50 protein-coding genes (1 of these 50 running past the window's edge) are annotated in these 57,671 nt (G+C 46.7%); 12 read left to right on the forward strand and 38 right to left on the reverse strand.

The annotated features are described in order from the left end of the window. Positions 1-507: 507 nt before the first annotated feature. The 12 genes from J2T16_RS25515 to J2T16_RS25570 form a co-directional block, all read right to left on the reverse strand. Positions 508-1,263: an amino acid ABC transporter ATP-binding protein gene (locus J2T16_RS25515; RefSeq protein WP_499019521.1), complete on the reverse strand. Its 756-nt coding sequence runs from the start codon at positions 1,261-1,263 to the stop codon at positions 508-510. Positions 1,264-1,296: 33 nt separating this feature from the next. Then, on the reverse strand, positions 1,297-1,956 hold the full coding sequence (locus tag J2T16_RS25520; protein WP_090917706.1) for an amino acid ABC transporter permease: 660 nt from the start codon (positions 1,954-1,956) through the stop codon (positions 1,297-1,299). A gap of 186 nt (positions 1,957-2,142) precedes the next feature. Continuing rightward, positions 2,143-2,913: an amino acid ABC transporter substrate-binding protein gene (locus tag J2T16_RS25525; protein ID WP_090917704.1), complete on the reverse strand. Its 771-nt coding sequence runs from the start codon at positions 2,911-2,913 to the stop codon at positions 2,143-2,145. A 128-nt stretch (positions 2,914-3,041) separates the two neighbouring features. Further along, positions 3,042-3,602 carry a DUF4825 domain-containing protein gene (locus J2T16_RS25530; protein ID WP_336120981.1) on the reverse strand — a complete coding sequence of 187 codons (561 nt, stop codon included), beginning with the start codon at positions 3,600-3,602 and terminating at the stop codon, positions 3,042-3,044. Further along, complete coding sequence (locus tag J2T16_RS25535; RefSeq protein ID WP_499019525.1) at positions 3,599-4,300, reverse strand: permease prefix domain 1-containing protein; 702 nt, start codon at positions 4,298-4,300, stop codon at positions 3,599-3,601. The genes J2T16_RS25530 and J2T16_RS25535 overlap by 4 nt, the downstream gene beginning before the upstream one ends. A 2-nt stretch (positions 4,301-4,302) precedes the next feature. Then, positions 4,303-4,656 carry a PadR family transcriptional regulator gene (locus J2T16_RS25540; RefSeq protein ID WP_154890693.1) on the reverse strand — a complete coding sequence of 118 codons (354 nt, stop codon included), beginning with the start codon at positions 4,654-4,656 and terminating at the stop codon, positions 4,303-4,305. A gap of 262 nt (positions 4,657-4,918) precedes the next feature. Further along, entirely contained in the window at positions 4,919-6,424 is a 1,506-nt protein-coding gene (locus J2T16_RS25545; RefSeq protein ID WP_336120983.1) for an alpha-glucosidase/alpha-galactosidase, read from the reverse strand. A 192-nt stretch (positions 6,425-6,616) separates the two neighbouring features. Then, on the reverse strand, positions 6,617-7,408 hold the full coding sequence (locus tag J2T16_RS25550; RefSeq protein ID WP_499019529.1) for a carbohydrate deacetylase: 792 nt from the start codon (positions 7,406-7,408) through the stop codon (positions 6,617-6,619). Continuing rightward, positions 7,409-9,325, reverse strand: coding sequence for a beta-glucoside-specific PTS transporter subunit IIABC (locus J2T16_RS25555; protein ID WP_499019531.1), 1,917 nt, complete (start codon positions 9,323-9,325; stop codon positions 7,409-7,411). It abuts the gene before it with no gap. A gap of 197 nt (positions 9,326-9,522) precedes the next feature. Next, positions 9,523-10,374 (reverse strand): BglG family transcription antiterminator LicT, encoded by an 852-nt coding sequence (licT, locus tag J2T16_RS25560; protein ID WP_499019534.1) that lies wholly within the window; start codon positions 10,372-10,374, stop codon positions 9,523-9,525. A 289-nt stretch (positions 10,375-10,663) separates the two neighbouring features. Continuing rightward, positions 10,664-11,785 (reverse strand): AraC family transcriptional regulator, encoded by a 1,122-nt coding sequence (locus J2T16_RS25565; RefSeq protein WP_499019537.1) that lies wholly within the window; start codon positions 11,783-11,785, stop codon positions 10,664-10,666. Between the two features lie 80 nt (positions 11,786-11,865). Next, on the reverse strand, positions 11,866-12,480 hold the full coding sequence (locus J2T16_RS25570) for a Type 1 glutamine amidotransferase-like domain-containing protein (protein ID WP_499019538.1): 615 nt from the start codon (positions 12,478-12,480) through the stop codon (positions 11,866-11,868). Between the two features lie 116 nt (positions 12,481-12,596). Between J2T16_RS25570 and J2T16_RS25575 the strand changes: the two genes are divergently transcribed. Next, on the forward strand, positions 12,597-13,220 hold the full coding sequence (locus J2T16_RS25575) for a histidine phosphatase family protein (protein WP_090917686.1): 624 nt from the start codon (positions 12,597-12,599) through the stop codon (positions 13,218-13,220). A gap of 115 nt (positions 13,221-13,335) precedes the next feature. On the opposite strand, the gene J2T16_RS25580 is transcribed toward J2T16_RS25575, so the two are convergent. From J2T16_RS25580 to J2T16_RS25615, 8 genes are all read right to left on the reverse strand, one after another. Beyond that, a complete protein-coding gene (locus J2T16_RS25580; RefSeq protein ID WP_499019659.1) occupies positions 13,336-15,645 on the reverse strand; it encodes a rhamnogalacturonan lyase in 2,310 nt (769 codons plus the stop codon). Between the two features lie 716 nt (positions 15,646-16,361). Continuing rightward, complete coding sequence (locus J2T16_RS25585) at positions 16,362-18,803, reverse strand: glycoside hydrolase family 6 protein (RefSeq protein ID WP_499019542.1); 2,442 nt, start codon at positions 18,801-18,803, stop codon at positions 16,362-16,364. A 517-nt stretch (positions 18,804-19,320) separates the two neighbouring features. Next, positions 19,321-20,397, reverse strand: coding sequence for an efflux RND transporter periplasmic adaptor subunit (locus tag J2T16_RS25590; RefSeq protein ID WP_499019545.1), 1,077 nt, complete (start codon positions 20,395-20,397; stop codon positions 19,321-19,323). A gap of 91 nt (positions 20,398-20,488) precedes the next feature. Continuing rightward, complete coding sequence (locus J2T16_RS25595) at positions 20,489-21,859, reverse strand: ABC transporter permease (protein ID WP_167375668.1); 1,371 nt, start codon at positions 21,857-21,859, stop codon at positions 20,489-20,491. 25 nt (positions 21,860-21,884) lie between these two features. Beyond that, entirely contained in the window at positions 21,885-22,580 is a 696-nt protein-coding gene (locus J2T16_RS25600; protein WP_090917679.1) for an ABC transporter ATP-binding protein, read from the reverse strand. 257 nt (positions 22,581-22,837) lie between these two features. Further along, the gene (locus J2T16_RS25605) at positions 22,838-23,995 is read right to left on the reverse strand and encodes a hypothetical protein (RefSeq protein ID WP_090917677.1); all 1,158 of its coding nucleotides are present in this window, start codon (positions 23,993-23,995) and stop codon (positions 22,838-22,840) included. After that, a complete protein-coding gene (locus tag J2T16_RS25610; protein WP_499019549.1) occupies positions 23,992-25,458 on the reverse strand; it encodes a sensor histidine kinase in 1,467 nt (488 codons plus the stop codon). The genes J2T16_RS25605 and J2T16_RS25610 overlap by 4 nt, the downstream gene beginning before the upstream one ends. Beyond that, positions 25,455-26,168, reverse strand: coding sequence for a response regulator transcription factor (locus J2T16_RS25615; RefSeq protein ID WP_145333083.1), 714 nt, complete (start codon positions 26,166-26,168; stop codon positions 25,455-25,457). The genes J2T16_RS25610 and J2T16_RS25615 overlap by 4 nt, the downstream gene beginning before the upstream one ends. Before the next feature lie 211 nt (positions 26,169-26,379). On the opposite strand from J2T16_RS25615, the gene J2T16_RS25620 reads away from it, so the two are divergent. Both J2T16_RS25620 and J2T16_RS25625 read left to right on the forward strand, forming a co-directional pair. Further along, positions 26,380-26,856, forward strand: coding sequence for an RNA polymerase sigma factor (locus tag J2T16_RS25620; RefSeq protein ID WP_090917672.1), 477 nt, complete (start codon positions 26,380-26,382; stop codon positions 26,854-26,856). A 220-nt stretch (positions 26,857-27,076) separates the two neighbouring features. After that, positions 27,077-29,884, forward strand: coding sequence for a chitinase N-terminal domain-containing protein (locus J2T16_RS25625; RefSeq protein ID WP_499019553.1), 2,808 nt, complete (start codon positions 27,077-27,079; stop codon positions 29,882-29,884). A gap of 799 nt (positions 29,885-30,683) precedes the next feature. On the opposite strand, the gene J2T16_RS25630 is transcribed toward J2T16_RS25625, so the two are convergent. From J2T16_RS25630 to J2T16_RS25655, 6 genes are all read right to left on the reverse strand, one after another. Beyond that, the gene (locus J2T16_RS25630) at positions 30,684-30,944 is read right to left on the reverse strand and encodes a hypothetical protein (protein ID WP_251507805.1); all 261 of its coding nucleotides are present in this window, start codon (positions 30,942-30,944) and stop codon (positions 30,684-30,686) included. Between the two features lie 460 nt (positions 30,945-31,404). Beyond that, positions 31,405-32,025 (reverse strand): hypothetical protein, encoded by a 621-nt coding sequence (locus J2T16_RS25635; protein WP_336120996.1) that lies wholly within the window; start codon positions 32,023-32,025, stop codon positions 31,405-31,407. Between the two features lie 233 nt (positions 32,026-32,258). Continuing rightward, positions 32,259-33,071: a phosphonate ABC transporter, permease protein PhnE gene (phnE, locus tag J2T16_RS25640; protein ID WP_154890680.1), complete on the reverse strand. Its 813-nt coding sequence runs from the start codon at positions 33,069-33,071 to the stop codon at positions 32,259-32,261. Then, a complete protein-coding gene (gene phnE / locus J2T16_RS25645) occupies positions 33,068-33,925 on the reverse strand; it encodes a phosphonate ABC transporter, permease protein PhnE (RefSeq protein WP_499019557.1) in 858 nt (285 codons plus the stop codon). Before phnE (J2T16_RS25645) ends, phnE (J2T16_RS25640) begins: the two co-directional genes overlap by 4 nt. After that, on the reverse strand, positions 33,922-34,719 hold the full coding sequence (gene phnC, locus J2T16_RS25650) for a phosphonate ABC transporter ATP-binding protein (protein WP_090917664.1): 798 nt from the start codon (positions 34,717-34,719) through the stop codon (positions 33,922-33,924). Before phnC ends, phnE (J2T16_RS25645) begins: the two co-directional genes overlap by 4 nt. 352 nt (positions 34,720-35,071) lie before the next feature. After that, positions 35,072-36,058, reverse strand: coding sequence for a phosphate/phosphite/phosphonate ABC transporter substrate-binding protein (locus tag J2T16_RS25655; protein ID WP_154890679.1), 987 nt, complete (start codon positions 36,056-36,058; stop codon positions 35,072-35,074). A 276-nt stretch (positions 36,059-36,334) separates the two neighbouring features. Here J2T16_RS25655 and J2T16_RS25660 point away from each other — a divergent pair, with 276 nt between their 5' ends. Continuing rightward, the gene (locus J2T16_RS25660; protein ID WP_499019560.1) at positions 36,335-37,957 is read left to right on the forward strand and encodes a bifunctional metallophosphatase/5'-nucleotidase; all 1,623 of its coding nucleotides are present in this window, start codon (positions 36,335-36,337) and stop codon (positions 37,955-37,957) included. A 149-nt stretch (positions 37,958-38,106) separates the two neighbouring features. Here J2T16_RS25660 and J2T16_RS25665 read toward each other — a convergent pair whose 3' ends face one another. From J2T16_RS25665 to J2T16_RS25690, 6 genes are all read right to left on the reverse strand, one after another. After that, complete coding sequence (locus J2T16_RS25665; protein ID WP_499019562.1) at positions 38,107-38,421, reverse strand: hypothetical protein; 315 nt, start codon at positions 38,419-38,421, stop codon at positions 38,107-38,109. Positions 38,422-38,539: 118 nt separating this feature from the next. Next, the gene (locus tag J2T16_RS25670) at positions 38,540-39,901 is read right to left on the reverse strand and encodes an MATE family efflux transporter (RefSeq protein ID WP_499019564.1); all 1,362 of its coding nucleotides are present in this window, start codon (positions 39,899-39,901) and stop codon (positions 38,540-38,542) included. A 269-nt stretch (positions 39,902-40,170) separates the two neighbouring features. Then, entirely contained in the window at positions 40,171-40,593 is a 423-nt protein-coding gene (locus J2T16_RS25675; RefSeq protein WP_154890675.1) for a MarR family winged helix-turn-helix transcriptional regulator, read from the reverse strand. Positions 40,594-40,947: 354 nt separating this feature from the next. After that, a complete protein-coding gene (locus J2T16_RS25680) occupies positions 40,948-42,789 on the reverse strand; it encodes an ABC transporter ATP-binding protein (RefSeq protein WP_339835958.1) in 1,842 nt (613 codons plus the stop codon). Beyond that, entirely contained in the window at positions 42,770-44,590 is a 1,821-nt protein-coding gene (locus J2T16_RS25685; protein WP_339839216.1) for an ABC transporter ATP-binding protein, read from the reverse strand. The genes J2T16_RS25680 and J2T16_RS25685 overlap by 20 nt, the downstream gene beginning before the upstream one ends. Before the next feature lie 260 nt (positions 44,591-44,850). Continuing rightward, complete coding sequence (locus J2T16_RS25690) at positions 44,851-45,876, reverse strand: CotH kinase family protein (RefSeq protein ID WP_499019566.1); 1,026 nt, start codon at positions 45,874-45,876, stop codon at positions 44,851-44,853. Positions 45,877-46,246: 370 nt separating this feature from the next. Between J2T16_RS25690 and J2T16_RS25695 the strand changes: the two genes are divergently transcribed. Genes J2T16_RS25695 through J2T16_RS25710 form a run of 4 tightly spaced genes read left to right on the forward strand, consistent with a single transcriptional unit; the run spans position 46,247 to position 49,173 of the window. Further along, positions 46,247-46,939, forward strand: coding sequence for an LSm family protein (locus tag J2T16_RS25695; protein WP_339835952.1), 693 nt, complete (start codon positions 46,247-46,249; stop codon positions 46,937-46,939). 52 nt (positions 46,940-46,991) lie between these two features. After that, a complete protein-coding gene (locus J2T16_RS25700; protein WP_167375667.1) occupies positions 46,992-47,129 on the forward strand; it encodes a hypothetical protein in 138 nt (45 codons plus the stop codon). Beyond that, a complete protein-coding gene (locus tag J2T16_RS25705) occupies positions 47,130-48,491 on the forward strand; it encodes an arsenic transporter (RefSeq protein WP_336121005.1) in 1,362 nt (453 codons plus the stop codon). A gap of 13 nt (positions 48,492-48,504) precedes the next feature. Further along, entirely contained in the window at positions 48,505-49,173 is a 669-nt protein-coding gene (locus J2T16_RS25710) for a YwrJ family protein (protein WP_336121006.1), read from the forward strand. Between the two features lie 140 nt (positions 49,174-49,313). Here the strand turns inward: J2T16_RS25710 and J2T16_RS25715 are convergent, their stop codons facing one another. The 3 genes from J2T16_RS25715 to J2T16_RS25725 form a co-directional block, all read right to left on the reverse strand. Next, a complete protein-coding gene (locus tag J2T16_RS25715; RefSeq protein ID WP_499019571.1) occupies positions 49,314-50,054 on the reverse strand; it encodes a nuclease-related domain-containing protein in 741 nt (246 codons plus the stop codon). 353 nt (positions 50,055-50,407) lie between these two features. After that, positions 50,408-51,334: an NAD(P)-dependent oxidoreductase gene (locus tag J2T16_RS25720; protein WP_308722342.1), complete on the reverse strand. Its 927-nt coding sequence runs from the start codon at positions 51,332-51,334 to the stop codon at positions 50,408-50,410. A 38-nt stretch (positions 51,335-51,372) separates the two neighbouring features. Continuing rightward, on the reverse strand, positions 51,373-51,495 hold the full coding sequence (locus J2T16_RS25725) for a hypothetical protein (protein WP_499019574.1): 123 nt from the start codon (positions 51,493-51,495) through the stop codon (positions 51,373-51,375). Positions 51,496-52,081: 586 nt separating this feature from the next. Between J2T16_RS25725 and J2T16_RS25730 the strand changes: the two genes are divergently transcribed. The 3 genes from J2T16_RS25730 to J2T16_RS25740 are packed head-to-tail and all read left to right on the forward strand — an operon-like array spanning position 52,082 to position 55,852. Then, positions 52,082-53,218, forward strand: coding sequence for a GerAB/ArcD/ProY family transporter (locus J2T16_RS25730; RefSeq protein WP_499019576.1), 1,137 nt, complete (start codon positions 52,082-52,084; stop codon positions 53,216-53,218). After that, positions 53,175-54,680 (forward strand): spore germination protein, encoded by a 1,506-nt coding sequence (locus tag J2T16_RS25735; protein ID WP_499019579.1) that lies wholly within the window; start codon positions 53,175-53,177, stop codon positions 54,678-54,680. The genes J2T16_RS25730 and J2T16_RS25735 overlap by 44 nt, the downstream gene beginning before the upstream one ends. Continuing rightward, the gene (locus J2T16_RS25740; RefSeq protein ID WP_308722340.1) at positions 54,677-55,852 is read left to right on the forward strand and encodes a Ger(x)C family spore germination protein; all 1,176 of its coding nucleotides are present in this window, start codon (positions 54,677-54,679) and stop codon (positions 55,850-55,852) included. Before J2T16_RS25735 ends, J2T16_RS25740 begins: the two co-directional genes overlap by 4 nt. Positions 55,853-55,938: 86 nt before the next feature. Here the strand turns inward: J2T16_RS25740 and J2T16_RS25745 are convergent, their stop codons facing one another. Continuing rightward, a complete protein-coding gene (locus J2T16_RS25745; RefSeq protein WP_154959765.1) occupies positions 55,939-56,442 on the reverse strand; it encodes a hypothetical protein in 504 nt (167 codons plus the stop codon). A gap of 26 nt (positions 56,443-56,468) precedes the next feature. Then, positions 56,469-56,831: a hypothetical protein gene (locus J2T16_RS25750; protein WP_154959764.1), complete on the reverse strand. Its 363-nt coding sequence runs from the start codon at positions 56,829-56,831 to the stop codon at positions 56,469-56,471. Between the two features lie 158 nt (positions 56,832-56,989). On the opposite strand from J2T16_RS25750, the gene J2T16_RS25755 reads away from it, so the two are divergent. Beyond that, positions 56,990-57,517: a hypothetical protein gene (locus J2T16_RS25755; RefSeq protein ID WP_308722339.1), complete on the forward strand. Its 528-nt coding sequence runs from the start codon at positions 56,990-56,992 to the stop codon at positions 57,515-57,517. 108 nt (positions 57,518-57,625) lie between these two features. Here J2T16_RS25755 and J2T16_RS25760 read toward each other — a convergent pair whose 3' ends face one another. Continuing rightward, on the reverse strand, positions 57,626-57,671 hold the 3' portion of the coding sequence (locus J2T16_RS25760; protein WP_336121011.1) for a WXG100 family type VII secretion target. Its footprint extends 251 nt past the window's final position; the window shows 46 of its 297 coding nt (coding positions 252-297); its start codon lies off the right edge, out of view — the gene reads right to left on this strand; the stop codon is at positions 57,626-57,628.

Genomic DNA, 57,671 nt, shown 5'->3' on the forward strand with positions numbered 1-57,671 from the left:
CATGGTGCGCTAGGTTATCTTTCCCCTACTCGTTTTGCGAAGAAGTTTACGGACAAATCCGTCGCGTAAGTGTCTACTTTCTTGACATTGGTCCATGGTGATCGTTAGAATTCCAAAGGTCGCCGAAACGACAAAATAAACTTCTCTGTGATCGTTAGCGTGTTGGTTGTAAGCGAAGCCGAGAAAATCAGAGTTCAATTCAGGTACTCCGTATGGAGTTCGACGTGACATCGAACAAAATATACCAAGGAAATAACGGATTTCAATCCACACACTCCATACAAAGTGAGACAGCGAAAAAACACGTAATAAAAGCATAGATTGTATACTTTATTACGTGTTCTCGTTTAATTCTTCTACTAATTAGTTTCATCTTAATATAAAACACTTAAAATATTCAAGGTAATATGCCAAAAGGGTTCAAATCAGCCTATTCTCAGGTGCGAATCCCCCAAGGGATTTCATGGGAGCTTGGCATTCGCACCTGTTTTAAATCAAGCTTCACCGTTACTCTCCCATATCTACTCTCTTTAAAAACGTCTGGGTACGTGCGAGCTTGGGTGCACCGAACAGTTGATCCGGCGGACCTTGCTCGGCAATTTCGCCATTGTCCATGAAGAAGACACGATCCGCAACATCACGAGCAAAGCTCATCTCGTGCGTGACAATCATCATCGTCATGTTTTCCTGTGCCAATTGCTTGATGACGCGAAGTACTTCTCCCGTCAGTTCCGGGTCGAGTGCTGAGGTTGGCTCATCAAAGAGCAGGATGTCCGGTTGCATCATCAGGGCACGGGCAATCGCTACGCGCTGCTTCTGTCCACCGGACAGATTCGCCGGATAAGCATCGGCCTTGTCCGACAATCCGACTTTGGCAAGTAATTCCGCACTGCGGCTACGAATGACTTTGGTACTTTCCTTTTTCAACGTCTTCGGTGCGAGTTCCAGGTTAGCCTGTACAGTCAGATGCGGGAACAAGTTAAAATGCTGAAACACCATGCCCATACGATCGGTAATCTTCCGAATCTCTGCAGCACCTACGTACCTTCCGTCATCCGCCAGTGTCTGATTCTGAATTCGAATCGTTCCGCCTGTAATATCCTCCAAGTGGATCAGGCTGCGCAGCATCGTGCTCTTCCCCGAACCCGAAGGCCCGATGACCGCAATGACTTCTCCTGGCGCCACGTTAAAAGATACCTGTTTCAGCACATCCAGTGTGCCAAATGATTTTTTCAACTGATTTACTTCTATACTATAGGTCATATGCAGACAGTCCTTTGATTGAACAGATTTGATTTATTCATACGAAAAGCGCTTCTCCAGAACCTTGAATAGCAAGGTAAGCACCAGAGTCATAAGCAAATACATAATCGCCGCTACGAAAAATGGAATGAGTTGCAAATCCCGATTCACTGCGGCTTGCGCATAATAGAGCAACTCTGGTACAGCGACAGCGTAGAGCAATGCCGTATCTTTAACCAGCGTAATGGCCTCGTTCGCTGTGGCTGGGAGCACCACCCGAACCATCTGTGGAATGATAACTTTCGTCATGGTCTGCCACTTCGTGAGTCCAAGCACTTTGGCCGCCTCGTGCTGACCTTTATCAATGGACAACAATCCGCCCCGAAAGATTTCTGCAAAGTAAGCTGCATAGTTCAGAATAAATGCGATAGCCGCTGCAATGAAACGATCAAAGACCAGATACTCTCCGATGACCGGAAGTAATGGAAGGCCGAAACAGAAAAATAATACTTGCAAAAGTAACGGTGTCCCACGCATCACATATACGTATGTGTGTGCAATCCAAGCCAGCGGTTTGAACTGGCTCCGCATCGCCAACGTTACCGCGAATCCTAGGGGGACCGATAGCACAATCGCAAGTAAAAATAAGAAAATCGTCGTTTGTGCACCTTCCAGCATCGGTTTTATAATCGTTGAAATATAGTCCCAATTCATGAATTAGTTCTCCTCTAATCTGTTAACCCCGCACTCCTTGGAAGCATATTGCTCCATCATGGAATACGGGGTCATCGTTTTCGTGAGTACAGTTTCCCCAACTGGGAAAAGCTCACATCATTATTTGTCAGGTGTGTTTCACCTGGCTACTTTCAAATTCGCAAATTCAATTCTAAATGATTCTTCTTACTTCAGAACCTTATCCTCACCAAGCCATTTCTTAGAGATTTCAGCGGCTTGGCCGTCCGTGTTCAGCTCATCCAGCGCATTTTGCAGCTGATTGAGAAGTTCTTCATTGCCTTTTTTGATCCCAATGCCATATTGCTCTGGCGCCAGTGATTCATCTAGCAATTTGAAGGTACCTTCTTCCTTCGACATATAATATCTTGCGACCACTTCATCAATGATGACTGCGTCCAGACGTTTCGTTTTCAGATCAGTCAGCGCCAGTACATTATCTTTGAATTCGGAGGCTTTAACTTTATCCTTCAAAGGACTTGCCGCCAGCGCATCTGCTGCTGAGGACAGTGCCTGCAATCCTACATTTTTGCCGTCCAGTTCGTCCAGCTTCGTAATCGGGGAGTCTGCCAGAGTAATCGCAACCTGACTGTTCTCCAGATAAGGCTTGGTGAAAAGCACTTTCTCTTTACGCTCATCTGTAATTGTATATCCGTTCCAGATCATATCGATCCGGCCGCTGTTCAGCTCCGACTCTTTGGAAGACCAGTCAATCGGCTGGAAAGTTACCTTTTTACCCATTTTCTCCGCAGCTGCACGGGCATAATCAATGTCAAATCCAACAATTTCATTCTTCTCATCCCGGAATCCCATTGGAGCAAACTTATCGTCGATCCCTACAATGATCGTATTCTCGTCTTTACTTGCCGAGCTGGAACAGCCCGCCATAATGATCATACATATGCTAATAAATAATAGTAGAATTGCTTTCTTTCTCATCTCTCGTACCCCTCCATGTCTATGACCAAGCTCAAACGCTTTAGTTCGTTACCACGTTATCAGAGACTTATAATAACATAGCATGAGAGAAGAGTCGAGCACCTTGCCCATTTCCAGCGAATTCAACCCTAAGAATTGTCAACAATTTGTGAAAATAAAGCCCGCACGTCAGCCGGTTCCACCAGCTTCTCGCGAACGATAGAATCCCAGCGCTCCGGCTTTTGTAGCGCTTTAAGCTCTGTTCCAGCCCATTGCTGCGCGAGCTTGCGGTCGAACACAACCCGTGTGTCTTTGAACTGGTAGACAACCTGCTCCAGATTATCGATCAGTACAAAATTCGCAAGCGCGTTATATACGAGGATTCGATCAAGCTGCACCGCATCCATCTCATCTGTATTCAGACTGTAATTAATCTGAGCGGTCAATGTTTCAGGAAACAGCTGATAGCCATCCAACTGCTCATGTAACGGCAGATTCTGATTCAGATGACTTAGATTCGAGAAATTCCCCATGTACGCATTTTGATATTTGGCCAAGGCCGTAAAATCATGCGTCAGCGGACTATTCTGCTCGGCTTCATATCGACTCTGATCTGCCGCAATTTTAGGATTAATGAAGCCTTCCACCACGACAAGACCCAATAACCCGATAATAAATAAGGAAACAATCCACCGATTCTTTCCGTTCATATGTTATCACTCACTTCGTATTTGCTAACGATCCGGTATGCCCGGTGAACGACCAGAGGAATGAGGATACTAAGTAGCGGTAACGCAAAAGTAAACAAAATGACAGCGAGCTGGTAGGGTCCATTCACCTGAATGGGTCGGTCAAACCAAATATTGCTTCCAAATCGCAATGCTACCTGCGTACCCCAAAGCGCAAGTACGACTGCCGCCCACAGCCACCATGCTCTGCGTTGCCACTGCTTCAACACTACCACACGAATCCGTGTGGTATTTTCTGTATCGGAAGATCCACTGCCATTCTCTCTGTTGCTCATCAAATAAACTACATAAACGGCGCCCACAATCAGGCTAATGATCAAAAGCAGATTGTTCAGAGCAGCACCGCCTAACATCACTCGTGTAGGAATCGTGATAATCCAGGCAACCAGGCTGTAGATCAAGGTCGATTGCCACAGCGCTGTCCAATAAGGAACACGTTTCACATGCCGGTAATCACTCATGAATTGTTCCATACCATCCATATGCTGTATCGCTGTCTGGAAAGCTTGCTCCTCGCTCATGCCTTCGGCCAGATAATCATGTATTCGTGCGGCAAGATTGCTACGAATTTCTTCTTTCAACTCCCGATGCTCCAGTGTATCCTGTGCACCTGCAAATAAACTCTCCAAATGCCGATTCATCCGTCTCTCGAGCGTCATCCTTACTCATCTCCTTCTTCACCGGTGGCAATCATGCAATCGATTAACGTTTTGGCTGCATGCCAAGCTTGAACCTGCAATTGATAAACTTCACGTCCCTGGCTGGAAATCCGGTAGTATTTCCGCCTTCCACCCTGCGTCTCCTCACCCCAATAAGACTCCACGTACCCACTCTTCTCCAGCCGTTTCAGACTGGAATACAGCGTTGGCTCCTTGAGTTCAAACTGCTCCCCGCTTTTACGATATATTTCCTTAATAATGCCATATCCGTAGTTGTCTGCTGGAATAAGCACACTCAAAATAATGGGGTCAATATTTCCCCGAATCAGGTCACTGTTAATCACTTGAACATCCATCTGTGCGTCTCACCGCTCTCCCTCTTACTCTGAGTATACTATAAGACATATTACTATGTCTGTAAAGGTAATATGTTGTGCATTGTAATTGGTTTTATGTGCCCACAACAAAAAGACGAAGCAGCTCTAATGCTGCTCCGTCCTCGTTTCTCTTCTTTTCCGCTTCATTCACGCTGTTATCTATGCCTCATTATCATGCTGTTTTTATGCTTTTGCGCTGGTTATTGTTATCCTGCTATAATGACTTTTGTTTCTGCACTCTCTACTTCTGTACCTTCTCGCGGTCCTTGCCTTTATCGGACTCACCTGCGTTTTTATTCGCGGCCTCCCGATCTTGTTGCATCTCTTCTACCGTTTTGACCTTCAGACGTGCTGCGCCTTCGTATGCCTTGGTTGGAATAAGATCACCCGTAGCAAGTCTCTCTTCTGCAGCTGTAATCGCATCACTGTACTGTGGCAACCACTTCGCCTGTGCAACCAGCATCTCATCGACCATCTGCCAGATTTCCTTCGGATTACAAACCGCGCCTACCAGCGGGTCCATCATAAATGCCTGTCGTAGCAGCTTATCGTCCCCATGCACTGCTGCCTCCACCGCAAGGCGCTGCACGGAAATACTCACATTGCACACCGCCGCTGGGCCCAGAGGCAGTTCGCCGATATGCGGCATCGAGATGCCGTTACGATCTACATAACCCGGTGCTTCAATGATGGCATCATCCGGCAAGTTGGAGATCACCCCGTTGTTCACAGTGTTAAAATGACCCCGATACACACGTCCCGTCTCCAGGCTCTCTATGATATAGGAGCCGTGCTCTTCGCCGCGTTTCTCCGGTAAATACTGCATCGGATCATCCTTCATCCAGTTTGGAAAATCCGTTTCGAACCAGTTACGCCCCTCGGTACACACGCGCAGATATCCACCCGTTTCACCGTTAATCCAGCTTCCCATGTCAATCCAGTCATTAATCTCTTCAGGACGTTTGCGATACCATGGTACATATTCACTTAAATGACCATTGGATTCTGTACTGTAATAACCAAAGCGGCGCAACATATCGATCCGAACTTTCTCCGTACGGCTGTACTCGGGATGCTTCTCGAAAGCTTCCAGCAATCCACCCGTAAGATCCTTGCCTTTGTGGGACGCCTGAATATACCATGTCTGATGATTGATACCTGCACAGATAATATCCACTTCACTCTTTTCTAGCCCGTACACTTCCGCAATCTGATGATGTCCATGCTGAACGCCGTGACATAGTCCGATCGTCCGCACACCACCGTACTTGTTGCACGCCCAGGTCAGCATCGCCATCGGATTGGAGTAATTCAGGAGCAGCACATCCGGCGCACTCTGTTCGCGAATATCTTTGCAGATCTCAAGCATCTCGGCAATCCCGCGTTGTCCATACATAATGCCGCCTGCACACAGCGTATCCCCGACACATTGATCCACCCCGTATTTGAGCGGAATATCGACATCGGTTGCAAAAGCTTCCAGTCCCCCTACACGAATCGTACACAGAACATACTTGGCGTCTTTCAACGCTTCTCTCCGATTGGTTGTCGGCTGAATCTGAATATTCAATCCATTCTCTCGGATATCCCGCTGGCACAGCTCGGTGACCATGTCGAGATTGTGCTGATTAATATCGCAGAATGCGATCTCGATGTTATTAAATTCCGGTACGGTGAGCAGATCACGCAATAATCCTCTTGTAAAACCAATGCTGCCCGCCCCGATAAACGCTACTTTGAACGACATATACATGTCCTCCCGTAATCCGAACCTTCCGGCTTCGGTTAATGACTTGCTTCATGGGTTCATTGTAGCAACAGTAAGATGGAGAGCGTTATCAAAATCATGACCTGTTCGGAGGCAGAGTGTCAAAAATCCTAACTTAATCTCTTGATTGTTCTCATCTCATATTATTCTCGATTCTTCTCATCTCCTCCACTACAGCTGGCTGTAGCTAATGAGTTGAATCCCTTGTTCCTCCACATATTCCCGTAGCGCTGGATTGACCAACACCGCAAGATCATGCTCACGCTCCTCTACCAGAGATGAGATACTTCGCAGTTCATCATCCGCATAACCTGGATGTCCAGCAATCTCAACGATATTTTCCGTATCCTTATACTGATTCAGTACCTCGCGCAACCATGATTCCTGCAGAGTAGGCATAGCCGGATCACCACACAATATATCCGTAGACCGAATCCCCGCATCCACAAGCTTGCCGTTCAACTCCGGAGATAAGATATCATCTCTTCTCATAGGAACGTTATATTCCTGAGCCAGTTCCATGACCAAGTCAAGCATTTGTGCATCTTTCACACTCACCCCATGATGGGTATCCAGATGATTTAACGTTAACCCGGAAGCGAGAAACTTCTCGATCTGTGCCTTCAACTCCGCGCGTACTTCCCCAGGATCATAGGTCGAAGGAATAAGTCCAGGTTTTCGATAGAAACGGCCCGACTCGTCCACGATACTCTGAACAGCCGAAGCTTCCAGCACAGGGGTCATGAACGTCAGGTTCAGATGAACCCCCATAGCCGTAATGCCCGCTTCAAGGGCCATAGCGCTACTCTTTTCAAAATGTACCGAATTCACCAACGCCGAGGTATCTGTAATCAGACCCTGTTTCATTCCATGAATGATGCCTTCGCTCACTCTCATCGTGATGCCATAATCATCTGCATTAACAATCAGCTTCATCTTGCTCCGTCCTTTCTCTGTTTCCATTTAGGATCGAACAGATAACAGTTCCTCTGTGACAGCAACCGTTCCTTCTGACAGCAACGGCGTAATAACACGGAATTGATCGGAGTTCGTCACCACAATTGGCGTGGTCAGCTTAAAACCTTCGTTCCGGATCTGCTCCATATCAAATTCAATCAGTACCTCTCCCTTACGGATTCGGTTTCCCTGCTGGACCTTCTGAGTAAAATACTTCCCTTTTAATCTCACCGTATCTATGCCGATATGCATGAGAATTTCGACACCTTCATCCGAGGTGACTGCGATGGCATGTGCACTTTTCATCGTGACCGACACGACGCCGTCTACCGGGGATACCAGCTGACCTTTGGACGGAATGATGGCTACGCCCTTCCCCATCGACTCCGAGGAAAATACGACATCCTCCACGTCATGAAGCGGAATGACCGTTCCTTCGAGTGGACTCGTAATCAAGCTTTCCATCGCAACGTTCGCGTCGATCCCAGCCGCATTTTGTTCCATTTTCGCCGTGGACGATCCAGATGCTGATTGCTGGTTATTCTCGTCTTTCTGTACCTTCAGACCTTCAGCAACCTGATTATTTTTCTTGCTCTCGTAACCAAACAGCACCACACACAGGGCTCCGCCCGCAATCGCAGTCAATACTCCAATAATGTAATACAACATCGGACTCTGGGCAGGTAGTGTGAACACATTGAGGAAGAAATTGAACACAATCAGCTTCACACCGAGATATCCCATCAATCCACCGGCAATGGCTCCAGCGGCTACCAGATAGATGAGAGTTTTGCGATAACGCAGAATGATACCATACAGAATAGGTTCAGTAACCCCGGACAGGATCGCAGACAGGAAAGATGAACCGCTTAAAGCCTTAAGATCTTTATCCTTTGTTTTCAGGAATACCCCGAGACCAATCCCCATCGAAGCCGCAACGGATGTTGCCGCAAGAGGTGCAATGAGATCGCCCCCAGCGCTCAGATTCCCCATAATAATAGGCACCGTTGCCCAGTGTAGTCCAAGCAATACAAGGAAGGACCACGTTCCTCCCAGAATAATACCTGCGATGACAGAGTTGCTGTTAATCAGGAAATTAACAATATCCCCAATCCACTGACCTACATATTGCCCGAATGGACCAATCAACATGGCCGTGAGCGGTACCATAATGACAAGAGAGAAGAACGGAACCGCGAACAACTGCACATTTTTGTGCATGATTTTCTTCAAAAACTTCTCCAGAACCGCGTAGATGCTAACAGCGATAAACATCGGAAAGACCGACGAAGCGTAGTTCATTAACGATACTGGAATGCCTAGAAAATGAGTTGTAGTTCCCGCTGCTGTCAAAGCCGTAAAATTCGGCTCCATTAATGCGGCACCGATCGCCGCTGCAACATAAGAGTTCACATTCAGAACCTTAGCAATCGTAATCCCAAGCAGAATCGGCAAGAAATAAAAGATCGAGTTCCCCGCAGCAGCCAATATCGCGTATGTTCCACTATCCACAGCAATCCAGCCTGCTCTTTCTAGAACGATTAACAGTGCTTTGACCAGACCAGCTCCGGCAAATACCGGGATTAATGGCGTTAGACTGCCCGATATCAGGCCAAAGATGGCTGAACGAATGCTCTTCTTTTCTTTTTCAGAGCTTGCACCAGAACCTGCTCCATCGAACTTCCCTTCTGCAACGATATGTTTGTACACCTCCGATACGTCATTGCCTACAACAACCTGAAATTGTCCGCCGCTTTCAACCACCTTCAAGATACCTGCTGTGTTTTCGAGTGTGTCTGCATCGGCTTTCCGATTATCGTTCAAGACAAATCGTAAACGGGTAGCGCAGTGAGTCAGCGATTGAATGTTCTCCCTTCCTCCAACGCGGTCCACAATGTTTTGAGCTAATTTGAGATGATCCATGTTGTTCCCCCCATACTTTGAATAATCACTACAATTCAGATCTTCACTTCATGCATTCGCATGACATACTACGATGACAAAATAAAAACCTGAACTGAAGCTCGTCTACTGACCTTAGTCAATACACAAGCCTTAGTTCAGGTTTCGCCTGCCGAACAGTCACAATCCCTAATGTATAAGTTTGTATCCATATTTCTTCATTCTTCCGCCAGATCATGCTCACGGTTCGTGACCCGGTGAATGTGGATCATGAAATAAACCATTTCCTCATTCGTTGTTATCTTCTCGTAGTTAATCTCCAGGTAGTTTCTAATCTTTTTCGCGCACGCGTACGATTCGGGGTACTTATCCTTTACATGATCGTATAAAGAATCTCTATCCTCCGGAATCAGCTCATCATGAAGAATTCGGTACGCAAAATAACGCAAATGTGTGAGGAAACGGCTGTAATTAATCGAGTTTTCGTCCAGTTTGATTCCAAAATGGTATTTCACAATATTGGCTAGATCGTTAACAATCTTCGTCATCTGATAGGTTTGTTTCATATCCTGCCCACGCTGCTGTGCATTCACAAAATGAAGGGCGATGGAACCCGCCTCATCCTCTGGCAACTTCACACCTGTTTTCTGTTCAATAATGTGGAGCGCCTTAAAGGCCACTTCATATTCGGCCGCATAGAATTTTTTGATCTCCCACAGCAAAGCATTCTTTACAATGATGCCTTCAGGGAACCTTCTCAGTGCGAAGCTGATATGATCTGTCAGGGTGATGTAGATGTTGTCACTGAATTTGAGAGCAAGCTGTTGTTCGGCATATTCAATAATTTCGTTCGACAACTCCAGATGTTCAGTTGGAATCTCACCAATCAGCCCCATCAGTTTGTCAGACGTTGCTTTTTCAACGACGAACTTTTTCTCTACTTGTGAAAAGTCGATAACATCACTGTTATGTTTGTTATACCCGATCCCTTTTCCCATCACGATCATTTCGTGCCCGTTATCATCCGTCAGTAAAATTACATTGTTATTAAAAATTTTCCTAATCTTCATCTGCATCACCCCCAACTCATCACATGCTCGTCCCGTTAATATTCCATAAAATTCTTCGAAAAATCAAAATCTTCTATAAAAAAAACCTAAATTGAAGCAGTAACATGCACAACTCATGTTTACTACGAACAATTTAGGTATCGCCTGCCGAACAGTCACAATCCTGAATATATTAAATTACTACTACATTATCAACCAATGGGTTACTTCTGAACAAAGGATATCATGAATACCCTTTCAGTTCAACATTTAGTTTCTACCCGCCTGTTCCAGCACGGCGGCCCTGCTTCTACTCCAATTCCTCCGGGTAACTCCACTGAATTCGCTCCATGGAATCCCGGTATTGAACAGGCGTCATGCCTGTATATTTTTTGAAAAGCATATGAAAATACTGCCGACTGCCCACACCCACATAGTCTGAAATTTCGGAGATCGGAATATTGGTCTGCTGGAGCAACATCTTGGCCTTCTCCATCCGTAGCATCGTCAAATAATCGGTCGGAGTCCATTGCATATAATTACGGAAAATGCGGTGCAAATACCCTGGATGTAAATTGACTGCTGCCGCGATATCCTTCATCTGAATACTGCGATCCATATTGTGATGCATGAATTCAATCGTACGTTTGACATAGAGCTCTGTCTGATCCAGTGCACTTCGTTCCATCTCGCCTCGCAACCTAGCAATCCGAACGAGCATTTGGATAAAAAGGGTCCGTACCAGCGTTCCCTGCTCCGGGGAGCTCAGGTTTCGGGCTTCACGATGAAGCATTCGCTCTTCGGCAGGAATCACCCGCATGTGTACAGGAGGAGGTCCAGAATTCGTCTGCTCTTGTGATTGTTCCAGTTCCTGTTTCTGTCCCTGCCCCTGTGCCTGTACCTGTGTCTGTACTTGCCTTTGCTCCAGCAAACCACGCTGATCCAGTTCAAGCACCAGGCTTTTCATCGTGTGATACACTTCTTCCGGGTCAGGCAAAACAAGATAAGGAGTAGATCGAGTTAGAAAAGCATGAACCGTATCCTCTTCCTGCGCAAGTTGCTTTATGGTAAGTTGTCCAGATGCAGTACGCGCAAAACCGAATTCTACATTGAGCATTCGGCACGGCACGCCGTCCTGCACCAACAGCCGATGGGGAACCCCTGCATCCAGCAGGATGAACTGTCCTTTTTTCAACACCGCCTGTTCCGAGCTTCCGTCTGCCATCCTCACATCCACTCGGCACATACCCGTAATGATGTACATAATTTCCGTGGAGTCATGAGTGTGGTAGGACATCTGATAATCATCCCATTGTTTGTAATAATAAGCGAAAAAACGCGGACCCCAATCTTCGGTGCGAAGGCGTTCCTGAAAAAGACTGCCTGAAAAGGATGGTGTATGATTCGTTACTGATCCTGATCCTGTCCCCATCTCTACAACCTCCCTCCAAGCGCGATATGGCGTACAGATGTATTCGCTCTATTTTTGAATAAACATCGTTAAAATTGACGTTAGATGCTACTAATCCGGTACTGCTCCCCATCCATGATAATAACCTGGGAGTTCGTTATCGGCACGAGAGGCAGTGCGGACTGATACTCTTCCATAACCTGAGCTGCCGACTCTACAAATGGGGGACAACCCACATGCGGCACGGGATAAAAATCAACCGCATTCAGCCCTTCGTAACTGGACAAGTCCGGTGCTACCGCGCAATCATCCATAGCTTTCACATAGGCAATATCCGGGGCGAGAATGATGGAACCCGCCGACTCTCCGATGTATATTTTCCCTTCTTGGATGTGAGCCTGTATGTACTTCTCTGCTCCACTTCTGCGAAGCTCCTGTAATAGAAAAAAGGTGTTGCCACCCGACACGTAGATCAGGTCACTTTGTTGCAACTTGGTTGCTACTTCTTCAGAAGATGCCGTGGATACTTCCAACTCTTGTACGATAAGTCCCCACTTCTCAAGCTCCTTCCTGCCCGCATGTACATATGCATCATATGGTTCAGGAACGGCAGCTGTCGGAATAAAGGTAACGGTCCTTCCGTTTAACGTTTCTTCCAGTGTGTTCAACAAGCTTGCTGTGTCAACAAAAGAAGATGACAGAAACAATTTTTTCATATTAATATCCTCCAAATTGTAATGGATCGAAACGTTCAGTTCCTATAAGCTTAGTATAAAATCATTATATCATGATCTGCCATTTCTAAATCCAATGTTGAAGGAGATTTCATGCGATGAGTACAACCTTTTATCTGGTCAGACATGGTGTCAAAAAAAGTGATATTGGAGACGTGCCACTTACTGCCGAAGGTAGCCGTCAGGCTCAATTGACCGCCCGGCATTTCTCGAAAGCTCCGTATCCCATCCACCGGATCGTAGCGAGTCCACTCCGGAGAGCACAAGAAACCGCCGAAGCCATTGCTTCCCTTACCGGGTCTGACGTCTCGGAAGATGCACGCTTGCGTGAGCGAGCGAATTGGGGTGATGATCCCGAGCAGACTTTCGAACAATTTGTAGCTTTGTGGGACCAGTGTACCGCAGACCCGGAGTTCATTCCACATGTTGGTGACTCTGCCAAACAGGCAGGCACACGGCTGGCCTCTTTGCTCGGCGAACTGGCAACACAGGCGCCAACCGGCAGTCATATTGTATTGGCTACCCATGGCGGTCTGATTACCGATTTCCTGGTGCAAACGTTTTCCGAACAAGAACTGAACAGATGGCATCCGAATTTCCTGGTTGAGCAGAAACGTCTCGTTCCCGAGTGTTCCATCACCAAGTTACTGATTCAGGACGGTCAATATACGCTGGAATCCTTTGCTTCCGCAACACACTTGACTGAAGACATCGAGAAGTAGTTGGATGTACAAAAAAGCTCTGGAATCTCTCTGCGTGATCATTACACAGAAGCGAATTCCAGAGCTATTTGCGGTTAGCTTACATCATTTCTCTTTCTAATCTGAGCGGACAGTCTTATTTATCCCCTTTGCCTTTCCCCGGAGTATAGAAGTTCGGCAACGTCACCTTCGACCAATCGATATCCGATGCCATGTAGAAGGAAGGATACGAAGGCTGGTTATATCCGCTGTTCTGTCCAGCAATACCTACACGATACATCGCATCATGCATGAGCGTATAGAGCTTGCGATCTGTTTTCTCGGTGCTCAAATAGATGCGGATCGCTGAACTGTCGGCTGTACGCACCAGCATCTCCTCACGCCAGTCTCCGAATACATCGGCAACCAGCGACGGTGTACCTTTCGTGTGGTTATTGGTTAAGGTTCCTGTCGCGGTCAGCACTGTGCCGCGTGTCCAGTCTTTGATTGTAGGCGTAACATCGATGGCACCGTCTACGATTTGGGTGGTCATGTCGGCGGCCCAGCGAATGCTCATATTGGTTCCGGGCGCCTGATCACTTTTTTTTTCACCCTGTGCCGTCCATAATCCGACAGCCCATGTCTCCAGCCCGCGCCGGGTTGGATCGACATCTCCGACCATACCGCGTCCAGTATCTTTGCCTGTATATCCGCCGTAAATGACTTCTCCGGTCTTCGCATCACGCAGGGAATATCCGTACGGCGCCCAAGGTCCGCCCTCATGCACCATAAAGATCTCCAGTCCCGGGCGATCCGGGTCGATATCTGCCACATGCAGTGCATCTCCGTGTCCTAGACGAGCAATCGTTCCCGGTGCAGCACTCTCGGGCGGCATCACATCGGTGGAACTATATAACACACTGCCATCGTGGTCAATCGTAGCCGAACCATAGATAATCTCCTGTTTGCCGTCACCGTCTACATCCGCCACACTGAAATAGTGCGCTCCCTGTGTTGTAATCGAACCGTACTGCGGGTCTGTGCCATCTACACCATGTGGCCCGTCATTGAACGGATTTTTCATCGGTGTCCAGCCACTGTCTACCATCCACTCTTTTTTCAGTTTCTTGCCATCCCAGTTGTAGGCAGCCATGGTGGAGCGAGTATAATATCCGCGTGCAAAAATCGCAGACGGTTTCTTGCCATCCAGGTACGCAACCCCGGCCAGGAAACGGTCTACCCGGTTTGCAGGTTCAATGCGTGCCATCGCATAATCGCCCCACATCAGGCCGTCATCATGACGTTCGGGTTCATACGGGACGGTCTGTAATTCTTTTCCCGACTTGCCTTCAAACACGGTAATATACTCCGGCCCGTCCACAATAAACCCTTCGAACTTGCGCAATTCATTGCGGGCGCTCCGCTGCGGTGCGTATACATCTATAAAATAGTCGGCCAGACTTTCCGCGTCCTGCTGGGATAACGGATAGCTGTACTTCTTCTCGATCCCAAACGCCTCTTCCAATGTCGCAGGCCAGTTTCCTTTTACAACCTCTTCGTGTTTATGCCAGTTCCGGAACATATCGACCACATGGTCATAGTACCCTTCCGCACTGAGGCGATAATCGTCCTCGTGTGTCACCCCGGCTTTGCGATCTTCCTTCGGCAGTGTGATGTACTTTTGTGAGGTTGGTTTGCCCTTTTTGTTGTACTTCATAATTTGTGTGCCCGGAGCGGTCTTGAACATCAGTTCAGCCTTGCCATCTCCATCAAAATCATAGACAAGCATCTGCGTGTAATGCGCTCCCGCACGAATGTTAACCCCGAGATCGATCCGGTACAACAGCTGACCGTCCAGCGTATAACAATCAACGTAGGTATTACCGGTATATCCTTTTTGCGATACGTCCTTGGCATTGGATGGGTCCCATTTCACAAAAAACTCGTACTGACCATCCTCATCCACATCACCAACACTCATGTCATTGGCACTGTAGGTGTATGCTTCACCCGCAGGTGTCACACCGTCAGCCGGCTTTTGCAAAGGAATATCCATATACCCGTTCGCCCAAGGTTTGACGGATGCGCTTCGTTTGCTTTCTTTACCTTTGTTATTAACGGCGGCAACTTCATAACGTGAAGATGTCGTACCTGTGCTGTCTACATAGTTCGTGCTGTCTGTGACCTTTGCAATTCTTTTGCCATCCCGATAAACGTTGAAATCCGTCCCGGTCAGCCCCTTGTCACTGTACCCTGTTGCCTCGTCCCCAAGTAATCTCCAGCTTAGAAAAACACCTTCGGACGTCGAAGCCGCTACCAGCCCGCGATCCAGCTTCTCTAGTTGAATGCTTTTCCCCTGCGATTGGGGTTGGGATTGTGAAGCATCCGCTCCACTGATCCCGGCGGTTCCACTAAGAATTAAAGCCAAGCTGAGTGCAGAAGAGAGCACTTTGGCCCCAAGAGGCATGCGCGATCGTTTTGCCCTATGAGTGCTAGCGCTCTTCTTTTGGCTGACATTCGTACTGACATGGGTTCTATCGTCAGTGCTGTTACTATGTTTAATTCGATTATCTTCTACTGATCTTAAGTTCATCAACCTTCACTCTCCCTGGTTAGAATGGGTAATGATACTTCTACCTGAACATGTTAATGGTCTGGTCAATTTCGTGTTCATACGAAGATCAGATTCGTGCTCATGTTAGGTCAGGTTCATTTTCATACATCAAAGGAAAAATGGTTGCGCTTACATTATGAAGCGAAATGAAATTCAAGAAAGAATTTAGTTGGCCTGACATACTTCCTTCTCCAGTTCCTCCAATCCCCCTTCCACTCTCTTTACTTCCTTCGTAGCAAGAGTTACCATCCATCGGGTACTATTATAGACATCCTTACCGCCTAACCATAGGCAAATATCCGTGCAAAACGATCAATATTCAGTGTATCTCGGTCAGAGTGTACAACAGTGAATGATGAAAAATGAACAATCTTCAAAGCCTTATCATTATAGCTCATTCTTCCAAACCGTCGGATAGCGCTCCAAGCTCATTCATCCCAAGCTCCTGAGATCGTTAGACAAAAACAGAGCTGCCCCCGGTCAATGAATGACCAGAAAACAGCTCTGTTTTGATAAGTTGTGCGTACGCTCACACGTACATTAGCACTAAATCACCAAATGTATGACCTTTAAGGCTCAATTCCCCATACAAGACTGCCGTCTTGATAGAGTGTGACTTTATCCCAATCCTGATAGGATGTTTTGGTTGGGTCATAGGAATAGTCATCGCTCTCGTCAAAGTTGGACCAGTCCGTTTTGAACATGCGAAGCTGAATGTCTCCGGATTGTCCACCCGCAGCAATGCTTCCTGCGCCGGACTTAAAGCTCAGCTCAACATATCCATCTCCAAAGGTACGGTCGATGTTGGCTGCACCAACCACTGCCCAGTCAATGGCAGAATCCATCGCCGCCGAACCTTCTTTGGTGAAATAATAACGAAGTTTCAAATCACTCAGATCCACTGCAGTGCTGCCCAGGTTTTTGATGTTGAACAACGGTCTGATCTGGTTATCCGTTGCATTGGTATCCCCTGCACGATATTGCACCACCAGATCACTAGTTGGTACAACCACACCCGCTGGTGTCGCAGAGGCTACAGTAGAATTAGCACTTTGCCCAGCTGCATTCACCGCACTCACCACATAATAGTAGGTTGTGCCATTGGTCAGCGAAGTGTTAATATACGACGTTGTAGTTACATTCGATGCAACCGTCGTGAATGGACCCGCTGCCGTCAGAGCACGTTTCACATTATAGCTGGTCGCACCTGCCGAAGCTGTCCAAGCCAGACTCACCTGTGCATTGCCAGCTGTTGCTGTCAACGCTGTTGGTGCCGCCGGAGCCGTTGCAACTGCTGCCGGTGTTGCCATAGCAGATGCAGAGTTAACACTCTCACCTGCTGCATTACTTGCTGTCACGACATAATAGTACGTTGTCCCATTCGTCAAGCCCGTGTTGGTGTAAGTTGTTCCGCTGACATTGGCAGCAACCGTTACAAATGGACCGGATGCTGTCAGGGCACGTTTCACCGTATAACTCGTCGCACCTGTCGATGCCGCCCATGTTAACGTCACTTGAGCATTACCGGCCGCAGCTGTTAGTGTAGCAGGAGCTGCCGGTGCTGTGTTTCCACCTGGAGGATTGCCTCCACCATTCTCAGAGAGTACAGGGAAGGAGTTCTTCACCAGTTGTACGAACTGATCATGGAACCAGTGACCTGATACAGGCGCATTAGCCAGTGCACCAGTCAGCACGCCATCTTTCGTTGTATACGTTGGATCACACATCCGGTCGAAGCCTTTACCCTCATTGTTCGGAATTTCGGAACTGGAGCCATCGGATTCACCTGGCGGTTTCACCCATACATAGGCATCCAGATGCGCTGGTCCCGGAGCTGCCTTCGGTGCTTCTCCGATACCTGCTCCGCTTGCATTACACCAGTTACCCCGGTGCTCACGGCGATCCACACGACCTGAATTTACATAGTCATTGATATTGCTGCCTGTAGCTGTAGCTGGACGATTCACTCCGCCCCATCCGTTACGGCTGGTATCAATGAGGAAACCTGTGCTCGCTGGCCATCCTGCCTGTACGAAATCGGCATACAACTTCGCTGTGAAATCGGTTTCGTCAAAATAAGGATTCCATTCATAGAACTTAGCTGAACGGATCGGTTGTCCACCAATGTTCAGATCCGGATTAGACAGGTTTGGTTCAGCCAGCGGTGTAGTATTGGCAGTATTCGTAATGAATCCATCCGCACTGCTCAGTCCACCCAGCGTATCCCCGACTACATCGGTATAGAGCGCGACCGCTCCAGAACGGTTGTTATCCCACCCGAGCCAGCCGGAGTGACCGATATCGAGATAGTTGTATACGTTTGGAATCGCATGGAGCTTGTCGAGCGTATATTTAATCCCAGCTTCATAAATCCCCGTTGAAGCCGCTTGACCACAAGCAGGTGTGCTGAGATTGGTTACCAGGTTAGGCAGACTATCTGGCTCAATAACAGCGATAATGCGAATGTCCTGATATTTAGGATCAGCAAAAATATCTGCGATTACGTCAATGTAATCCGTTTTATACGTTTGCAATGCTGCCTGGGTTAAAGGAAGCTCCCCGTTAGAAGCGAGGGCATGGCAGTCCCGACCCGGCAAGTTATAGATGACAAAGGAAGCCGTAATAGGTACGCCTGGCTTCTTCTGAGCGAGAACCGCATCCAGATGCTCTTCCACGCTCTTGCGACCAGCATTCTCGGCCCCGCCATAGATGGCTGCAATACGGTCAATCCATACCGCAGTAGGGTAAGATTTCACCGTTTCCATCTTCGCTTTCAGCGAAGCATCACTGGTAATTGCAATAGAGGTGTCCACAAGTGCAGAGTAGTCCTCATTGAGATAAGCCGTGGCGCCCACAAACGGATTGTTCACATGCGCCTCCGCTGCCTGTGTCACACCTGGAGACATGCCAGGAAAGATCCCTGCTGCAAGCAGCGCAGCTGCCATCATTTGTTTTACACCTTTACGCAGCAGCTTCCGGCCTCTTGATTTGGTTTTCAATGTTTTCTTCATAGTTCCACCTTTCCCTTAGATAAGATTGGTCTCGACTCATGTCTGCTGTTCCTCTGTGTAGAAGCAGGATGCATGGCACAAAGTGCATGAAAGAATCTGTGGTGTTTCGGTCACCTCCATAATTAAAAGGGCTGAAGTCAAAGAGCAAATAAAAACGAACGTCGGGTGTTTTCAGTAGAATTGCTGTGTGAGCTTGTGTGGGGGTTGAATCTTGAGAGTAACCGTGGTGGAGTAGTTAAATCATCATCTTGGAATTGAAGTGTGAAGAGAACGTTGGATACAAACTAACTTTGCGTAAGCGCTTTCCATTAAAACTTGAAAAAAAATGTGATCCCGCGTATGACTCCTTGTTCACCTCCTTATAGTGTGATTATACGACATGTAAATATTACTGTAAATTGAATTATATAAATTAAATTATATTTTTTTCCACAAAAAAAGAAGGATTTTGCTCCTCTCTGTCGCAACAAAAAAAGGCTCATTACGGCACGAGACCGCAATGAACCTTCACATCCCCCTATGGAATAACAACAACATCCCCTGGCTTCAAACCACTAACAACCTCGGTTTTATCTCCGGATTCCATGCCTGTCTTAACCGCTTGCTGCTCCGTCTGTCCGTTCCCTTTATCCAGTAGCACGTAAGGTTCAGGCTGATCACGCATAATGGCGAGACTCGATACGGCAGTCACCTTGTCCTTGCGCATCGTTTCAATGTCTCCTTCCAGACTGACACCTCCATACATGCGAGCATCCGGCTTCAGATCGATGACAACATCAAACTGAGAGGCCTGCTTCAGATCGGTATCCGTGCTTTTCCGGGCAAATTTGGATACCTTGCTTACTTTTCCGGTAAATTTCAGATCCTTCTGCGCACTCATGCGCACCTGTACCGGCATGCCCTCCTTCAGTTTGAACATCTCTTCCTCACCAACAATAGTATTGAATTTCATTTTGCCCGTGTTCGTGATTGAGCCGATTAACTGCCCTTCCGTAACTGCTCGTGTTTTGTTATCCTGCTCATTCAACTGAAAGATCCCCGTGGTCGCGGCATGCACCACTGCCTTGCTCATGACATCCTGCTTCTTGCGGATCTCCTGCTCTTTGAGAACCAAAGCCTTTTGGCTAAGCTCGTTCGCCAGACGTTTGCTCTCCCGGTCCGCGAATGCTTTTTTACGTTCCTCTTCCGTCACACCTAATGTTTCGGTCATGCCGGCCTGGTCGATGCTGATCTGATTCATCTCCACATCTAACCGTGCTTTGTCCAGATCACTCTGCATCTGACTGACTTCTGTCTGTAATGCCGACGTATCGAGCGTGAACAAAACATCCCCTTTTTTCACTTGTTCCCCGTTCTTGACATGCCACTGTTTAATGTTGGAAGCATACGGTGCAAACACGTCCGTCTGCTCGGTATAGACCGATTTCCCTTTCACTTGGATGGTCTGTGTCATCGTCTCCTGTGTCACATCAAAAGTGATAGGCGGTGGAGTCTCAACGGGCGCTTCCGGCTGGGGTTTGTATTTCTCATATACCCAATATCCTGCACCTACCATAAGTACAATCGTAGTGATGATGCTGATCCATTTCTTCATGCTTAGTTCCCTTCCACTGAAAAGTTTGAGTCTGTTCATATCTTCAAATGTTCCACGTTCAGCCATGCACGTTAGCCTTTCCGTAGATCCATCACATCGATTTAATCACACTTAGCGCATTGGTTCGCGATGCACTGATGGCTGGATAGATACCCGATACCACACCGACAAGTACGGCAAAAACAATCCCCAGCGGCAATGCCGATTGCTGAATGATTACTGTCATCGGTCCGCCCGCCTGATCCGCCATCTGACTTGCGAGTAGCTGGTTCACCCCGCCGAGCGCGGCAAAGGCAATCCCCACCCCAGCCACACCGCCAATGAATCCCAGCATGGCTGCCTCCGCAATAAACATCTGACGGATCTGCCACAGGTTGGCGCCAAGCACCTTCATAACCCCGATCTGCTTACGCCGCTGATGCGTGGACATGATCATTGCCACAATAATGGACAGTGAAGCCAGCACCATAATAAAACCGCCAATACCGATGGCTGCTTTCTGGTACATCGCAAGCTGTCCTGCCATGGCCTCTTCCTGAAAAAGATTACTTTGCGTGTTTAATGTCAGCTTTTTGATCTGCTCTTCCACCTGAGCCACATGCCGTTTGTTATCCACTTTCACTAATGCGGAATTAAGACGTTTGAGCGCAGGGCTGTCAGCCTGTTGTAGTCCAAGCTCATCCTGCAAAGCACGCGCCGTATCCAGCGGAACATATACTTTTTTGTCATTCTGAGCGCTCATATCATCCATATTGGACGGTTTGGCTAGTTCACCCGATACACGTATCGTTCCACTCATCTTGGTCTTTCTGCCATTCGTAAAATCCTCATACCGAAATTGTATACGTTGCTGCATCAGTTGATCCTGCTTCATCATCATCTCATTGTACTGTTGCAAAAGATCATTGTTATAGGGATCGGAATTCAACTGCTCAAACAGCTTTTGAGTCACTTTGGAATCAATAAAGCCGTAGGTCGCTCCATAATTCACAATTGCAACTCGGCCATTGCCAGTTCCGCTGCCCTGTGCATATTTGTATCCGAACCCGCTCAACGTCTGCATCTCGGTTCCAATCACTTCCACGTAGGAGCTGCGCCCATCCGGAAGCACCATATCGAGCGCATCCAGTTTCAGCATAGGAGCCACAGCGACAACGTGAGGAAGGCGCTGAATAATCCGAATTTTCTCCATCGTCAGCGCGCCGCGTTCAAACTTACTCTTCGTGCCTCCGCCGCTTCCATTTCCCGTTTTGATTCCCTCGTTCGGGCTGATCGTAATCTCGTCCATCTTGTAGTTATCATTCAACGTTTTCTCGCTGTATGTCTGTACCGACTGCCCCACACTCAGTGCAATAATCATCGCTGCCGAACCGATTGACAGACCGATCATGCAGAGTAATGTGACCACTTTGCGCCGAATGATTTGTCCCCAGGCCATGCGCACTACGTCCCGTATTCTCACTGTTCCTCTCCTTTTACATGAACTCTCATACATGCTGCAACTGGGCAACCTGTTGCTGTTCGACCAATCTCCCCTGCTGTAACGTCAGTACAACCTGCATCTGTTCGGCCACTTCGGCTTCGTGTGTCACAATGACAAAGGTTGTTTTCATCTCTCTGTTCAGTTGCTGCAAAATGGAAAGAATCTCTTCCTCGGTCTCTGTATCCAGATTACCCGTCGGTTCATCTGCGAAGATAACCGAAGGCTCCGTGATGAGCGAGCGGGCGATACTGACCCTTTGCTGCTGACCACCTGATAACTGCGACGGAAAGAGATTCGTCTTATCGCCGAGCCCCACTTGTTCTAGTAGGCGAAGCGCCTTTTCTTTACGTTTGGATGGTCTTATTCCCATAAATACCAGAGGCAACTCTACATTTTCCCGGATCGTCAGATTGGACAACAGTTCGTAGGATTGAAATATAAATCCAATGTGACTACGCCGAAACTCCGCCAGACGATTCTCACTGAAACGCACAATATCCTGTCCTGCGATCCAAATCTTGCCTTGTGTTGGCTTCATCAAACCAGCCATCAGATTCAGCAGTGTGGACTTCCCTGAACCTGAACTACCCAGCAGCGCAACCATCTGCCCCTCTTGAATCGTCAGATTAATATCTTGCAGCACGGGAACATCGCCCTGTGCATTGCGGAAGGCATGGGATACCTGTTCAACTTGAAGCATTCGTGGCTTGTCTTCCTTTCCATTTCCTGATTATGTATTTCTGTGTATCTCACTTTATTATAGTGCGCAGATGTATCGGGGCAGGACGCAGTTGTATCCAACTTGTAACATGTCAACACAAAAAGCCCTGCGGCAGAGCGTACAATACTTGCCCGCAGGGATATATGTTATTTCTAATGTCTGAATAAAACTAAGGCTGTGGCAGCAAATTCTCTACATGAATCGACCTCTCGCTGGGTAGTGCTCCTGTCATAAACCTACCATGCCTTAAAGCTAAAACGATACAACTCACTCTTGCTGGCGGTGCTGCTTGCCATGAACAGTTCTTCCTCAAACCATTTCAGCTTGATAAAATTGTTGATATTCCGGTAGATCACCGTATCAGAGGACAAGTTCTGATCATTGAGGAAGGCAATATGAAGCTCATTTTTCTGATTTTCTAATGTATTCAGATAAGCAATTCGGGATTCGTCCGCGCTCAGATCAAAATTCCAGAATGTGCCCTTGGCCAGCAAGTTCAGCTTATTTTTTTCCACCTGATATCGATATAGTCCCTGCACCTGATTCACTTCACCCTGAAAGATCATATCCCCATTTTTCAACAGATGGTATTGCTGGATATCCTTCGATCTCAGGTATAAGGACACGTCCGGATTTTTCTCCAGCGACACACGATAGACGGCAAAATCATCCTTGTGCATGACCAGAACATAAGCCTGCTTCATATCCTGACTAATCTCAAAACTGTCAATAACGATGTAATTCTTGCCCGACTTATCCTCATGTGTCTCTACTCCGACTTTCTTCATCATGACCTCATCGGAAAACAGGATCTCTTCTTTGCCCGTTCTCAGATCGGTCTGAATGAAACCACGATCATCATGACTGATGGATGTGTCGTTACTGAGAAACTCCCTGAAATAGGAATGTTCCTTGCCTAGTTTGGTTCGTTCACCACTTTTCATATCGTATATAAAAGCCGTGCGCTGGGCTTGTCCCGAACGATACTGAGCATACATCAGCTTGGTTCGATCGGGGCTCAGTACAACGCCAAAATCCGTGTTGCCACTGATCTCTTTCACCTGGTTATCATCCAGATGCAACTTGAGCAACCGCAGTCCTGTATACGAACGTTCGGTACTGTTAACAACAATCGTATTCCGATCCCCCATATCAAAATCATAAATAACAAAATCATTCGGAATTTTAGTCGCTGACTCGATTTGGATTGTACTGCTCGATGGGGGCGCGAGACGACTGTTGAATTGCTCACCAGGCAATATCACAGTACGTGGTTTAAGGTGACTCATGCTGAACAGGCTGCCAATCCCGAATATCCCCCCGACAAAGGCAATGAGTAGTCCGGACAGCATCAGCTTATCGCGATGTTTACGCCAAAAGCCGGTATATTTCATGTGTTTCGATCCCCCGGCAGGCGGATATGGACTTGCGTCCCTTCCCGCATGATGCTTTTCATCTCCACTGTTCCTCCATGACGCTCCACAATGTTTTTCACAATCGACAGCCCCAGGCCCGCGCTGCCTTTTTCGACACGGTTCATGCCCTTATCCTGGTAAAAGGGTTCAAACACATGATTCAGGGCTTCTTCACCGATGCCTTCACCCTGATCTCGAATCATAATGGCAATAGACTGTTCTTCCCGCGAGGACTGCACTTCAATGATCGAATTCACATCACTATACTTGACGGAGTTATCCAGTACGTTCAGGAATACCTCTTTCAGCTTGTCCCGATCCCCCCGTACATATAGCTCTTCTTCAAGTTCGTAATGAATGCCGATATTGTATTTGCCTGCCTTGATCGACATGTCCTCACACGCTTCCCGAATAACTTCCGAGACGTCAACCCGTGCAAAACGGTAGTTCTCAATCACTGCCGAAGACACGGACACTTCCAAAATATCCGCAACCATCGTATTCAGACGACGGCTTTCCTTGATGATATAATTCATGCCCTTGTCGAAGAAATCCGGGTCGGTGAATCCATTATCCCGCAAAATCTGTGCATAGCCCAGAATAGTCGTCAGCGGTGTTTTTAATTCATGTGTCACATTGTCAAAAAAAACCTTGCTTCGTGCCTGTACTTGTTTCACTTCGTCCCGTTCTCGCTCAATCACATCAATCTGCTCTCTTACCCGGTCAATCATGACCGTGAAGCTCGCCGCCAGTTCCCCAATCTCATCCTTCGTGGCAATCTGAATATCCGCATTCAGGCTACCTTGGGCCACTTCGGCAGAACGTTTCGTCAACACACGAATGGGCTGTGTAATTTTCCGGGAAATAAAAATCGAAGCAATGAAAACAAACACAAATATCGTCGCTGCAAACAGTTTAATTGTATCCTGAAAGCGCATATTGCGCCGATACAGGTCGGTGTAATCCTTTTCGAGCTGTACAATGCCAACGAGTTGCTGGTCACTCTGAATTGGGAAAGAGAGGCTTGCTACAACCCGTCCTTGATCGACTTTTGTCGTATAGGCAATTCGGGATTGCATCGCTTCTCTCAAATCTTCTATGTCGGTGTGTTTAACCAGTTTTCCTGCAGTAGTACTGGAGCCATACGTGGAGGCATCGGGGCGATAGAGCGTAATTTCCCCGCCCACAGCAGAGCCAATCTGCTCTTCCAACTCCCGGCTGCCCGCCTCCAGCGAATCTTTACTGATTCGTTTGTTATGGATGAGAAAATACTGATTCAAGGCGATATCCAGATTTTTTTTGGATTGCACCATATCCTCTCGCACTTCACGATACATATTCTCTTGAGCGACCTTGTTGGACAGGATCAGCAGTGCCGAGAAACCGATAAAAACGATCACCGAGAACAGTACAACCATTTTGAACTGAATGGTCCATTTCATGTCTGCACCTGAATATTCAGCTTGTACCCTACGCCAAATACCGTTTCAATCATCGATATGCCTTGGTCACCGCTGTCCAGCTTTTTGCGAATGCGCTGCACATGGATGTCCACGGTACGCGTATCTCCTGCAAAATCAAATCCCCACACCTTGTCCAGCAGCTCTGAACGTGTATGTACTTTGCGGTGGTGGTTCACGAGGAAGAGTAGCAGATCATACTCCTTGTTGGTGAGCCCTGCTCGTTCCCCGTCCTTCCACACCTCGCGCTCATCCTTACGAATCTCGATATGCTTGCCTAGTCTAACGACTTCGTAAGACTGGTTTTCCAGCGTTTCGCTGATGAGATCGATCCTGCGGAAAATCGCCCGGATGCGGGCAACCACTTCGCGGATATCAAAAGGCTTTGTAATGTAATCGTCAGCCCCTAGCTCCATGCCAAGCACCTTGTCCAGCATATCGGACTTTGCCGTAATCATGATTACCGGGATTTTGGAATTCACAGACAACTGTCTGCACACATCGAAGCCGCTCATATCGGGCAACATCAGATCCAGTAGAATCAGATCGGGCTTCGACTCCCGCAGCAAATTCAATCCTTCCCTGCCCGAAGCCGCCTCCTTGATCTCGAACCCTTCCTTGCGAAGCGAATAGGACAATATATCGCGAATGGACTCTTCATCTTCGATGATTAATATCTCTTTTGGTCTCATAATACATTCGTAATCTCCCTGCTCTATGAATTTCATCTGTCTATATTCTGTATCCCAAGCCGACTGCTTGAACAGAGGAAATCAAGAAATGTTACAACTCCGATACAACTCTGAACCTTTTGGAAACAACCTCCCGCTATACTGGCATTAATAGAACGCCAAACGGACCGGAACCAAGGTTTGATCCATATCCAAGGGGGATTCACATCTTATGAACCACACACAGATTAACGATGCTTACATTAACTATAAATCAGAAATCACCAGGTATCTATCCCAAATCGTCAAACAGCCGCAGGATGCGGAAGACTTGGCGCAGGATTGTTTTATCCGTCTCATGAACGTCACTGTCCATATTCCTGAAGACCGAATTCTCTACTATCTTAAACGCATCGCCCGTAACCTGGCTATGGACAGCTTTCGCAGACGTACCCGGACCTTACGCCGTGACAGCCGGCTGGAAACCCCTGCACATCATGTTGATACTCCTCAGATGGAGATTAATGAGGGGGTTAACGAAATTGTCTCCCATATCCACAATACCGAACATCGCAAAATTTTGGAGCTGCGCCTGATCCATGGGTATTCCATTAAAGAAACAGCCCAGATGGTGAACCGCAGTGAAGGCATGATCAAATCTTCCGTTTTCCACGCTGTCAATCGTATTCGTGCCAAAGTCATCTCGTAGAGATGGCTTTTTTACTTTGTGTTCCCCTACTCCGTTATCCACCACATTATTATTTCCATTCCTGTAATAACCAATAATCCAAATGACCTATTCATATGCCGAAATACCTAATTTTACAAATTTCGATCTAATTTTTACAATTTGTTATGACTATGTGAGATTTTCATGTGGTAGAATATGGACGAACTCATGAATCAACTAATATTTGGGAGGGATTTGGTTGGGTAAATTGACACGTTTACGGGGAGTTTGGTTAAAATCACTCCTGGCATTATCCATGGCTTTGCCACTTCAGATCGGATTATGGAACGGAGATGCTTCGGTTCATGCGGAAGGACCGACAGACCCGGCACCATTCATTCAAGCCAAGGTCGTTAACGAGAACGCTGGCAAGAAAGTATTGTTCGACAATTCGCACGGTCAGACTGCCGGAGCAGCTGATTGGGTCATTGATGGTGGCTTCTCGGATTTCGGTAATGCTCTGGCGAACGACGGTTATGATGTGAAAGAACTGCGCAAAACGACACCTTTTACCTATGATGATCTGAAAGAATACAACGTATTTGTCATTGCTGAACCTCAAATTCCTTTCAAAACATCTGAACAAGCGGCATTAAAACAATATGTTGAAACGGGCGGCAGCATCTTCTTCATTGGAGATCACTACAATGCCGACCGTAACAAAAACCGCTGGGATGGCTCTGAAGTCATTAACGGCTATCGCCGCGGTGCATATGAAGATCCAACCAAAGGCATGAGCACAGATGAGCGCAATTCAGCAGCCATGCAAGATGTAACCAGCACGGACTGGTTGTCCGATAACTTCGGTGTACGTTTCCGTTATAACGCACTCGGGGATATTAACGCCAATATCATCGTACCTGCGAATCAAGCATTCGGTATTACGGAAGGCGTATCTGCTGTAGCGATGCACGCAGGCTCCACGCTGGCGATCACAGATCCGGAGAAAGCCAAAGGTATTGTGTACTTGCCAAAAACCAATGCCAAATGGAATAACGCCGTTGACCAAGGTGTATATAACGGTGGCGGGATCGAAGAAGGTCCTTATGTGGCTGTATCCAAACTGGGTGCAGGTAAAGCGGCCTTCATCGGTGACTCTTCCCCGGTGGAAGATGCATCCCCGAAATATTTGCGCGAAGAAACAGGCACACGCAAAACAACATATGACGGCTTCAAAGAAGTCGATGATGCTGTATTACTCGTGAATACGGTAAACTGGCTGGCGACACAAGAAAACTATACTAAGCTGTCCGAAGTAAACGGCCTTACATTGGATACAGCTACAGCGCTGTTACCATTCGAGGAGCCAGCGGCTTCCACTGAACCGCAAGCTGAACCTTGGGCTGCACCTGCGGCAGGATATAAATGGTATGATCGTTCAACGTTCAAGCCAGGCTCTTATGGTGGCCCTGCATCCAGTGCTAACGCAGCGTACAGCTTCGTGAAGCAAGATACATTGCCTAATGCCGAAGACTTCCAGATTCGTGTGGTTGTAGAAAATATGGCTCCAAACACTACCGTTTCCGGTTACAGTGCCGGTATTTATCTGACAGGCGGAACACAGGTAGCTATGATCCAGAATGACAGTGGAACATGGCCAACTTCATACGGATACAGCTCGGCGTTTAGCGTAACGTCGGATAGCAAAGGACGCGGGATCAAAGATCTGAATGTACGCATCAAACCAGGCACGAATGGCAACGCCAGCCTGCGTCTGCGCCTGAATGGTAGCAACCTGATTACTAGTGCGGTAAGCATTGCTAACGTACCTGCAGAGCCACTGCCTGAAGAACAAGGTCCAATTCCAGCAACCATTAGCGTAGCCGAAGCACGCACCAAAGCGGTTGGCACTACAGTTACCGTTGAAGGTGTTATCACAACGAAACCGGGTTCTTTTGGCGGACAAGCCTTCTATCTTCAGGATGATACAGCGGGAATCTACGTGTTCCAGCACACGAGCGGATTCGATGTAGGTGACAAAGTGAAAGTGACTGCACCCACAACGATCTACAACAGCGAGTTCGAATTAACCGATGTGGTTGCGATTGAGAAAACTGGAACCGCTTCTGTTCCAGCTCCAGCGCTGGTTACAGCCATCAATGATGCGAACCAAGGTCAACTCGTTCAATTGAAAAATGTAACTATTCAAAATATCATCAGCGCTACGCCTGCCGGTTCATTTGAGTTTGATGCGGTAGCTGCGGACGGAACAAGCACACATGTGCGTGTGGATACGCGTACCGGTGTGAGTGAAACGACTTTCCCTTATGTTGCTGGTGACAAGATTGATATCACAGGTGTGTCTGCTATTTTCAAAGATGTCTATCAGTTGAAACCAAGAAGCTTGGATGACATTGTAGCTTCGGAAGAACAAGGTGGAGGCGAAAATCCTTCTACTCCAGCCGAAGGAGCGCCGGGCAAACCGGTGCTTTCTTCCGATAACGGACATACCACCGGGCTGTCCGATGGTTCGTTCAACGTTAGCATGAATCTGTGGTGGGGTGAAAATGCCACCGAGTACAAGCTGTATGAGAACGGTACCCTTGTGGATACGCAAAAGTTAACAGCAACTTCCCCTTCTTCACAGTTTGCTAAAACGGCGATTAAAGACAAAGCGAACGGAACCTATACGTATGTTGCCGAGCTGATCAACGACAAAGGTGCTACTCGCAGTGACGAGTTAACGGTTCAAATTGCGAACGCGGCTCCAGGTAAAGCCGTTTTGTCTCAAAACAACTGGGACGGCGATGGCGACTACACCGTAACGATGAACCTCTGGTGGGGTACCAACGCAACCGAGTATCGCCTCTATGAAAATGACGTACTGATCGATACGCAAGCCTTGAACGCTGCTACACCATCTGCCCAAACAGCGAAGACTGATTTAAGTGACCGTGCGAACGGAACGTACACGTATCGTGCCGAGCTTGTTAATTCCGCAGGTGTGACCAGTACGGAAATCGTAACGGTACAAGTCAGCAAAGCAGCTTTGCCTTTGGCGAGCTAGTCTAAATTAAGATTAGGATTAGATGTAGATGCAGGAATAGAGTAGGCGCAAGTGCCGAAACGAAGTAGCAATATAAGTAGAAGTAAACACACCGAAAATGAACAGAAACTTAGGCATAACGTAGATCAAACCGAATATAGTAACTACCAAATAGAAACGAATGCAGGACCGGAAGTAAGTAATACCGTAGTAAGTAGAAATGAAAAACGGAAATTAATGAAGAGCAGAGCCTAAGTAGTAACGAAAGCAGTAATGAGAGCAGTGATGAAACAGCCACAAAAGTAGCAACGTAAACCATAACGAAAAACCGAAACCAACCCAACGGCCAAGAAAGAAGCTGCGGTGATTTCGGTTTTTTTGTAGTCTTTTGTAGTCTTTTTTAGGTCATTTTTAGATCTTTGTAGTTTTTGGAATGTTCTATTGTGGTTTTATTATGGTTGCATTGTGTTTTCATTTCTGGCGTACCATTAAACCGTTGAACCTCTACTCCCTCAGCGCTAACGATCCTGAGAGAGCTTATTTGCCCCCTTTTTCCACATTTAAAATTCTAACGATCACCAGCGACGCTATTTGGCTATTTTTCAATATTTTGAGGGATAAATCGGGCAATTTGCAACAAATAGCGTCTGTGCGGATCGTTAGAATTTTAATGCAGACTTTTTAGGCTAAATAAGGCTTCTGGTGATCGTTAGCGATTCAAGCTAGGTTCAACAGGACCTTGCCCCCTCAATCCATAAGAGTTAACTCACCTACATGTACACATATCTCTACACTTTCCCTACACATAACGTAAATCAGCTCATCTCAGTCGAGGTTTCTCATAACCGTCCCTTACATAAAGAATACTGTTCCACACCGCACAATAAGCCGCAAAGGCCAGGAACCCAATGACAAAAATAAGGTTCATCTGCGTAAATGAAGCGCCGCTACCCATAAAAATAATAAGAATTGCACTGAGTCCGATATTTTCCCTGTTATGCTTTTTAAACTTCTGAAAGATCATTCGGTACAGCAATATAAGCACCATAAACACGATCCATATCAAATAAAATTTTTCCATAGCATAGTTACCCCCTTGCAAAAAGGCCAACTTTAACGTTAAAAGTTAACGTTTCGAGCCACATATTCAACATCATTATGTACGTTCCAACTTTTCCAGCAGCTATATTCATCAGGCAACAATCTAATTTTACCAATATATCTAATTTCTAAGAATTAATAAACCACATAAACCCAAGTATCCAGGATGTGATAAACAGATACACAATAATTTTGATGAACACATATTCTTCTTTCGCTTAAGGAAACACACCACAACAACAAATGGGAACAGGGTTAGCGCCATGTTCAGTATAAGACGAGTTCTTCAGCAATACTCAGAATGCCCGTTAGAATCAACAAATAATCCGTATAATAACCCACGCCCCCTTTAATTAGAGCATCGGTATCTTGTACGGATAAACTATAAATTCCAGCGATCGAGAAAAAATATGTATAGTTAATTCTGTTTTTAAATTCAGCTACCTACAATAGGAATCATTTGTACAATCGACTTCTTTGCCCTTGTCAATGAAAACTGTGACATAATTATCTTCCGATCGGCCCCTAAAAGTTAGCTTAACATCCGTCTCAAATGTTGTATTAACAAATGGCTTTACCTCGTTTTTTTCTATATCTCCTTCTTGTATCTTTCTCATATAAACAACGGTTCGTATGACTTCGTGATCGGTCCGGCTCTCACTCTCCTTCTGGTCTATGACATAAGGCAACTGTTGTTCATCAATAATGTGCTGCACTTGACTCTGAATCTCCGATTGGACATGTTTCGAAGGCGTTCTAAAGAAGTCGAGAATTGCGCTTTGGTTTGGAACTACTATAAAATACATTACAACAGATGCTATAAAAGAAACGATAATGGTTCCAATTATTCCTGACTTCTCCTTCTTGTTAAGTACATACACCGCGACAACAAACGGGAGAAGTGTTAACACAAGATACAAGAGAGTATGACTTGCTGGAGGAACGTCAAAGATAATGAGGCCTCCGTCTCCGGATAACATCAATAGCACTATTAAATAGGCAAAAATCCATCCTCCTCCAATACTCAATATCGATGCAATAATAGGTAAAATAATTCTCAAAATGAAATTCACCTCCTTCTCATATTAAAATCGGAATAACTTACAAATTATTGAATAGATAATTAAGCAAATTGTACAACTATTTTCACAAATTATTTCAAGTGAAAAATTAGGCAACTACCAACATATCACTAGATTTAGAGCCTGTTTATTTTAAACCAACAAAAAAGACTACCTAATGCCGCATCATCCAGCAAAAGATAGTCCTTCTCTCCACCACTTCATTCCGTTAGCTACACCAGTTTCTTCCGAATATAACCCGAGATCAGGTCAATGATCGTGATCATCACGATAATGCCGAGCAGGATAATGCCGACACGCGGCCAGTTGCGTGTGCTGAGTGCAAAGATCAGCGGTGTTCCGATCCCGCCTGCGCCGATCACACCGAGGATCGTGGCAGAACGGACATTAATTTCGAACCGATACAATGTATAGTTCAGGAACCCCGGGATAACCTGCGGCAAGATGGCAAACCAGAGCTGTTGCATCCGGGTCGCTCCGGAAGCCAGTAACGCTTCGGACGGGCCGTAGTCAATATTTTCAACCTCATCCGCGTACAGTTTACCCAGCATCCCGATCGAGTGAAGTCCGAGGGCTAACACTCCTGCGAATGATCCGGGACCTACAGCCTTGATAAAAAGCAAAGCCATAATAATCTCGGGAAATGTACGGATGAAACTAAGCATCATTTTACCCGCCCCAGAGATCGCCCGATGGCCACTCATGTTCCGTGCAGACCAGAAGGCAAACGGGATACAAAGCACAGCGGAAATCACCGTACCTAGCACAGAAATCGCCAGCGTATCCAGCAGTCCGCGCAGCAAATCCTCGCCTTCCGGCAAATATACGAAATTCCAGTCGGGCGAGAAAATACCCGCGATAATAGCCTTCATGATCTGTCCGGCGGTTTCTTTGAACCCGGTAAAAGGTACGCCCGCAAGCGCCCACGCATAGACCAGAATTAACAGCAGAATGATAAGCCAGCGCAGCGGATTTTTCCGTGGTTTGGGTCTTGGCCGAATACGGCTCGCTTCATTTTTCATCATAACAATTTCTCCCGCAGCTTAGTGCTCACATAGTCGATAATCAGAACGATGGCCAGTGTAAAAATAATAATGGTATTCGTCTTGTCATACTCCAGGAATCCAAGTGTCGCTTCGTAATAAAGTCCGATACCACCCGCTCCAACCAGTCCAAGGATCGCGGCGGCACGTACGTTAATTTCGAAGGCATACAGCACATAAGACGTGAACTGGGCTGCCAGTTGCGGCACGACACCATAGACAATAAGCTGAATTCGGTTCATGCCAACAGCGGTCATCGCTTCAAGCGGCCCTTTGTCAATCGTCTCCAGCGTTTCATAGGTGAGCTTGGCGATCAGACCTACCGAAAATACAGCTAGTGCGAGAATCCCGGGAACCGGCCCCAGTCCAAATACAGCAACGAACAACGCTGCCAGTAGCAAGTCCGGAACGGTTCGAATCAGATTTAATAGAAAACGTGCCGGATAATAGATCCAGCGGCTCGGCGCCAAATTACCTGCACAGATGATGGAAATAGGAATAGCAATGATTGCACCGATGGTTGTCCCGAGCAAAGCCATACGGATCGTCTCCAGCATGCCCTGTACGATATTGTCAAAATAACTCCAGCGCGGCGGAAACATCTCTTTCAGCAGCTTCCACATCTCCGGGCCACCCGTGAACAGTTCTGTAAAGCTCGCATCCGTCTGCTTGGCGCTCGCCCACAAGAGCAGCACAATGATGACTAGCGTCAGTAGATGTTTGGTCTTCCCCGGTGGTTTGGGGCGATTCACGATCTGCTTCGGGCTGGAGCCAGGTTCCTTGCCTGCGCCTGCACGCCTTTCCTGTTCAAGTGAAACGTTGGTTTGTCCTTTCATACCAGCACTTCTCCCTGCTCATGCACAGCCTGCTTGTCCAGCAACTCATCTGCCAGAATCGGTCTGCCGTAAATTTCAGCAAAACGCTCATCCGTCGCTTCTTCCACCGGACCATCAAATACAACCTCTCCTGCCCGCAAACCAACAATACGTGTCGCATATTCTCTCGCCAGATCAATAAAGTGCAAATTAACAATCGTAGTAATCCCAAGATCCTGATTAATCCGTTTCAGGTCATCCATGACCTGTTTCGTTGTCAGCGGATCGAGTGAAGCCACCGGTTCATCGGCCAAAATAATTTTTGCTTCCTGAGCGAGTACACGGGCAATCGCCACACGCTGCTGTTGTCCACCAGACAACTGATCTGCACGAGAGTAAGCCTTCTCCGAAATATTCACCCGATCCAATGCATCAAAGGCCAGTTCCACATCCTCTTTCGGAAAACGACCCAAAATGGTACGAAGTGTGGAATGGTACCCCACCCGACCAGCCAGTACATTGCGCAATACGCTGGATCGTTTCACCAGATTGAAGCTCTGGAAGATCATGCCGATATCCCGGCGGATCAGACGCAGGCGTTTGCCTTGTGCCTTGGTGATGGAGCTACCGTTAATCAAAATCTCACCTTCACTAATATCATGCAGCCGGTTGATCGACCGCAGCAATGTGGATTTACCTGCACCAGACAAACCGACCACCGCGATGAATTCTCCCTGCTTAAATTTCAAATTTATGTTATTGAGGCCTTTCGTGCCGTTCGCATACGTTTTGGTCACGTTGTGAAGCTCAATCATCGCGTTAATCCTTCTTTCATCCATAATATTTATATCGTTTTTATATCGTTTCCGTTGTTTCTATATAAATTGAACTAATCATTTACACTTGAACGGAGAGGACAGAAAAAACCTGGAAAAGCGGAGCGTTCGCCTTTATCACCGGATTTTCCCTTTTCAAAAAGGGAATCAAAAAATCTGGGGATAACAGCGATTGGAGGGTTATTCTGTCATCGGAGTGGATTGTGTAAAAACTTTAGTTCAGCTTATATAGCAGAAACTTATAATAACGGCACAAGCCAGAACAGCGTCAATTACGCTGAACTGGCCTGTTCACTGTGCAAAGTCACGAATGGCTTGTTGGAACGAAAAACTACTCGGTTTTCACTTTCTCGTTATACTGGCGAACGATATCGAACTTGCTGTCATCGGACTCCACATAACCTTCGTGCGTGTAGATTTCTTTGATGATCTTGTGGCCTTCTGTATCTTTACCGATATCGATGAAGGCTTGTTTGATCTTCGCTGTCCAATCTGCGTTCATGTCGGTACGAACGGCAATCGTATCGTTAGGAATAGGCTCAGTGAAAGCAAGTACACGTGTATCTTTGAACACATTCGGGTAGTCTTTGGAAACCGTGTTACGGGCATCCTGGAAAATAGCTGCTGCATCTACGTCACCGTTCAATACGGCAAGAACAGCTTGGTCATGGCCTTTAACGGTTACAGGCTGTACATCTTTGAGCGGATCAATGCCGCGATCCAGCAACAAGGCTGCAGGCCATACATAACCAGCGGAAGACGTTACGTTCTGATAAGCCATTTTCTTACCTTTCAGATCCTCAACCGATTGGATCGGAGAGTCTTTTTTGACAATAATCATCGATTTATAAGAATCTGCCAGTTGCTCTGTCGGAGCGCCAGTCTCATCATTCACACCAAAACGCTGTGCTTGCAAAATGACTTGTGCTGCTCCTTTTTCTTTCGCAAGTACATAAGCTGTCGGAGGCAGGAAACCTACATCTACTTTTTTGGAAGCCATCGCTTCGATAATTGTGTTGTAGTCCGTGGATACGCTGACTTTTACCGGGATACCCAGCTTGTCGCCAAGCAGTTTTTCCAGCGGTTTTGCTTTTGCTTCAAGGGTGTCTGCATTCTGTGAAGGAACGAATTGCACTGTCAGTTCCGTAGGTACATAACCTTCAGCGGTTTTGTCTTTCTCTGCTGTTTCGGTTGATGTGCCGGACGCGCTTGAATTGGCTTCAGCGCCATTTGACGAATTGGACGTAGCATTAGACCCACATGCACTCAGGAACAGTACCAAAATCAACAATGGTAAAAATAAAGCAGACTTCTTCAATCGAACACCCTCCAAAAGTTTTTCTAATTTTCAATACTTGTCTACTATAATTGGCAAATATTTGCGTGATGTGAAACGAAATTTGGAGTTTTGTAAAGTTTCTTGGCAGGCTGTCAACGTGACATTCTTCTGTTAAAATAGGCTCATTATGGTCGATGAATTCGGAGAAATTACGCTTGGAGTAAGGCTTAACACCCGTTATTCAGGCTAATTCTTCTGCTTCTTTCTACGGTTTATGCCATATATCTAAACTTATATATTAGAGGAGATTGTAAAATGACACGCATTCCCCCTACGACAAACTTCGATATCTTGTTCACAAGTGACCTTCACGGGGCGATTCGCCCGATCCATTACAATACCAACGCATATCGTCATGCCGGTCTTGCTTTGCTGGCTTCCCTGATTCGGCAGGAACGTGAACGTTCGCCTGAATTACTGCTAATTGATAACGGAGACTTGTTGCAAGGCTCCCCTCTAGCTTCTTATGCAGCTTCTCATGCACCCAAAGCGCAGACACATCCTTTTATTCACGTGTTAAATGAGCTGGGATACGATGCCGCAGTGATGGGAAACCATGAGTTTAACTATGGTCAGGAATTGCTGCGCGGTGCGGTGGAAGGTTCCTCCTTCCCTTGGCTGTCTGCCAATATTGCAGAACTGCCGCTTGCTCCTGAAGGAGCAGGTATTCCGGCTTTTGGCGAACCGTATCTGATTAAGACGCTCTCGACTGGTGTAAAAATCGCCTTGCTCGGTGCAACCACCCATTACATCCCCAACTGGGAGCATCCGAAAAATATTGAAGGACTGCATTTCATGGATGCACTAGATACGATTCGTACGTGGGTGAAGTATATACGAGAATATGAGCAACCAGACATACTGGTGGTCAGTTATCATGGGGGATTTGAGTGTGATCTGGAAACGGGTGAAGCTGCAGAGCGCTTGACGGGGGAAAATCAGGCATATGCCATCTGCCGAGAGATTGATGGCATTGACGTACTACTGACGGGTCATCAGCATCGCCAATTGACTGGCGAAATCCATGGGGTAACTGTAATTCAACCAGGGTTTAATGGCAGTGGACTCGGTCAAGTTTCTGTGCAACTTAAGCAATCGCCGGACACGGGCAAATGGGTGGTAACGGAGAAAAAAGCGAAGTTGCTGTTACTTGAGGCTTACCCTGATCTAAAGCCTGATCCAGCAGTAATGAAGCTGACGGATGAACTGGAATCTTCGGCACAAACTTGGCTCGATCAGCCGATTGGCGAAGTAGACGGGGACGGAGATCTATCAATATCCAGTGCCACACAGCTACGGCTGCAGGCGCATCCTTTTATTGACTTTGTACATCAGGTGCAGATGGAAGCAACCGGAGCCCAGCTTTCCAATACGGCTATGCTTAGCGAAGAAGCTCGTGGTTTCGGCAAGCAAATTACGGTGCGGGATGTGTTATCAAACTTCATTTATCCCAACACTCTAACTGTGCTTGAACTCAGCGGAAAGGATATTCGGGAAGCATTGGAGCAGACTGCACGTTATTTCGAACTGAACTTATCGGGGGAAGTCATCGTAAATCCGGCGTATATGCAGCCCAAACCTCAACACTACAATTACGACATGTGGGCTGGCATCGAATACGAACTGAACATCTCACAGCCTGTAGGTAGCCGTGTGGTGAAGTTGGAACGTGATGGAAAACCGCTGGAGATGGATGGTACATACTCCGTCGTGATGAACAGTTATCGCGCGGCAGGCGGTGGGGATTATGCGATGTACCCAGGCAAAAAGGTACTCCATGAAGGAGCCACGGACATGGCTGCACTAGTAGAAGATTTCATTCGCAGGAATCAGCCATTACAAGTTCGGGAAGTGCATAACTGGAAGGTCACCAACTGAAGTTTGGATTGTGGAAAACGAAAAATGAACAAGTACATGTATTAAACGAGTACGTGAAAAAGGACGGAGCCGGCTTTATCCGGTTTCGCCCTTTTTACTTTTTATGGAACGAAGACTATGGAATCACTGGTAGGATCAACATTGCTCTATTAAAACAAGGAATCCGATAGAAGCAGTACAATGAGAAAAGCCCCTAACCAGAGCAGAAACAAATTTGCAGTCGCGGTTGCCCATTTGCTTTTGCCCGAATGATAGAACGCCCAGCATAATAAGGAAGCTAACACACCAATGGGATACGTAGCCATAAGGACTGCCGCAATTGTATCTAACAATGGGTGTGCACCTGATTCCCGATAGGCATATAAATACACACTCATGATCAGCACAACCGGATAGGCCAAAAGGGTTATTCCATAAATCGAATTGAAGAATATAAGCCGATATGCAAGTTTGGGATTTTTCAAACCAGACGAACAACCTCCTTGTGAACAATAAACTCATTTCAGTATATCCACCTGTTCCTATCACGTCATGGTATATTTTCCCATTAAAGCATCAGTATATATCCATGTACCTCTCATTTCAAATAGCAACCTGTTGGTGCATCCTATTCATGCGTCTGTAGTGGTAAGCGAACAGGATGAGTCCCAGCGCACTTGTAATGATCTCCGTTACTGTCATAGACCAGATGATACCTGTAAGGCCATAAAATTTATGGAAAACGATAATTACCGGGATAAACAGCGTGCCTTGGCATATCGCCATGACATTGGTTGGTATGCCTTCTCCAGCAGCTTTGAAAATGCCTGTAAACAATCCTGTTAATCCAGTGAACAGCGCAGAGATCAACATTGCTACCAGAATTGAACTTCCCGCCTCCAGTACGGCTGCATCCGAAGAGAACAACCGAATTACAGGTTCCTTGAACATATAAACGATGCCTATGAAAAGAACACCAATACCGATGATATACAGCGAAGCCTGCTTATACGTAGCCTTTAAACGACCAAACTTCTTACTCGCGAAACTGTGTGCCACCAGTGGGATAATCCCCATAAAGATACCCATTGCCAGAAACTCGGGTAGCTGTACAACCCGTAAAGCAATACCAAATCCAGCGACTGCGCTTTCTCCATAGATCATGGCGTAATGGTTCAGTAGTAGTGTAGATACAATTAGAAAAGAGGTCTGTAGCAATTCGGAAACTCCGATTTTGAATACTTCCATCTGGTCTTTGACCTGAAGTTTCCAATGTCCCAGAAACCCTCGCAAATTCTCGCTGCGGCGGGACAAAAACCAAACATAATAGGCCGCAGAACAAGCATTGGCTAATACAATGGATAAAGCAGCTCCAATCACATGCCAATTCATCACTAGAATCAATAGCACATCCAGAACGATGCTGGCTGCGATGCTAATGAACATGCCGATCATGGATTCTTTCGAAGCCCCCTCCGACCGAACGAGCTGTTCCAGCGCAAAATTAAGAATAACGATAGCTCCTCCGCCCAGAAGTGTAATCGCATATTGACTTGTGTACTCATATACAGCTTGATCCGCTCCCAGTCCCTGAACAATAGGTGAGATGAACAACCAGGCGATCAGGGCAATCATTAAACCAATGCCCAAGCTCGAGTAAAAGGAATATCCTGCGACTCGTTTTGCCTTTTCCTGCTCTCCCGTTGCCGCTAAGCGTGTAATGAATGTGCCACCGCCAACCCCGAACATATTGCCAAAAGCCATTAATACCGTAAAGATCGGCAGTCCCAGTGTAATGGCGCTAAACATGCCCGTATCATGAACCAGACCGATAAAGAACGCGTTGATGAGGTTGTACAATGTTCCCGCAGACATACCAAGCATCATTGGTATGGACAGATGCATAATCGACTTGTGGACAGGCGCTTTGTCCAGATAATAGGAGTTTGAATGTTTTTCTTTCATGGTAACTTCCACCTTTCTTAATCTTTTAACAATTAGAGTTCTAAGTATTCGTTTAAAAAAATACGAATTTAAGTTCATAATATTCTGCAAAGAAATATACAGCTTGATGCATTTACGTTCATAATTACTTTCATATTACAGGTACAACTACAGCCATAATTACACATATATTTACAACTTGATTAATAGAACACTAATAGTTCGAAATCTAAGTTTCCACCCAAGAGCAGTTCATCTGCTCTATATATCCCCAGTCACCGTAATCAAGCTTATAAATTCTGATTAACCTTGGTCAGCAAACGCATCAATGTTGCCTGCTCTTCATCCGTCAAACTTTTCACAATCTCGTTCTCCACGGTCGCAAACATCTGCTCTATATCTTGAATCACCTGCTCGCCCTTCGGCAGCACGTACAGATTCTTTTGCCGTTCATTGTCAGCAGGAATTTTTCGAACGATATAACCGTTCTTCTCCAGTCCTTTTAACATACTTGTAATCGTTGCATCTCTGCGGTTGAATGCGTCAGCCAGATTTTTCTGAATTAATCCTTCGTCCTGATGCTCGTAGATATATCCAATGATTCTTCCTTGCTGTGCGTTCAATCCCAGTTCGTTAACCTGCTCATCGGCTTTGCGTTTGATCTTGATGCCAATCGTTTGAAACAGATCCGAATACGGCGTATTTTCGCGCATGAATTCTCTCCTTCCTGTTTCTCTTCCTCTTTAATTTGTTTCATCACTGGTCGCTTACTTACTTACTTACTTACTTACTTACTTACTCGAACAGATCAAATCTCTAAATGTTAGATATCTAACTATTCACGAACTAAATATACACCTGTGACTTCCTCTCTGTCAAGGATCAATATCTTTTTCTTTACTGCACATATCAACATATCAAAAGAAGGATTGAAGCCCCCTTCCGGGCCCCAATCCTTCTGCTGTTACATCGCTAGCCTAAGTTAGCATTACCTTGTGTATACCGGAAGGAAGAGTCTCTCTCTCCCTTTCCAAGACTCTCCTGCTTGTTTCATGCCAGCCTACACTCTACTGTGCTTTCTTCCGCAGTTGGCTGTTATACAGCTCACTATAAAATCCACCCTGTTTCAGCAGCTCATCATGTGAACCCTGCTCCAGCAATTTCCCGTCCTTAAGTACCAGAATGCGGTCAGCCTGACGAATCGTATTCAGCCTGTGGGCAATAACAAAGCTGGTGCGGCCATGCATGAGACGTTCCAATCCCTCCTGAATTTTGATCTCGGTCACCGTATCAATGCTGCTGGTCGCCTCGTCCAATACCAGAATGGACGGATCAGCCAGGATGGCCCGGGCAATAGCAAGCAATTGCTTTTGTCCTTGGCTAATGCCACTCCCGTCCGCCTGGAGCACACGGTCATACCCGTTCTTCATTCGCATTATAAAGGAATGTGCATTTGCCAGCTTGGAGGCAATCTCCACTTCTTCATCGGTTGCATCCAGACGTCCGAACCGGATATTCTCACGAATCGTTCCCTGGAACAAAAATGAATCCTGCAACACAAACGCCATGTGCGACCGCAGGTTTTCCCTCCGAATGGTTGTCACCTTCTGCCCATCCACCGTAATCGTTCCACTTGTCGGATCATAAAAACGGGATAAGAGCTGAATCAGCGTTGTTTTGCCTGCTCCTGTTGGACCGACCAGCGCAATCATCTCGCCTGGCTTCGCTTCAAAACTGATGTCACGAAGAATATCACGACCCTCATCATATCCAAAGGAGACTTTATCGAACCGAACGTTGCCCTGAATATTATCCAAGGCAATTGCAGCCCCTTCATCCTTGGATTCCTCATCCTCATCCAGCACCTCGAACACCCGCTCTGCCCCTGCGATCGCAGACAACAGCGTGTTCCACTGATTTGCCAGATCGTTCAACGGACGTGTGAATTGACGCGCATACTCCACAAAAATAATGATAACCCCTACCGTAACGGAACCCTGTATCGCCAAAATACCGCCAATCCCCGCGACGATTGCAAAGCTCAGGTTGTTGAGTCCGTTCATCAGTTTTGGAATAAAACCTGAAATCGTCTGTGCCCAGAATGCGGAAATACGAATGCGCATATTACGCTCCTCAAAGCCGCGAATGACCCGTTCTTCCTGCGAAAAAGCCTTGATGATCCGCTGTCCGGATAACGTTTCCTCAATATAACCGTTGAGTTCCCCCAGATTTCGCTGCCGCTCTTTGAAAAGCGGACCCGTTCTGCGCGTTATCCAGCGCATCCCCAGAGCCATTAGAGGTACAACAATAAATGTGAGTAACGTGAGCAACGGGCTGAGCCACAACATCACACCTAATGTGCCAATTAGCGTTAACACACTCGAAAAAATCTGAATCGCTGAGCTGTTCAGCGTACTGCTGACGTTCTCAATATCGTTGGTGACCCGGCTCATAATCTCACCTTGCTGGCGCTTCCCAAAGAACGGAATCGGCAGCTTATGTAGATGAGCAAACAGATCATAACGCATACGGAATACTGTCTCCTGCGCAATTTCAATCATCCATATATTCTGGAGCCAGGATGTAAGTGAAAAGAGTACATACACCGCTACCAGTCCGAGTAGAAACCAGGTCCAGCTTGAACTGGTCACCTCTCCGGCGATAAATTGGTCCACTGCTACACCGACCATATAAGGCCCAAGCAGAGCCAGCGCAGAGCTGGCAAATACCATCAGAAGCACAAGTGAAAGCTTGACTTTGCGGCGTGAGAGATAACTCCAGATCCGACCAAGCGTGCCTGACCAGTTTTTGGCTCTCACTTTCGGCTTACGCTGGCTCCCTGAACGGAGTGACTCGGAATCCAGAACAGGCTGTGGCTGACGGAAAGGCTCAATGACTGCTTTGAACATACTGTGCGCCCTCCCCATATTGTGATTCATGAATTCGGCGGTATAACTCCGACGACTCCATCAAGTCTTCGTGTTTTCCCTGTCCAATCAGGCGTCCATCATCCAGGAGCAGAATCAGGTCAGCCGAAGTGGTTGAACTGATCTTCTGCGTAATAAGAAACGTCGTACAGGAGAGGTCTTCCAGTGCACCTAGAAGCCTGCCTTCAGTAGCTACATCGAGTGCACTTGTGCTGTCATCCAGAATAAGTATGCTCGGACGGCGTACCAAAGCTCTCGCAATGGAGAGGCGCTGCTTTTGTCCACCCGAAAGGTTAACACCCCTTTGACCGAGCAACGTATCATATCCGTTCGGCAACTGCTCGATGGTCTCATGAATCTGAGCCCGCTTTGCCGCTTCCACAATTTCATCCATCGTGGCATCTTCTCGTCCCCAAGCAATGTTTTCACGCACAGAACCCGTGAACAGTACGACTTCCTGAGGAACATAACCAATGGCTTTACGAAGGGTAGGCAAATCCAGCTCGGATGCATCCACAGCATCAATACGTACCTTACCTTGTTCTTCCGTATACAAGCGTGGAATGAGTTGCACCAGAGAGGATTTTCCTGATCCGGTAGCTCCCATAATCGCAATCCGCTCACCTGCTTTTGCAGAGAACGTAATATCTTCCAGCACTTTAATCTCACTATTGGGATAACTGAAACCAACTCCGCGGAACTCAACTTCACCTTGTACGGCTCGTTGTTCCTGCTTATGCTGTAAGGAACCAGAGCTATGCAAAGGATTCAATGAGCTTTGGGTATCCATGTGTCCGGCCTGTTCCCGCTGACTCGTACGCTCCGTCTCTGACGTATCCTCGGTTTCAAACACTTCATTCAGACGCTGTGCTGAAGCACTTGCCCGTGAGAATGTAACCAAAATCCAGGAGAGCGCCGACATCGCTCCAATCGTACGCAACAGATAGTTAATGACCGCAACGACTTCACCAACGGTTGCAGAACCTGATACGATATCCTTCCGTCCAAACCAAAGTACGGCGATAATACAACCGTTCATCATCAGCAACATGAATGGCATCGTGGTCTCCGTCAGGCGAAGCGCAGAGATCGTGCCTTTCATCAGCTTGCCGCTGAAACCGGCAAAGCGTTCAATCTCATGGCCCATCCGTACAAAAACACGGATCAGCCGGATGCCTGTCAGATTCTCCTGGATGACACCGTTCACGGCATCCAGTCTGCGCTGCACATTGCGGAACAGCAGCGCTGCCTTTTTAATCATCCAGATCACAACAACAAGCAACACCGGCACCATGACAACAAGCAACAAGCCCAACCTCGGACTGACCACAATCGCCATAATCATGCTCCCGATCACCACGAGCGGAACACGGGTCATGAAGCGAAGACTCATGAAGATGGTATCCTGCACCTGAGTCACATCCCCAGTTAACCGTGTGATTAGCGATGATGTCGCAAAACGGTTGAACACGGCATAGGAAAACGTTTGCATCTTGTCATACAGCTTCTCTCGCAGATCATACCCGAATCCAAGACTCGCATGCGAGGCAAAGAATGAACTGGCAATCCCGGCCGCAAACGCGATAACCGCACTGCCGACCAGCACGCCCCCCCACATCCATACGACGGTCAGATCTCCCTGCTGAATGCCATTATCAATGATTTTGGAGATCAGATAAGGCTGAGCCAGCTCCACCGTTAATTCAATCAGCATCATAACCAATGCTGCAATGGCGGCAACCCGGTACTTTTTCAAGTGAACGAACAGCTTGAGCATTCCCATTCCTCCGGCCCGGAGCACGTTACTGGCGGTACTGCATTACAATCACACCATCAGCTCCGTTATTCTCTTTCTTTAAAGCTATGTAAAATTTCACGTAACCAATACGACTATTATATCGCATTTTCCATCTGCACACCGTTATGTTCTTCTCATTCTTAATATTAACCTCAAATTTTAAGCTGCAATCGACTGCTCAAAAACATGCTGGCTTATCAGAATAAAATACCCGAGGCAGCGTCGCCCGTTGCCTCGGCACCCTTTTACAGCTGTTTCAACGCGGTGCCTACGTACTCACGCCGCTCTCTCACATACGTGCGAATCTTCTCCGGTTCATTCAGAAAGACATTCATGGGCCACTTCATATAAGGGTCGTTCCCTACATCTTCCCGAATTCCATCGTGTAATCGATATACTAGCGGCATGATTCTTTTCTCCGTAAAGGTACCCTCCAAATGTTGTTTCATCAGCTTCTTATACTGCTCACGGAACGTGCGGAATGCGAGCAAACGCCCCGTAAGTTTATTGTACCCCTGAATGCGAACCAGATTCGGATTGACCTTGGCGCCGTAACAATTCCTCCCCCAAGTCCCTTCGTAATCCCAAGGAAGGATACCGTATTTTCCACTTTTTACTTTTTCGTACCATGTATAGTTCTGATGGAAGCCGTCGAAGTTGCCTGTCAGCACAGCCCCGCTCAACCATCGCAAATAGTTATCGATATCCACCCGCGATTGTAAAAAACGAAACAGATCCATCTTGGACTTCATATTCAATTGTTGAATAAACCTGCGTAGCCTTCGGCGGTCCTCTGTATCGCCGCGGATCAGGCTGTATCCAGATAACTGGCTGTTTTCTGAATGAGTTGATCCGGTTGATAATGCAAAATTGGCGTTGTCGTTGACGGCATAGAAAATACTCCGGACAGGCATTCTCCGCTGGCGAAAAAAAGAAGACTTCACGCCTTCAATTCTTACATACACCCCTGCGAGTTGATCATTGAGATACAGCACACAGTGGCGCGTAGCAGGTGCCGGAACTCGAATGGACTCAAAGAACTGAAATGAAAGTGCGTTCCGTAACAGTGAAGGGTCATCATATTCCGCATTGAAGTGGAACGTACGGCTTGCCGTACGAATCTCGAATGATTTTTTCTCATAAGCGCGTGTATGCCCACCCCGGTACCGAATTCGAATGGGAAGCTGCTTGCCGTCCATCTGCATCGTGCCGTTTACAAACGCTTCTGACCATATGTTCGATGTTAATCGCTGGTATTCATTCGTCGACACATGGATGTGGTAGACAGGTAGAGTCATTTCCATCCGCCTTTCGGTCACCTGTGAGTTAAGCCCGTAGGCTATTACATCATCCTATGCACAAGCACAGCAGGCCGTAAGGGCGAATGCACAGCCCATTTATGGAACCATCCGCGAAGTCACAATGTAAATTTGCTGAAAACATATCACACTAATCTATAAATCACCATTTTTCTCATAGATTACTGCCAATTTACTATATAAATGGTTGTCTGCTGGTTCCTCAGATGCTAGGTACACATATGATTAAACTACAGACAGACTCCAATGACGAGTGGCAGGGATTCAACGAACAACCGTCAGCGGCCTATCTGAACTTATATCTGGGAAGGGGCAAAATACAATGTCTATGAATGGTCAGGGAATGAGAGGTTTGGTTGGAAGAGAAGTCAAGATTAATCGTGGTGGACCCGATGCAATCCAAGGCACATTAATGGATGTACGCTGGGACTACATGGCTGTGAGCTGCAAAGAAGGTATGGTGTATGTGAATGATGCTCATGTCAAAAGTATTACAGACACAGGTCGTTCCGGCGGAGCCAGAGGACCTATGGGGAATGCGATTCCGGCGAACACATTCCTTGGCGTTATGCAGGCACTTCGCTTCCGTCCTGTGCAGATCAACCGCGGAGGCCCGGAAAAAGTGGAAGGCATCCTGGCCGATGCCAACCAGAGTCAATTAATTCTGACTTTGAAAAATCAGGAGATCATCCGCATTCCTTTACAACATGTGAAATCCGTCTCCCTGGTTCGTGGAAGTAGCAACAACAACAATAGCAATAACAGCGGCAACAACGGTAAAAACACAAGCCAAGGGAATAAAACACAAAATACGCAGTCTGGCGGCAATCGTTCCCAAGGGAATCGCAGTGCAGGCAACCAAGCGTGCGGAAACAAATCACAGGGAAATAAATCAGGCAACAACAAGTCGCGTGGCAATCAGTCTCACGGGAATAAATCGAGTGGTAACAAGTCTGGTGGTAACAAATCACGGGGAAATCAATCTCGCGGAAATAAGTCTGGTGGCAAACGGTAATTAGAGAAGCACAAGGAGCTAAGTTACTACCAGTTTAAAGGGGGGAATGATCATGCTGATCTTTATCGCAATCGTCTTGACAGGTGTGCCTTTGTATTGGATTGTTATGCCGGGAAGGCCCACTTCGACTCATGAGCATCTGAAACAGTCTTCACAAGGACTTCTCCCCCTGGGAGGTGAATCACAGTAAATGCCTGATTACCAGTTGTGGTTAACCTTCGGGGTATTTATCATCACTGTCATTTTCCTGATGTGGCGGCCTGGCGGATTAAATGAATCTATTCCCACTTCGCTTGGGGCGCTGCTTCTTATCCTGACCGGTGTAAGCAGTTTGGGGCATATCCTGGGCATTTTCGAAATTGTATCTGGCGCAGCGATTACGATTCTTTCCACCATTGTCATGTCCATTATTCTGGATAGCATCGGCTTCTTTCGCTGGATCGCTGTGAACATGATTGAAAAGGCACGAGGTTCCGGCTTCCGATTGTTCTGGCTGATTCTATTACTTTGTTTTCTCATGACCATCTTCTTCAACAACGACGGTAGCATTCTGATCACTACCCCCATCATCATTCGAATCTGTTCCATGTTACGTCTCAAAATTCATCAGCAGTTGCCCTACCTCATCTCCGGTGCACTCATCGCCACAGCTTCCAGCGCTCCGATCGGACTCAGTAATCTCGCTAACCTGATTGCTTTAAAGATGGTTGGATTAAACCTGAACACCTACACTCAGATGATGTTTGTACCATCCATGCTCGGAATTATTGCTATGACTTTGCTGTTACTCTATTATTTTCGCAGAAGCATACCCAAAGTTATTCATCAGTTCCCCGTATCCATGCAAAGTTCATCTGGATCAGGCTATCACCCACTGCAGACAACAGAATCCGAATCGGATAACTCCAAAACGAATGTAGACTGGTGGTTGTTCCGTGTCTGTATCGGGATTGTTGTATTGATCCGGGCAGGATACTTTCTCGCTGAACAATTCGGTGTACACATGGAGATCGTCGCCATCACCGGTGTGGTCCTGATGCTCGCTGTAAGGTGGTATCGTACACGATCCGGACTGAAAGATGTCGTCACACAGACGCCGTGGCATATTCTTCTCTTTGCCTTCAGCATTTATATTATTGTGGACAGTCTTCACCGAGCCGGAATGACAACATGGATTACCGAATTCACAGGCCCGATTGCCGAAAGAGGCAATGCCAGTCTGATTGCTGTATCCGGGTTACTATTAACCGTGCTGTCTAATTTGTTCAACAACTTGCCCTCGGTCATGATTGGAACATTCGCTGTTACAGACCTTCATTTGAGCGATACTCAACTTCATCTAGCATATCTCGCTAATATACTAGGCAGTGACATCGGAGCATTATTAACACCCATAGGCACACTTGCCACCTTAATCTGGATGTATATATTACGGACCCACCATATTCGGGTCTCATGGAAACAGTATATGAAAGTAACCTTCATTGTGATACCCATCAGTTTAATTATCAGCCTATTTTCCTTATATATCTGGGTGGCTATGCTGTATTGAGAGGAGGTATACTGTGAAATCTGCAACAACGTGGTTAGGTAAAACGATAGAGTTTGAATTGTCCGGCTGCAAGTTGCCTATTCAGGGCGAGGTCATTGATGCAGGAGAAGATATCATCGTTGTCTATGGGAATCAGCGCTACATTTATGTGCCGCTTCATCATATTCAAACGTTACATTTTACAAAATCAGAGGAAACTTCAACTAGCCTGAACGTACCTGCACCTGATCCCGAAATGGACCATGACAACATCTCTTATCGAAAAGTACTAATGAATGCTCGCGGAAGATTTAGTGAGATTTCCATTGGTGGGCGAACGCTGCATGGTTATATCACCAGCATCATGAACGATTATTTCATCTTCTATTCTCCTTTGCACCATTCGGTCTACGTTTCCATCCATCATCTGAAATATATTATTCCGTCTCCCTCCAATAGCAGACCGTTCGCGATGGAACATCAACATTTCCCCATACAGCCATCATCCATCTCACTCTCTCGCACACTCGATCAACAGCTGCAAAAAATGGCAGGAGAACTCGTCATCTTAAATCTGGGTTACAAACCCGAACAGACTGGATTGCTCAAAAGTATCAACGACAAGTTGCTTGAATTCATTGATGCTGAAGGTAGTGCGCGGTTCATGCACACCAGCCATGTTCAAACGCTTCATTTACCTTAATGGTTAAAATAGAACACAAACAGGGATATTCCGGAGAATGGCACTATGGCCTGGAATACCCCTGTTTCATGTTTTTTTGCGAACCTTTACTTGTTAATCGTTAATCTGTGTGCTGGCGATTTAATTGTCTATATAATTGCTTATTTAATTCCTTTAGCCTTCGCCATGTGCTCGGCCCGAATCTGATGATCCGTTGAATTTACTGTGTTCAGCATGTTCCAGATCGTCTGGGTGTCCTGTTCTTGATATAAGGTCTCCGGAAGTTGTGTCTCCAGTCGTTCTGTTTTGCGCTGAATGGTCTCCACCAATTCATGATCATATATAATCATTTCATCGGAATTGACATACCTTACGGCTGGATCAACACTGATCCGGCAGCGATTCGTGAACGTCACCATGGAAACCAGCCGAACACGCTTGTAATCCCCGAGGTGTGCCTGAATCGCTTCAACATGGGCGCGGTGTTGCATGAGCGGATTATACATTTTGACCCTGCTGCTGCTCACGGACCAATTCGCTTCGCGGCGGCCCCCACGAATCTCTCCAGTTGTCAGATTCCGGGTTTCGATGACAAAGATTGCCCGCGGGCCAATCACGACATGATCAATCTGGGAATATCCCGAACGTGACTTTGGATTGGTAACCAGCAGATCGTTCAACACTTTATATTCACTGGGCAAACCAAGCAGTAATTCGGCGGTTGATGGTTCTTGCGGTGTGCTGATCCAATCGGGTTCAGACTTCTTCTTTTGGCGCCGACTACGAGCCAGACGGGGAGGAATTGCTGTAACTGGCGGCAGAGCCGAAGCTGCAACAGAATCGGTAAGCGGGCTCACAAGCTCTGGCTGCGTCTTGAACAGAGACCAAATTTTCTTGAACATGGGCAAGCTCCGTTCTATTTGGAATGGTTAATGAAATATGGCTTATGAATTATGGTTTATGTAGATGTTTAGTACCTTTTACATGAAAACTTCTATACCTTATGTCGGATAAAGTCGAACAAAAATAAAGAGACATTGGCCAAATTCATTGTTTCGTTAAATGCGCACGACAGTATATACCCAAACCTGCGACTTTAGACGCACATCAAGTCCATAATAAGTCCATATCAAATCCCTATCAAGTTCATTTCAAATCCATATGAAGTTCCCTTCAATTCCAAAATATAAAGAAAAAGCAGCATCCCCTTTTCCCTAATCAAAAGAGTCCGCTGCTGTCTTCCCATGTTCATCTTCTAAGCCTGGAGATAGTACGTATACAGCACTTGTGTACCTTTCTCATCCAAGCCATTCTTCGATATTTCCTGATAGAGCGATTCCGCCAGAGCCAGTCCCGGTGTGTTCATGCCCATCGCTTGAGCAGACTCCAGTGCAATCCCCATGTCTTTGATAAAATGTTTCACATAGAATCCAGGCTCATAATCGCCTGCGATCATGCGCGGACCCAGGTTGCTGAGGGACCAGCTTCCGGCTGCACCGGTCGCGATACTCTTCAGCACATTCTCCGCGTCCAGTCCCGACGTCTTGGCATAGGCGAGTGCTTCGCATACGCCGAGCATGCCAGAGGCGATGGCAATCTGGTTGCACATTTTGGTATGCTGCCCGGCGCCGGGCTTGCCTTGCAGCACAATATTGGTGCCCATCTGCTCAAAGATCGGACGCACCGCTTCAAAAGCTTGCGCGTCACCACCCACCATAATGGACAGCCTGCCGTCCCGTGCGCCGATATCGCCGCCGGATACAGGCGCGTCCAGGGCATGCAAACCTTTGGCTTCCGCAGCTTCGGCGATGCGCGCAGCCAGCAGCGGGCTGGAAGTGGTCATGTCAATCAGGGTTGAACCTGATTTGGCATGAGCAACAAGCCCGCCTTCCCCGAGATAAATCTCCTCGACATCCTTGGGATAACCGACCATGGTGATGATCACATCACAAGCAGCAGCCAGTTCTGCAGGCGTTCCATGCCAAACAGCTCCTTCTTTCACGAGCGCTTCTGCCTTGGCGGCAGTGCGCGTGTATACATGAAGCGGATAGCCTGCACGCTGAATGTGACCAGCCATGCTTTTTCCCATAACGCCTGTTCCAATAAAGCCTACTTTAATTTCTTCAGGTGATTTAGTTGATTGTGTCATCGCAAGTTTCCTCCCTGTTCTTGAGTGATCCATAGTGAATTTGATTGATTGATCGATAGTGATATTGAGTGCTACATAGCGATGTTGGGTGATGCAATTGCTTGTCCATACTCTGTTGAAGCGGATGCGGATACTGCAGCAAGCGCGGACAGGGACACCGATGCGAGTGAGTAAGTGGATACTGATGCTATCATTCTCTAACGATCACCAGGAACGCTATTTGAGCAATATCACACCTTTTTATATTCTAACGATCTCAGGAGACCTTATTTCGGAGAATTGGTTCAAAAATGGGCGTTAATCTTGTCTTTTCAGCAAAATAAGGCTTCTGGTGATCGTTAGAATTCCAGAACTCCCCATTTCGATTAAATAAGCTCATCTGAGATCGTTAGAATATTTAAGTGGTGAGCGAGTGCCCCCTAAACCTACAATCGATTCAAAATTACTCCTAAACTCTGAATCCTCCCCGAATATCCTCATCCTGCATAATCTGATAGGTAGCTCATTCCTTATACTCGATACCTATCTTATGCCTTACACTCCATACCTTATGGCTTACTACTTATGCCGTACACACGATACCTACCTTATACCTCACACTTCACTTCTCATCCCTTATACCTCTTACCTTGACCTATTCCTTATATCGTATATGTTATAGCTTTCTTTCCCCTCCGTCCATCTCGGGCTGATTTTTCTGTGAAAAAATCTGAAAAACGAATCATTTTCTCATAGACTGTACAATCTAACGAAAACACATCGAAATGGGAGGGGATGGACATGGATCAGGAAAAAGGGCAGATCACCATCTGGTTATCCATCTCCATTATTTTGCTCAGTGCCGGGCTGGTCTGTCACGTCTTGTCTGTCCCCGCCATTCTGGATGTGGCCGGAAGAGATGGCTGGCTCTCTGTTCTCGCTGCAGCGCCATTGTTCATGCTGTTCCTGGGTATGATGTACATCATTATCCGCCGTATTCGCGGACAGCGCTTGACCGATTGGATCACGCGTGAGTTTGGCGTCGTTCCCTCCTGGATCTTTCGCATTACTGCGGTCTTGTTGCTCTTCTCGCTTGGGACACACACCTTATATGAAACCACCAACTGGACGGTATCCACCTATCTCCCTTTTACACCGACCTATGTGCTGGCTGGTGGAGGTGCTCTGGTTGCTGCCTGGTCAGCAGCCAAAGGCATTCGTTCGATTGCAATGACATCCAGTATTTTATTACCTCTGGTCATTCTGCTTGGCTACTTTGTTATGTCAGCCAATATGAAATACAAAGATTACAGTCAGCTCTTCCCCATTATGGAACATGGCTGGACTCCCGTCATCCGAGGAATGATCTACTCTCTAGCGGGACTCATGGAGATCTGGGTGTTGATGCTCTTTCAACATGACATTAAAAGCAAACTACGCTGGTGGCATGTGTTGTTGCTTGGCCTCTTCATGATCAGCATGGCGCTGGGGCCTACACTCGGAGCCATTGTTGAATTCGGGCCAGAAGAAGCGGCGAAACAGCGGAATAGTCCATATGAACAATGGAAACTCGTCAATATCGGCAAACTGTTTCAGCACGTTGATTTTCTCTCGATCTACCAATGGCTCAGTGGTTCATTTGCACGTGTTGCCATCTCCATGTACCTGATTGTTGATCTGCTGGATATCCGCAGACCTAAGAAACGCTACATTACCATCCTCTGTCTCACGCTGATCATGTGCGCTTTGGCCATTCAGTGGTGGCGCATTGATTACGTTGATTATTATGTCGATCACATTCAATTTCCAGCCATGCTCTCTTACGTGGCAATCATTACCACTCTTTTGACACTGGCCGCTCTTATTCATAAAAAGGACAAGGAGGCTCCTGCTCATGGCTCAAACGCCGCGAACGAAACCAACCCGTCCAGGGACTAGACCGTTCCGTATCGATCAGCATCATCTGGAAACTTTTTTTGCAGGCTCCGATGATGTTATTATCGACAGCCACCGGCTTGGTGACGGACAGATGAAGCTGATTGTCGCTTATTGCAGCGGCATGGTCGATACACAAATTATCCATGACATCATCTTGCCGGAAATGAAGCGAACCTACGAGATCACACATTTCATACGCAAGTCTGACATTGAAAAAAATATTAACCTGCAATGGAACAGCGTTGACCTTGATGATGCGCAGTATGGAACGGAACTGATCTCCCTTCGTGTTTTTGAAGGGCATCTGCTCCTAGGCCTCCCCTCCCTGCAGACCATGTGGAGCATCGATATCTCCAATATGGCTACACGGACACCAGAAGAGTCGACGACAGAAGTCTCGATCCGCGGAGCAAGGGATGGTTTTATTGAACCACTTGCTGTCAATGTATCCTTGATTCGCAGCCGGTTGCGTACGGCCGAACTTGCATGCAGTATCGAACTCATCGGATCACGTTCAGCAACCAAAGTGGCTCTGATGTATATGAAAAACATCGCCAATCCAGCGTTGATCAAGGATATAAAACATCGTCTCCATACCATTCAAACCGAACGTCTTATGACAGCGAATGATCTGGAAGAGTTGCTCTCACCTGCCAAGATCACCTTGTTTCCCTTAACGCATTACACGGGTCGACCTGATTTTGCATCGGAATGCTTGATGAGTGGCCGCTTCGTTCTGATTGTAGACGGTAATCCCAGTGTAATTATCGGGCCTGTAAACCTGTTTCTGTTGCTCAAATCACCAGAGGATGCCAGCTTCCCCTTCCTTCCGGTGAATATGGGGCGCTTGCTCCGATTCATCGGTCTATTTGTCACTATATTTTTGCCCGGTTTCTATATCGCGCTGACTTCTTTCCATATGGATCAAATTCCGTTTCCCCTCGTCGCAACGATATCTGTCGGTCGCATGGGGCTTCCTATGGAGTCTGGCATTGAGATGTTTCTCATTATGCTGCTTATGGAGCTGTTCCGGGAAGCCGGCGTCCGTTTGCCCAGCGCCATTGGACAGACGCTAACCGTCGTCGGTGGTCTGATTATCGGAGATGCAGCCATTCGGGCCGGTATGGTCTCTCCGCTCATGATTGTCGTCATCGCCGTTACCGTTGTAGCTGGAGCAACCATTGTCAATCAAGTCATGACCAGTTCTATACTCATTTTGCGCTTCCTTTGCTTTATCTTGGGAGCGACACTGGGAATTTACGGGTTCATTCTGTCCATGATCCTTTTTCTAATCTATCTGACGGACTTAAAATCGTTTGGAATCCCATATCTTACACCCTTAACACCGCTGAATTTCAAACAAGCCATTGCCTCTCTGTTCAAAGTCCCGACGGGTTTGGGAAAACGTAGACCTGTCTACCTGGAGACACAAAAACCGCGTAAGGATGGCAAAGGTCGATGAGCAACTTACTACCGTGCTGGTTACAACGCTGGTTATTAAGTTTGTTGAGTCTTTTGCTTTGCATCATGACCACCGGATGTTGGAGTGCATATGAGATTCAGCAGGTGGATTATGCCAAGGCCATTGGCATTGAATATAAGGACGGCATGTATCATATCTACGTGCAAACTCTTGATTTTTCAAGTATAGCCAAAACGGATAATTCAGGGAAATCATCCGAATCCCCTCCGATCTGGGTCGGACATGCTCAAGGGAAAACGATGAGTCTTGCCATGAACGAGTTATGGCGTGCATCTCAGCTCCACATTGCTTGGGGGCATGTGACAGCCATCGTCATGGCAGAGAGCGTGCTGAATAACCAACACATCAAGGACGTTTTTGACATGCTCGGACGATTTCCGGAAGCACGATATACGACATGGGTATACGGTACGCGAGAGCCTTTGCTGGACATACTGAGCACCGCTTCAATCTACAACTTGTCTCCACTGGACAGCATCCTGCACAATCCGTTGCCCAGCTACATGGAAAATTCACTGTTTGCACCTGTACTCAGCTTCGAACTGATTGCCAAGCACAATGATCCCGCAACCACGACGTATCTGCCTGTCATTGCCTTAAACAAGGACTTATGGCTGCAAAATAAAAAGGAACATGACTTGTTTCTAATTGAAGGAGCTTATTTTGAAAGGATGGGTGAAAAGTTCAATTTTTTGTCGCGAGACGAATTGTCTGGCTATCACTGGTTGATTAAAGGTATGCGCCGGGCTCCTCTATTGGTTCAAAAAAACGGTGTAATCTATGGGGCACTCAGTGTTGGACTGCCCACAATAAAAATAGAACCGATCATCCGAGGAGAGAAAGTTACCTTTCGGATTGATGCCAAATATCTGACTGCACTGTATGAATATCTCGTCCCCATGACATATGACGAAATGACCCAAGTAAGCGTGGATACGCTTAAAGAGCAGATCATGGAAACCTATCGAAATGGATTAAAACGGGGAGTCGATGTATACGGACTACAAGAAAAACTGTATCGCAAAAACCCGAAACTGTGGCACAAGTTATCCGGGGATGGGGAAAACCTCATTCTCACGGAGGATTCCATTGAAACTTTAAATATCCACCTGACGATTCCGTATACTGGGAAATATAAGAGGAAAGTGTAAAGGAAGAAACCCTGCTGCTGATAACAAAACATGTTCAGCAGCAGGGCTTTTAGACATCATTTTTTTCATCGTAAAAAATGTTGCCATCAAGACTTCGAGCGTAAACGCTGCACTAGCTCCAGCACCCAACCGATGATGACTGCAAAGGATACGCCAAACAGTAAAATCGGAAAGTTGTAGTATAGCGTATTCGTATATTGGTTCAGCCAGCCAAAACGATACACTGCCGATTCTGGGTCATGTGTATAACCGTTTAGCTGCACACGCAGGTCTTCAAAGATGTAGATTTCCCAGAAGACAGATAATACACACAACGCTGCAGCAACAATACTGACCGCCGCATTGCCCCATTTGCCCCAGTACTCGCGTTGGTCATAGAACCACCATTTCGTGACATATGCCGTCCAGAAACATAAGATCAGAAAAGTAAGCACGGATGGAAATAAAGCAAGAATGCCCAAATTGCCATTCCCAGATACACCTTTACCCATTTCATGCTTGATCGTCATTCCATCTACGGCAAAAACCATGAGCACATTCCATATCAGGAAGATCAGATACGGCTTGTTAATGCGTTTGATCACCTTCATTTTACCCTCTCCTCTCCTATCCCGGCTCACTTCCAATAATAGTCCATCACTCGTAATCGAGTAACAAGAATCATAAGTTGTGGGATAAACACAAAGACAATATACACCAGAATAATTAACCACAGATGAGCGGCAAAATGTTCAGCACCAAACGATGGCTTTGGTCGCTCCACAAAGTACCACCATATTGGAATAGCCACGACCCATGTTAATGTTGTCGAAGCCAGCATGTCCTTCACATCACTCCAGAGAAAGCAAAATATAGCCGCAAATAAGATTGGAATCGTCCATGAGTTTAAGATAGGACCCCAGCTCTGAAAAATGAAAATAATGGCGGGATACAGAAGAATAGTCGTCCATCTCCAGATTGGATTTTTATAAATCCTCATATTTGACCTTCCTCCTTGTTTAACCTGTGCTTGAAAATCGATGCCTAGCATTGTTACGTCCTAATCATTCCGAATAGGGATGTATCCTTAAAAGTCAGGCATGTTTTTGGAAAAAATAGCTCATACTACCTTCAGGAAAATATTGAAGGAGTGACAACATGAGTTTAAAACGCATCGTTGCTATTGGAGCGATTCTGGCATGTACATCTCTAGTTTGGGGATGCGGTAACGGCAACAACAGCAATAACATGCCTACTGCCGAGCAAACGAACACGAACGAACAACAAACCCGAAGCTGGGGAGATCCCAAACGGTTAGAAGCTTCTCACCTGGAAGCTCTGGAAAGAATGGAGAAAGATCATATCCATCGCATGGTTTCTCTGAGCGTCAACACGGATGGCGATCAGGTCATGACAACGCTGGAGCGTTCAAGTCAAAAACTTGAAGAGATGAGACCACTCGCCGAGATGCTCCAATATGAAGGCCACCCTGCTTTGTTACAACGAATTCAGGAAATGTCAGGAGATATTGAGGGCTCCAAAAATGCAGTCACCGAAATGAAAAACAATCCTCCGTCCGGAAAAATTAAAATCCAGTCTGCGAAGACAGATGCCCTGCAACACATCAACAGTTTTCGTGACTACCATGAATATGTACAAGGTCAGGTCAAGGTGATGAATAAGTAATAACAAGCCTCCTTTATCTCAGGCCAGCCACATATATTATAAATAGTTAGACTCGGAGCCTTTGATCTGCCGATTCTAACTATTTCTTCGTTATCGTCATATCTATAGTTATTGAGGCATTCGTCTTGCTCTGCGATCTTCCCGATCTGCTTCC

The organism is Paenibacillus intestini, assembly GCF_030803945.1.
Lineage (GTDB): Bacteria > Bacillota > Bacilli > Paenibacillales > Paenibacillaceae > Paenibacillus > Paenibacillus polysaccharolyticus.

What these genes read in the sequence shown, in the direction of transcription:
- J2T16_RS25515 (WP_499019521.1), bottom strand. Translation starts at nt 1,263, where the DNA reads ATGACCTATAGTATAGAAGTAAATCAGTTGAAAAAATCATTTGGCACA.
- J2T16_RS25520 (WP_090917706.1), bottom strand. Translation starts at nt 1,956, where the DNA reads ATGAATTGGGACTATATTTCAACGATTATAAAACCGATGCTGGAAGGT.
- J2T16_RS25525 (WP_090917704.1), bottom strand. Translation starts at nt 2,913, where the DNA reads ATGAGAAAGAAAGCAATTCTACTATTATTTATTAGCATATGTATGATC.
- J2T16_RS25530 (WP_336120981.1), bottom strand. Translation starts at nt 3,602, where the DNA reads ATGAACGGAAAGAATCGGTGGATTGTTTCCTTATTTATTATCGGGTTA.
- J2T16_RS25535 (WP_499019525.1), bottom strand. Translation starts at nt 4,300, where the DNA reads ATGACGCTCGAGAGACGGATGAATCGGCATTTGGAGAGTTTATTTGCA.
- J2T16_RS25540 (WP_154890693.1), bottom strand. Translation starts at nt 4,656, where the DNA reads ATGGATGTTCAAGTGATTAACAGTGACCTGATTCGGGGAAATATTGAC.
- J2T16_RS25545 (WP_336120983.1), bottom strand. Translation starts at nt 6,424, where the DNA reads ATGTCGTTCAAAGTAGCGTTTATCGGGGCGGGCAGCATTGGTTTTACA.
- J2T16_RS25550 (WP_499019529.1), bottom strand. Translation starts at nt 7,408, where the DNA reads ATGGAAACAGAGAAAGGACGGAGCAAGATGAAGCTGATTGTTAATGCA.
- J2T16_RS25555 (WP_499019531.1), bottom strand. Translation starts at nt 9,325, where the DNA reads ATGGATCATCTCAAATTAGCTCAAAACATTGTGGACCGCGTTGGAGGA.
- licT (WP_499019534.1), bottom strand. Translation starts at nt 10,374, where the DNA reads ATGAAGATTAGGAAAATTTTTAATAACAATGTAATTTTACTGACGGAT.
- J2T16_RS25565 (WP_499019537.1), bottom strand. Translation starts at nt 11,785, where the DNA reads ATGGGGACAGGATCAGGATCAGTAACGAATCATACACCATCCTTTTCA.
- J2T16_RS25570 (WP_499019538.1), bottom strand. Translation starts at nt 12,480, where the DNA reads ATGAAAAAATTGTTTCTGTCATCTTCTTTTGTTGACACAGCAAGCTTG.
- J2T16_RS25575 (WP_090917686.1), top strand. Translation starts at nt 12,597, where the DNA reads ATGAGTACAACCTTTTATCTGGTCAGACATGGTGTCAAAAAAAGTGAT.
- J2T16_RS25580 (WP_499019659.1), bottom strand. Translation starts at nt 15,645, where the DNA reads ATGCCTCTTGGGGCCAAAGTGCTCTCTTCTGCACTCAGCTTGGCTTTA.
- J2T16_RS25585 (WP_499019542.1), bottom strand. Translation starts at nt 18,803, where the DNA reads ATGAAGAAAACATTGAAAACCAAATCAAGAGGCCGGAAGCTGCTGCGT.
- J2T16_RS25590 (WP_499019545.1), bottom strand. Translation starts at nt 20,397, where the DNA reads ATGAAGAAATGGATCAGCATCATCACTACGATTGTACTTATGGTAGGT.
- J2T16_RS25600 (WP_090917679.1), bottom strand. Translation starts at nt 22,580, where the DNA reads ATGCTTCAAGTTGAACAGGTATCCCATGCCTTCCGCAATGCACAGGGC.
- J2T16_RS25605 (WP_090917677.1), bottom strand. Translation starts at nt 23,995, where the DNA reads ATGAAATATACCGGCTTTTGGCGTAAACATCGCGATAAGCTGATGCTG.
- J2T16_RS25610 (WP_499019549.1), bottom strand. Translation starts at nt 25,458, where the DNA reads ATGAAATGGACCATTCAGTTCAAAATGGTTGTACTGTTCTCGGTGATC.
- J2T16_RS25615 (WP_145333083.1), bottom strand. Translation starts at nt 26,168, where the DNA reads ATGAGACCAAAAGAGATATTAATCATCGAAGATGAAGAGTCCATTCGC.
- J2T16_RS25620 (WP_090917672.1), top strand. Translation starts at nt 26,380, where the DNA reads ATGAACCACACACAGATTAACGATGCTTACATTAACTATAAATCAGAA.
- J2T16_RS25630 (WP_251507805.1), bottom strand. Translation starts at nt 30,944, where the DNA reads ATGGAAAAATTTTATTTGATATGGATCGTGTTTATGGTGCTTATATTG.
- phnE (WP_154890680.1), bottom strand. Translation starts at nt 33,071, where the DNA reads ATGATGAAAAATGAAGCGAGCCGTATTCGGCCAAGACCCAAACCACGG.
- phnE (WP_499019557.1), bottom strand. Translation starts at nt 33,925, where the DNA reads ATGAAAGGACAAACCAACGTTTCACTTGAACAGGAAAGGCGTGCAGGC.
- phnC (WP_090917664.1), bottom strand. Translation starts at nt 34,719, where the DNA reads ATGATTGAGCTTCACAACGTGACCAAAACGTATGCGAACGGCACGAAA.
- J2T16_RS25660 (WP_499019560.1), top strand. Translation starts at nt 36,335, where the DNA reads ATGACACGCATTCCCCCTACGACAAACTTCGATATCTTGTTCACAAGT.
- J2T16_RS25670 (WP_499019564.1), bottom strand. Translation starts at nt 39,901, where the DNA reads ATGAAAGAAAAACATTCAAACTCCTATTATCTGGACAAAGCGCCTGTC.
- J2T16_RS25675 (WP_154890675.1), bottom strand. Translation starts at nt 40,593, where the DNA reads ATGCGCGAAAATACGCCGTATTCGGATCTGTTTCAAACGATTGGCATC.
- J2T16_RS25680 (WP_339835958.1), bottom strand. Translation starts at nt 42,789, where the DNA reads ATGTTCAAAGCAGTCATTGAGCCTTTCCGTCAGCCACAGCCTGTTCTG.
- J2T16_RS25685 (WP_339839216.1), bottom strand. Translation starts at nt 44,590, where the DNA reads ATGGGAATGCTCAAGCTGTTCGTTCACTTGAAAAAGTACCGGGTTGCC.
- J2T16_RS25695 (WP_339835952.1), top strand. Translation starts at nt 46,247, where the DNA reads ATGTCTATGAATGGTCAGGGAATGAGAGGTTTGGTTGGAAGAGAAGTC.
- J2T16_RS25700 (WP_167375667.1), top strand. Translation starts at nt 46,992, where the DNA reads ATGCTGATCTTTATCGCAATCGTCTTGACAGGTGTGCCTTTGTATTGG.
- J2T16_RS25705 (WP_336121005.1), top strand. Translation starts at nt 47,130, where the DNA reads ATGCCTGATTACCAGTTGTGGTTAACCTTCGGGGTATTTATCATCACT.
- J2T16_RS25715 (WP_499019571.1), bottom strand. Translation starts at nt 50,054, where the DNA reads ATGTTCAAGAAAATTTGGTCTCTGTTCAAGACGCAGCCAGAGCTTGTG.
- J2T16_RS25720 (WP_308722342.1), bottom strand. Translation starts at nt 51,334, where the DNA reads ATGGATCACTCAAGAACAGGGAGGAAACTTGCGATGACACAATCAACT.
- J2T16_RS25725 (WP_499019574.1), bottom strand. Translation starts at nt 51,495, where the DNA reads ATGATAGCATCAGTATCCACTTACTCACTCGCATCGGTGTCCCTGTCC.
- J2T16_RS25730 (WP_499019576.1), top strand. Translation starts at nt 52,082, where the DNA reads ATGGATCAGGAAAAAGGGCAGATCACCATCTGGTTATCCATCTCCATT.
- J2T16_RS25735 (WP_499019579.1), top strand. Translation starts at nt 53,175, where the DNA reads ATGGCTCAAACGCCGCGAACGAAACCAACCCGTCCAGGGACTAGACCG.
- J2T16_RS25740 (WP_308722340.1), top strand. Translation starts at nt 54,677, where the DNA reads ATGAGCAACTTACTACCGTGCTGGTTACAACGCTGGTTATTAAGTTTG.
- J2T16_RS25745 (WP_154959765.1), bottom strand. Translation starts at nt 56,442, where the DNA reads ATGAAGGTGATCAAACGCATTAACAAGCCGTATCTGATCTTCCTGATA.
- J2T16_RS25750 (WP_154959764.1), bottom strand. Translation starts at nt 56,831, where the DNA reads ATGAGGATTTATAAAAATCCAATCTGGAGATGGACGACTATTCTTCTG.
- J2T16_RS25755 (WP_308722339.1), top strand. Translation starts at nt 56,990, where the DNA reads ATGAGTTTAAAACGCATCGTTGCTATTGGAGCGATTCTGGCATGTACA.